This is a genomic window from Rhizobium oryzicola, assembly GCF_030504645.1.
GTDB lineage: Bacteria > Pseudomonadota > Alphaproteobacteria > Rhizobiales > Rhizobiaceae > Neorhizobium > Neorhizobium oryzicola.
Genome location: NZ_JAUKWQ010000001.1, coordinates 1,235,937 through 1,291,864, shown reverse-complemented (window position 1 = coordinate 1,291,864; position 55,928 = coordinate 1,235,937). Strand labels below are relative to the sequence as shown.

Annotated in this window: 56 protein-coding genes (2 of these 56 cut by a window edge); 29 read left to right on the top strand and 27 right to left on the bottom strand. The window is 59.7% G+C overall.

Annotated elements, in window-relative coordinates; translation table 11 throughout:
* From Q2T52_RS06430 to Q2T52_RS06400, 7 genes are all read right to left on the bottom strand, one after another.
* Positions 1-614, bottom strand: the 5' portion of a protein-coding gene (locus Q2T52_RS06430) for a sulfite exporter TauE/SafE family protein (protein WP_302075821.1). 166 nt of this gene lie to the left of the window's left edge; the window shows 614 of its 780 coding nt (coding positions 1-614); it begins with the start codon at positions 612-614; the stop codon falls past the left edge of the window.
* Positions 611-1,045, bottom strand: a complete 435-nt coding sequence (locus Q2T52_RS06425; RefSeq protein ID WP_302075820.1) for a YeeE/YedE family protein — start codon at positions 1,043-1,045, stop codon at positions 611-613. The genes Q2T52_RS06430 and Q2T52_RS06425 overlap by 4 nt, the downstream gene beginning before the upstream one ends.
* Positions 1,042-1,449, bottom strand: a complete 408-nt coding sequence (locus tag Q2T52_RS06420) for a YeeE/YedE family protein (RefSeq protein ID WP_302075819.1) — start codon at positions 1,447-1,449, stop codon at positions 1,042-1,044. Before Q2T52_RS06420 ends, Q2T52_RS06425 begins: the two co-directional genes overlap by 4 nt.
* Positions 1,446-1,793 (bottom strand): sulfite-sensing transcriptional repressor BigR, encoded by a 348-nt coding sequence (bigR, locus tag Q2T52_RS06415; RefSeq protein WP_302075818.1) that lies wholly within the window; start codon positions 1,791-1,793, stop codon positions 1,446-1,448. The genes Q2T52_RS06420 and bigR overlap by 4 nt, the downstream gene beginning before the upstream one ends.
* On the bottom strand, positions 1,787-3,079 hold the full coding sequence (blh, locus tag Q2T52_RS06410) for a bifunctional sulfur transferase/dioxygenase Blh (RefSeq protein ID WP_302075817.1): 1,293 nt from the start codon (positions 3,077-3,079) through the stop codon (positions 1,787-1,789). The genes bigR and blh overlap by 7 nt, the downstream gene beginning before the upstream one ends.
* A 324-nt stretch (positions 3,080-3,403) precedes the next feature.
* A complete protein-coding gene (locus Q2T52_RS06405; protein ID WP_302075816.1) occupies positions 3,404-3,997 on the bottom strand; it encodes an NUDIX domain-containing protein in 594 nt (197 codons plus the stop codon).
* Between the two features lie 3 nt (positions 3,998-4,000).
* Positions 4,001-6,118: a molybdopterin-containing oxidoreductase family protein gene (locus tag Q2T52_RS06400; protein ID WP_302075815.1), complete on the bottom strand. Its 2,118-nt coding sequence runs from the start codon at positions 6,116-6,118 to the stop codon at positions 4,001-4,003.
* Between the two features lie 86 nt (positions 6,119-6,204).
* Here Q2T52_RS06400 and Q2T52_RS06395 point away from each other — a divergent pair, with 86 nt between their 5' ends.
* Positions 6,205-7,074, top strand: a complete 870-nt coding sequence (locus Q2T52_RS06395; RefSeq protein ID WP_302075814.1) for a 23S rRNA (adenine(2030)-N(6))-methyltransferase RlmJ — start codon at positions 6,205-6,207, stop codon at positions 7,072-7,074.
* A gap of 90 nt (positions 7,075-7,164) precedes the next feature.
* Here the strand turns inward: Q2T52_RS06395 and Q2T52_RS06390 are convergent, their stop codons facing one another.
* Positions 7,165-7,494, bottom strand: coding sequence for a hypothetical protein (locus tag Q2T52_RS06390; protein ID WP_302075813.1), 330 nt, complete (start codon positions 7,492-7,494; stop codon positions 7,165-7,167).
* A 458-nt stretch (positions 7,495-7,952) separates the two neighbouring features.
* On the opposite strand from Q2T52_RS06390, the gene Q2T52_RS06385 reads away from it, so the two are divergent.
* Positions 7,953-8,624 carry a ribonuclease T2 family protein gene (locus tag Q2T52_RS06385; RefSeq protein WP_302075812.1) on the top strand — a complete coding sequence of 224 codons (672 nt, stop codon included), beginning with the start codon at positions 7,953-7,955 and terminating at the stop codon, positions 8,622-8,624.
* 129 nt (positions 8,625-8,753) lie between these two features.
* The gene (locus tag Q2T52_RS06380; RefSeq protein WP_302076055.1) at positions 8,754-9,347 is read left to right on the top strand and encodes a glutathione S-transferase; all 594 of its coding nucleotides are present in this window, start codon (positions 8,754-8,756) and stop codon (positions 9,345-9,347) included.
* Between the two features lie 365 nt (positions 9,348-9,712).
* Here the strand turns inward: Q2T52_RS06380 and Q2T52_RS06375 are convergent, their stop codons facing one another.
* Positions 9,713-10,354 (bottom strand): outer membrane protein, encoded by a 642-nt coding sequence (locus Q2T52_RS06375; RefSeq protein WP_302075811.1) that lies wholly within the window; start codon positions 10,352-10,354, stop codon positions 9,713-9,715.
* A 368-nt stretch (positions 10,355-10,722) separates the two neighbouring features.
* Here Q2T52_RS06375 and Q2T52_RS06370 point away from each other — a divergent pair, with 368 nt between their 5' ends.
* The 5 genes from Q2T52_RS06370 to Q2T52_RS06350 all read left to right on the top strand — a co-directional run bounded on the left by Q2T52_RS06370 (position 10,723) and on the right by Q2T52_RS06350 (position 15,185).
* Positions 10,723-11,484 (top strand): SDR family oxidoreductase, encoded by a 762-nt coding sequence (locus Q2T52_RS06370; protein ID WP_302075810.1) that lies wholly within the window; start codon positions 10,723-10,725, stop codon positions 11,482-11,484.
* A complete protein-coding gene (uvrC, locus tag Q2T52_RS06365; protein WP_302075809.1) occupies positions 11,481-13,517 on the top strand; it encodes an excinuclease ABC subunit UvrC in 2,037 nt (678 codons plus the stop codon). Before Q2T52_RS06370 ends, uvrC begins: the two co-directional genes overlap by 4 nt.
* A gap of 112 nt (positions 13,518-13,629) precedes the next feature.
* Positions 13,630-14,217 (top strand): CDP-diacylglycerol--glycerol-3-phosphate 3-phosphatidyltransferase, encoded by a 588-nt coding sequence (pgsA, locus tag Q2T52_RS06360; RefSeq protein ID WP_302075808.1) that lies wholly within the window; start codon positions 13,630-13,632, stop codon positions 14,215-14,217.
* Entirely contained in the window at positions 14,214-14,471 is a 258-nt protein-coding gene (gene moaD, locus Q2T52_RS06355; protein ID WP_302075807.1) for a molybdopterin converting factor subunit 1, read from the top strand. Before pgsA ends, moaD begins: the two co-directional genes overlap by 4 nt.
* 222 nt (positions 14,472-14,693) lie before the next feature.
* Positions 14,694-15,185, top strand: a complete 492-nt coding sequence (locus tag Q2T52_RS06350; RefSeq protein ID WP_302075806.1) for a molybdenum cofactor biosynthesis protein MoaE — start codon at positions 14,694-14,696, stop codon at positions 15,183-15,185.
* On the opposite strand, the gene Q2T52_RS06345 is transcribed toward Q2T52_RS06350, so the two are convergent.
* Positions 15,157-16,053: a branched-chain amino acid ABC transporter permease gene (locus Q2T52_RS06345; protein ID WP_302075805.1), complete on the bottom strand. Its 897-nt coding sequence runs from the start codon at positions 16,051-16,053 to the stop codon at positions 15,157-15,159. The two genes, Q2T52_RS06350 and Q2T52_RS06345, sit on opposite strands and share 29 nt — an antisense overlap.
* A gap of 58 nt (positions 16,054-16,111) precedes the next feature.
* On the opposite strand from Q2T52_RS06345, the gene Q2T52_RS06340 reads away from it, so the two are divergent.
* From Q2T52_RS06340 to Q2T52_RS06330, 3 genes are all read left to right on the top strand, one after another.
* A complete protein-coding gene (locus tag Q2T52_RS06340) occupies positions 16,112-16,660 on the top strand; it encodes a CGNR zinc finger domain-containing protein (RefSeq protein ID WP_302075804.1) in 549 nt (182 codons plus the stop codon).
* 215 nt (positions 16,661-16,875) lie between these two features.
* A complete protein-coding gene (locus tag Q2T52_RS06335; protein WP_302075803.1) occupies positions 16,876-17,409 on the top strand; it encodes a hypothetical protein in 534 nt (177 codons plus the stop codon).
* A 57-nt stretch (positions 17,410-17,466) separates the two neighbouring features.
* On the top strand, positions 17,467-18,351 hold the full coding sequence (locus Q2T52_RS06330; protein WP_302075802.1) for a dihydrodipicolinate synthase family protein: 885 nt from the start codon (positions 17,467-17,469) through the stop codon (positions 18,349-18,351).
* Positions 18,352-18,447: 96 nt separating this feature from the next.
* On the opposite strand, the gene ndk is transcribed toward Q2T52_RS06330, so the two are convergent.
* Together ndk and Q2T52_RS06320 are read right to left on the bottom strand one after the other, a co-directional pair.
* The gene (gene ndk, locus Q2T52_RS06325; protein WP_302075801.1) at positions 18,448-18,870 is read right to left on the bottom strand and encodes a nucleoside-diphosphate kinase; all 423 of its coding nucleotides are present in this window, start codon (positions 18,868-18,870) and stop codon (positions 18,448-18,450) included.
* A 107-nt stretch (positions 18,871-18,977) separates the two neighbouring features.
* A complete protein-coding gene (locus Q2T52_RS06320) occupies positions 18,978-19,661 on the bottom strand; it encodes a glutathione S-transferase family protein (protein WP_302075800.1) in 684 nt (227 codons plus the stop codon).
* 141 nt (positions 19,662-19,802) lie between these two features.
* On the opposite strand from Q2T52_RS06320, the gene Q2T52_RS06315 reads away from it, so the two are divergent.
* From Q2T52_RS06315 to Q2T52_RS06300, 4 genes are all read left to right on the top strand, one after another.
* On the top strand, positions 19,803-20,312 hold the full coding sequence (locus Q2T52_RS06315) for a DinB family protein (protein ID WP_302075799.1): 510 nt from the start codon (positions 19,803-19,805) through the stop codon (positions 20,310-20,312).
* A 60-nt stretch (positions 20,313-20,372) separates the two neighbouring features.
* Positions 20,373-22,262, top strand: a complete 1,890-nt coding sequence (locus Q2T52_RS06310) for an ABC-F family ATP-binding cassette domain-containing protein (protein WP_302075798.1) — start codon at positions 20,373-20,375, stop codon at positions 22,260-22,262.
* A 104-nt stretch (positions 22,263-22,366) separates the two neighbouring features.
* Positions 22,367-24,412, top strand: a complete 2,046-nt coding sequence (locus Q2T52_RS06305) for a prolyl oligopeptidase family serine peptidase (protein ID WP_302075797.1) — start codon at positions 22,367-22,369, stop codon at positions 24,410-24,412.
* 129 nt (positions 24,413-24,541) lie between these two features.
* Positions 24,542-25,426, top strand: coding sequence for a polysaccharide deacetylase family protein (locus Q2T52_RS06300; protein ID WP_302075796.1), 885 nt, complete (start codon positions 24,542-24,544; stop codon positions 25,424-25,426).
* Between the two features lie 65 nt (positions 25,427-25,491).
* Here Q2T52_RS06300 and Q2T52_RS06295 read toward each other — a convergent pair whose 3' ends face one another.
* From Q2T52_RS06295 to Q2T52_RS06285, 3 genes are all read right to left on the bottom strand, one after another.
* On the bottom strand, positions 25,492-26,088 hold the full coding sequence (locus Q2T52_RS06295) for a nitroreductase family protein (protein WP_302075795.1): 597 nt from the start codon (positions 26,086-26,088) through the stop codon (positions 25,492-25,494).
* A 105-nt stretch (positions 26,089-26,193) separates the two neighbouring features.
* Positions 26,194-26,643, bottom strand: a complete 450-nt coding sequence (locus Q2T52_RS06290; RefSeq protein WP_302075794.1) for a DNA polymerase III subunit chi — start codon at positions 26,641-26,643, stop codon at positions 26,194-26,196.
* Positions 26,644-26,650: 7 nt separating this feature from the next.
* Entirely contained in the window at positions 26,651-28,141 is a 1,491-nt protein-coding gene (locus Q2T52_RS06285) for a leucyl aminopeptidase (protein ID WP_302075793.1), read from the bottom strand.
* 217 nt (positions 28,142-28,358) lie between these two features.
* On the opposite strand from Q2T52_RS06285, the gene Q2T52_RS06280 reads away from it, so the two are divergent.
* The 7 genes from Q2T52_RS06280 (at position 28,359) to rsmA (ending at position 36,682) form a co-directional block, all read left to right on the top strand.
* Positions 28,359-29,084, top strand: a complete 726-nt coding sequence (locus Q2T52_RS06280) for a phosphatase PAP2 family protein (RefSeq protein WP_302075792.1) — start codon at positions 28,359-28,361, stop codon at positions 29,082-29,084.
* Between the two features lie 84 nt (positions 29,085-29,168).
* The gene (locus tag Q2T52_RS06275) at positions 29,169-30,353 is read left to right on the top strand and encodes an LptF/LptG family permease (RefSeq protein ID WP_302075791.1); all 1,185 of its coding nucleotides are present in this window, start codon (positions 29,169-29,171) and stop codon (positions 30,351-30,353) included.
* Complete coding sequence (lptG, locus tag Q2T52_RS06270; RefSeq protein ID WP_302075790.1) at positions 30,350-31,438, top strand: LPS export ABC transporter permease LptG; 1,089 nt, start codon at positions 30,350-30,352, stop codon at positions 31,436-31,438. The genes Q2T52_RS06275 and lptG overlap by 4 nt, the downstream gene beginning before the upstream one ends.
* Complete coding sequence (locus tag Q2T52_RS06265; protein WP_302075789.1) at positions 31,438-33,762, top strand: LPS-assembly protein LptD; 2,325 nt, start codon at positions 31,438-31,440, stop codon at positions 33,760-33,762. The genes lptG and Q2T52_RS06265 overlap by 1 nt, the downstream gene beginning before the upstream one ends.
* Before the next feature lie 153 nt (positions 33,763-33,915).
* Positions 33,916-34,833 carry a SurA N-terminal domain-containing protein gene (locus Q2T52_RS06260; protein ID WP_302076054.1) on the top strand — a complete coding sequence of 306 codons (918 nt, stop codon included), beginning with the start codon at positions 33,916-33,918 and terminating at the stop codon, positions 34,831-34,833.
* Positions 34,830-35,852 (top strand): 4-hydroxythreonine-4-phosphate dehydrogenase PdxA, encoded by a 1,023-nt coding sequence (gene pdxA, locus Q2T52_RS06255; protein WP_302075788.1) that lies wholly within the window; start codon positions 34,830-34,832, stop codon positions 35,850-35,852. The genes Q2T52_RS06260 and pdxA overlap by 4 nt, the downstream gene beginning before the upstream one ends.
* Entirely contained in the window at positions 35,852-36,682 is an 831-nt protein-coding gene (gene rsmA / locus Q2T52_RS06250; protein WP_302075787.1) for a 16S rRNA (adenine(1518)-N(6)/adenine(1519)-N(6))-dimethyltransferase RsmA, read from the top strand. Before pdxA ends, rsmA begins: the two co-directional genes overlap by 1 nt.
* Before the next feature lie 42 nt (positions 36,683-36,724).
* On the opposite strand, the gene gmk is transcribed toward rsmA, so the two are convergent.
* From gmk to fabD, 7 genes are all read right to left on the bottom strand, one after another.
* On the bottom strand, positions 36,725-37,393 hold the full coding sequence (gmk, locus tag Q2T52_RS06245) for a guanylate kinase (RefSeq protein WP_302075786.1): 669 nt from the start codon (positions 37,391-37,393) through the stop codon (positions 36,725-36,727).
* Positions 37,394-37,396: 3 nt separating this feature from the next.
* Positions 37,397-38,284: a YicC/YloC family endoribonuclease gene (locus Q2T52_RS06240; protein WP_302075785.1), complete on the bottom strand. Its 888-nt coding sequence runs from the start codon at positions 38,282-38,284 to the stop codon at positions 37,397-37,399.
* 98 nt (positions 38,285-38,382) lie between these two features.
* Entirely contained in the window at positions 38,383-39,603 is a 1,221-nt protein-coding gene (gene mltG / locus Q2T52_RS06235) for an endolytic transglycosylase MltG (RefSeq protein WP_436799492.1), read from the bottom strand.
* A 112-nt stretch (positions 39,604-39,715) separates the two neighbouring features.
* Positions 39,716-40,978, bottom strand: coding sequence for a beta-ketoacyl-ACP synthase II (fabF, locus tag Q2T52_RS06230; RefSeq protein WP_302075784.1), 1,263 nt, complete (start codon positions 40,976-40,978; stop codon positions 39,716-39,718).
* 110 nt (positions 40,979-41,088) lie between these two features.
* Positions 41,089-41,325: an acyl carrier protein gene (locus Q2T52_RS06225; protein WP_003502080.1), complete on the bottom strand. Its 237-nt coding sequence runs from the start codon at positions 41,323-41,325 to the stop codon at positions 41,089-41,091.
* 293 nt (positions 41,326-41,618) lie between these two features.
* The gene (fabG, locus tag Q2T52_RS06220; RefSeq protein ID WP_302075783.1) at positions 41,619-42,356 is read right to left on the bottom strand and encodes a 3-oxoacyl-[acyl-carrier-protein] reductase; all 738 of its coding nucleotides are present in this window, start codon (positions 42,354-42,356) and stop codon (positions 41,619-41,621) included.
* A gap of 18 nt (positions 42,357-42,374) precedes the next feature.
* Complete coding sequence (gene fabD / locus Q2T52_RS06215; RefSeq protein WP_302075782.1) at positions 42,375-43,319, bottom strand: ACP S-malonyltransferase; 945 nt, start codon at positions 43,317-43,319, stop codon at positions 42,375-42,377.
* A 252-nt stretch (positions 43,320-43,571) separates the two neighbouring features.
* On the opposite strand from fabD, the gene Q2T52_RS06210 reads away from it, so the two are divergent.
* Positions 43,572-44,615: an aldo/keto reductase gene (locus Q2T52_RS06210; RefSeq protein WP_302075781.1), complete on the top strand. Its 1,044-nt coding sequence runs from the start codon at positions 43,572-43,574 to the stop codon at positions 44,613-44,615.
* 15 nt (positions 44,616-44,630) lie between these two features.
* Here Q2T52_RS06210 and Q2T52_RS06205 read toward each other — a convergent pair whose 3' ends face one another.
* Positions 44,631-44,987, bottom strand: a complete 357-nt coding sequence (locus tag Q2T52_RS06205; protein WP_302075780.1) for a hypothetical protein — start codon at positions 44,985-44,987, stop codon at positions 44,631-44,633.
* Between the two features lie 348 nt (positions 44,988-45,335).
* On the opposite strand from Q2T52_RS06205, the gene rpsF reads away from it, so the two are divergent.
* From rpsF to rplI, 4 genes are all read left to right on the top strand, one after another.
* The gene (gene rpsF / locus Q2T52_RS06200) at positions 45,336-45,797 is read left to right on the top strand and encodes a 30S ribosomal protein S6 (protein WP_302075779.1); all 462 of its coding nucleotides are present in this window, start codon (positions 45,336-45,338) and stop codon (positions 45,795-45,797) included.
* Positions 45,798-45,822: 25 nt separating this feature from the next.
* A complete protein-coding gene (rpsR, locus tag Q2T52_RS06195) occupies positions 45,823-46,071 on the top strand; it encodes a 30S ribosomal protein S18 (protein WP_062552730.1) in 249 nt (82 codons plus the stop codon).
* 158 nt (positions 46,072-46,229) lie between these two features.
* Positions 46,230-47,198, top strand: coding sequence for a DUF2232 domain-containing protein (locus Q2T52_RS06190; RefSeq protein ID WP_302075778.1), 969 nt, complete (start codon positions 46,230-46,232; stop codon positions 47,196-47,198).
* A 25-nt stretch (positions 47,199-47,223) separates the two neighbouring features.
* Positions 47,224-47,799: a 50S ribosomal protein L9 gene (rplI, locus tag Q2T52_RS06185; protein ID WP_302075777.1), complete on the top strand. Its 576-nt coding sequence runs from the start codon at positions 47,224-47,226 to the stop codon at positions 47,797-47,799.
* A gap of 304 nt (positions 47,800-48,103) precedes the next feature.
* On the opposite strand, the gene Q2T52_RS06180 is transcribed toward rplI, so the two are convergent.
* The 3 genes from Q2T52_RS06180 to Q2T52_RS06170 are packed head-to-tail and all read right to left on the bottom strand — an operon-like array spanning position 48,104 to position 51,329.
* A complete protein-coding gene (locus tag Q2T52_RS06180; RefSeq protein ID WP_302075776.1) occupies positions 48,104-49,153 on the bottom strand; it encodes an HlyD family secretion protein in 1,050 nt (349 codons plus the stop codon).
* 5 nt (positions 49,154-49,158) lie between these two features.
* Positions 49,159-50,877 (bottom strand): MFS transporter, encoded by a 1,719-nt coding sequence (locus Q2T52_RS06175; protein ID WP_302075775.1) that lies wholly within the window; start codon positions 50,875-50,877, stop codon positions 49,159-49,161.
* Entirely contained in the window at positions 50,877-51,329 is a 453-nt protein-coding gene (locus tag Q2T52_RS06170; protein WP_302075774.1) for a MarR family winged helix-turn-helix transcriptional regulator, read from the bottom strand. Before Q2T52_RS06170 ends, Q2T52_RS06175 begins: the two co-directional genes overlap by 1 nt.
* Positions 51,330-51,660: 331 nt before the next feature.
* On the opposite strand from Q2T52_RS06170, the gene Q2T52_RS06165 reads away from it, so the two are divergent.
* Positions 51,661-53,157 carry a replicative DNA helicase gene (locus Q2T52_RS06165; protein ID WP_302075773.1) on the top strand — a complete coding sequence of 499 codons (1,497 nt, stop codon included), beginning with the start codon at positions 51,661-51,663 and terminating at the stop codon, positions 53,155-53,157.
* Positions 53,158-53,255: 98 nt separating this feature from the next.
* Here the strand turns inward: Q2T52_RS06165 and Q2T52_RS06160 are convergent, their stop codons facing one another.
* Positions 53,256-55,190, bottom strand: a complete 1,935-nt coding sequence (locus Q2T52_RS06160) for a methyl-accepting chemotaxis protein (protein ID WP_302076052.1) — start codon at positions 55,188-55,190, stop codon at positions 53,256-53,258.
* 719 nt (positions 55,191-55,909) lie between these two features.
* Here Q2T52_RS06160 and Q2T52_RS06155 point away from each other — a divergent pair.
* Positions 55,910-55,928: the beginning of an ABC transporter substrate-binding protein gene (locus Q2T52_RS06155; protein WP_302075772.1), read on the top strand. The gene runs 1,121 nt beyond the window's last position; only the first 19 of its 1,140 coding nucleotides appear in the window; the start codon lies at positions 55,910-55,912; its stop codon lies off the right edge, out of view.

The window sequence follows — 55,928 nt, the reverse complement described above, 5'->3', positions numbered from 1 at the left end:
AGGGCCCAATCCACAAGACCGGACAGGGAGTAGTTGACCGCTGTCGTCAATCCGAAAGCTGTCACCGCCATCAAGGATGTACCAACGGCGCTCAGCATCGGCATGCTCGTCGCGAAGATCAGCGCAGGCACGATGAGGAACCCGCCGCCGATGCCGAAGAAGCCGGAGGCAGCACCCGCCAGAACCGCTGTCGCAGCCGTGATGGCACACATACGCAGACTGTCCGGCGGCGGCGCGACCGTGACGGTCTTGCGCGGGCGCAGCATCAGCAAGCCCACCACGATCATGATCAGACCGAAGAAAAACAACAATTTAGAGCCATCGATCGCCTTGCCGAGCGATGAGCCACCAAAAGCGCCGAGAACACCGAAGACAGAAAACACCAGTCCGCAACGCCAGCGGACATGCCCCTTGAGGGCGTGGTTGATGAAGTTGGCGAAGGCATTGACCGCAACCGCCAAAGCGCCGGTACCGATGGCGATATGCGGCTCAGCCACGCCCACGACGTAAAGCAAAAGCGGCGTTGCAAGGATGGAACCTCCGCCGCCCAGAAGGCCCAGCGTGAACCCCACCAATCCGCCCGATCCCACCGCCGCCAGCACATGTTCGATCATGAGAGCCGTCCCGCCAGCAGACGGTCGTGCAGGATCATGCCCACCGCCATGGTCACGACAAAAATCGCCACTGTGCCGTAGCCTAGGGAAAGACTTGCCAGTGCCGGACCAGGACAGAAACCGCCAAGCCCCCAGCCGATCCCGAATAGAGCGGAGCCGAGGATCAGCGGCATGTCGACCTTCGTCTTGGTGGGTAACTGAAAACTATCGGCAAAAACAGGATGGCCCATGCGGCGCACCAAGCCCATTCCAGCAAAGGCGACCGTCACCGCACCGCCCAGCACGAAGATCAGGCTCGGGTCCCAGGCGCCGAAGATGTCCAGAAAGCCTTGCACTCGTGCCGGGTCCAGCATGCCGGAAAGCGACAGGCCAAAGCCGAAGAGAGCGCCGCAGAAGAGGGCCGCGCCGATCTGTTGCACCGTGGTTTTCATAGGCTGCCTCTCAGGAGCGTGACAGTCAGCATGCCTGTTGCCAGGAAGGTGGCGACGGCAGCCATCGAGCGGGGTGAAAGCCGCGCAAGCCCCAACACGCCGTGGCCACTGGTGCAGCCGGAGCCCATGCGTGAGCCGATGCCAACGAGCAGCCCGGCAACAATCACGAGCGGCAGAGAGGCTGTGATGGTGACGACCGGCCAGCTGCCGAAGCCAGCGCGGTAGATCATCGGTCCGAGAACCAAACCAACGACAAAGGCCCCATTCAGAGCCGCACTTGATCCCTGCACCAACCGTCCGAAAATGCCGCTGATTCCAGCAATGCGGCCTGTGAGGATGAGGTAGAGGATGGCGGAAAGCCCGATCAGCCCGCCGCCGGCCAGGGATTGCAGATACGGGCTCATGACGGCATGTCTTCCGCGCAGAAGATGGTGAAGAGCGCGGCGATGAGCTGGGCGGTTTTTGCTTCCGTCAGCTTGTAATAGATCTGCTTGCCATCCCGTCTGGTCTCGACGATATCGGCTTCGCGCAACACGCCCAATTGCTGGGAAAGTGTCGGCTGGTGCACATCCAGCCGCTCCTCCAGCTCGCCCACCGAATGCTCACGCTGCACCAACGCGCAGACGAGCATCAGCCGCACCGGATGGGCAAGCGTCTTCAGGTGCCCTGCCACCTCGTTTGCCTTGGCCTCCATCACCCGGGGGCTCATGGTGATCGGCAATTTCGGCATCGTCTTGCTGTCTACCATGTGGCACCTTCCAGCGCATTGAGAGGAATTTTCAGATAGCGGCGACCGTTCTCCTCCGGCTCCGGCAGGCGACCACCACGTACGTTGACCTGCAGCGCATGCAGGATCAGCTTCGGCATGGGCAGCGTGCGGTCACGCGCCCGCCGCAGTTCCACGAAGGCTGCTTCCTCGACACCGGCCAGATGCGGGTTTTTCCGCTTTTGGATGGCGACCGTGCTTTCCCAGCGCGGATTGCGACCGGATGGCTGGTAATCATGGCCGGTGAAAAGCCTCGTCTCATCCGGCAGGGCCAGAATGTCCTGGATGGAATTCCAGAGGGCCTTGGCGCTGCCGCCCGGAAAATCCGCGCGCGCCGTGCCGCTATCCGGCATGAACATGGTGTCGTGAATAAAGGCGGCATCACCGATCACATAGGTGATCGAGGCCAGTGTGTGGCCCGGCGAAAACATGACCTTCGCCTCGATATTGCCGAGCTTGAACGTCTCGCCCGGTGGAAACAGCCGGTCCCATTGCGAACCGTCCGTTTTCAAGTCCGGCCAGTTATAGATGCCCTTCCATAGAGATTGAACGTCCACGACGTGATCCCCGATCGCCGTCGGCGCTCCGGTCTTTTCCTTGAGATACTGGGCGGCGGAAAAATGGTCCGCATGCGGATGCGTGTCGAGGATCCATTGAACTGTCAGCCCCTGCTCCGCGACATAGGCGAGGATGCGATCGGCATTCTGGGTCGAGGTCTGGCCGGACTTCTCATCATAGTCGAGGACGGGATCAATGATCGCGCAGTGCCGGGTTTCCGGATCGCTCACCACATACTGGACACTCCAGGTGCGGGGATCGAAGAAGCCCTTGACCAAGGGGGAGTATGCGGCGCGGCGCTGCAGCCAGCGGGCGGCGGAGGTGAGATCGAAGCCATGCTGCTGGCCGAAGGAAAGAACATCATCCGCCTTCATGCGACCGGCAAGCACTTCCGAAAGAGCAAACAGCGAGACGGCCCGCAAGCCGCTTTTGCAATGGGCCAGCACCGGCGATTTGGCAGAGGCGAGCGCTGAGCCGAAGGCTTCGACATCGGCATCCGTGAGCTCGTCCATGGTGACGGGAGTGAAATGATAGGCGAGCCCGGCGTCACCGGCATGGCGCGCTTCAGCGCGGGTTCCGAGAGCACCCTCCTCCGCATCTGGCCGAAGGTTGATCAGCGTGCAGAAGCCTTGCGCCGCTGCGGACGCGATGTCATCGGCCATGGGTTGGTCGGCGACCGTCAGCCGGTCATTGATCCGCGTCATCTTCATGATCGTCTCCAGGGGGCATAACTTGAGAGTGCCCGAACAGTATTTATTATATGAAATAATATAATGTATATTGTTCGGAATGGCAAGGGTGTTGATGCCGGCAACCATGTGAAGGCCTGCGCTTAGTGTTCGGGTTACCCCCCTCTGCCCTGCCGGGATCTCCCCACACGGGGGAGATCCACTCGTGGAGCCGTCCCATCCTCGTCACGGATCAGCGATCAGGCGCGCTACTTAACTATGGCGAGGGTACGAGCGGGCAGCCGTTCTGATGATCTCCCCCCGTGTGGGGGAGATGGTCGGCAGACCAGAGGGGGGCCACCTATTTCAACCCAGCTTGGCGCGGTTCAAGGCAGCCCATTGCAAGAGCATGATGGTCTTGCAATCGCAGATCTCGCCGCTGTCGATCATCGAGAGTGCCTCGCCCAGCGGAACTTCCAGCACCTCGATATCCTCGTTCTCCTCGTCCAGACCACCGCCTTCAGAGACACGATCAGCGGTATCGATGATGGCCGCGAAGAAATGGATGATCTCCGTCACCGCGCCGGGAGACATGAAGCATTTGAAGAGAAAGCGCACATCGCGCACCTGATAGCCGGTTTCCTCGATGGCTTCGCGGCGGATCGCCTCCTCCGGGTGCTCGCCATCCAGCAGACCGGCAGGCGTCTCGATCAGGAAGCCGTCATGGCCGTTCTTGTAGGCCGGCATGCGGAACTGGCGCACCAGCACCACGACATCGCGCTTCGGATCATAGAGCAGGATGGTCGCGCCATTGCCGCGGTCATAGACCTCGCGGCTCATCCGCTCCGTGCGGCCATTGCGGCCGGTGTAGTCGTAAGACACCTTGTGCAGGTGATACCAGTTATCGGAAAGCAGCTTCTCCTCGACGATTGCGATCTCCGCCCGCTTCTCAGATGTCATGCCTTACGCTTTCCTCAGCCAGACCCGGTTGTCGTGCACGGCAGCGCCCCCATAGGGCGCGACCGGATCGGCGCCGGTCAGGACATTGATGCCCTCGCCATCCAGATGCGCACCGTTCGGCCACAGCCCTTCGGCAATCAACACGCCGCGCCGCGCGGTTGCCGCGATCTTCACGTGAATGCGCAAGTCTCCTCGCCGGTTGCCGACACGCACGATCTCACCATCCTCAAGCCCATAGGCGCTCGCATCATCGGGATGCACCATCACCTCGGGCCGTCCCTCCTTCTCGCGCGAGGTCTTGGTCTCGGCGAAGGTGGAGTTCAGGAAGTTGCGCGCCGGCGAGGTCGCCAGCCGGAAGGGATGCTCGGCATCGGCCACTTCGATAACGTTCACCTGGTCGGGGAATACAGGCAGTTCCGCATGCGGACCGAGCGGACCGATGCTTGCGGGCGTCTTGTTGGGTGACGGGCCATTTGCCCAATCCGGCTTGAAGCGGAATTTGCCATCGGGATAGCCGAAGCCGTTCAAGTAATGGGCTTCCTCAAAACCGGGCTGGCAGTCGATCCACTTGTCGACCAGCAGTTGCTCATAGCCGGGGTAGCCGTTCGGCGTGAGCATACGGTCGATGTGTTCGCGCTCCGAGAGACCGAAACCTGGATAGTGGTCGACCCCGAGGCGCTTTGCCAGTTCCTCGATGACGAAGAGATTGGTGCGCACCGTCTCCGGCGGCTCAACCAGTTTCGGACCCAGCAGAATGTGATTGTGGCCACCGCCACGATAGAGATCATCATGCTCCACGAACATGGTGGCTGGCAGGACGATATCGGCCATCTTGGCCGTATCGGTCATGAACTGCTCATGCACCGCCACGAACAGATCGTCGCGCAGGAAACCCTGACGAACCAGACGCTGTTCCGGCGCGATATTCATGGGGTTGGTGTTCTGGATCAGCAGCGCGGTTACCGGTCCGCGATGGCGTAGCGCCACCGGGTCGCCCGTCAGCACGCGGCTGATCTGGGACTGGTCCAGCATGCGGATATCCGGGTCCACAAAGGCCGTGCCCATCAGCTCGCGCTTGTCGAGCTTATAGATCCCGCCATTGTTGTGGAAAGCGCCACCGCCCTCATACTGCCACGAGCCAAGCACGGTCGCGATGGAGAGCGCCGCATGCATGGAAACCGTGCCGTTGCGCTGGCGGGTGAAACCATAGCCCAAGCGGAAGAAGGTCTTCTTGGTCGTGCCGACGAGGCGTGCGAAGGCCTCGATTTCCTCGACCGAGAGCCCGGTAATGGCAGAGGCCCATTCCGGCGTCTTCGCCTGAAGATGCGCTTCGAGCCCGGCTGGATCGTCGGCAAACTTCGCCATGTATTCGCGGTCGGCATAGCCATCGCGGAAGGCGACATGCATGATTGCGCAGGCAAGCGCTGCATCGGTGCCGGGCTTCAGGATGATCTTTACATCCGCCTGCTTCATCGTCGGGCTGTCATAGATATCGACGACAACGATCTTCGCGCCGCGCTCCTTGCGCGCCTTCACCGCATGGGTCATGACATTGACCTGGGTCGCGACCGGGTTCGTACCCCAGATCACCACGCAATCGGATTTCGCCATCTCGCGCGGATCGGGACCACGTAAAGCCCCGGTGCCCAGCACATAGCCTGTCCAGGCCATGTTGGTGCATATCGAATCGAAAAAGCCCGAATAGCGCTTGGCATGCCGCAGCCGCTCGATGGAATCGCGCTGCACCTGCCCCATGGTGCCGGCGTAAAAGTAAGGCCAGACCGCCTCGCTGCCATGGGCTGCTTCCGCCTTCACGAAGGCCTCGGCAATCTCATCCAGCGCCGCATCCCAAGAAATATCCTGCCAAGCGCCCTCGCCTTTCGCACCTTTGCGGCGCTTCGGCGTCAGCAGCCGCTCGGGATGATAAAGCCGCTCCGCATAGCGGGCGACCTTGGCGCAGATGACGCCTGCCGTGTAGGTGTTGGCATTGGCGCCGCGCACGCGGCCAATGCGGCCATCGAGCGTCAGGTCGACTTCCAGCGCACAGGCGGAGGGACAGTCATGCGGACAGACAGTGTGTCCGGTGGTGTTTTTCAGGGTGATCGGGGTCGCAACGTTCATACCTTTCCTATAGGACATGCGGGACGCGGCAAAAAGCGCCTTTTGCGTTGCATCAAATCAATTCAAGCATCCCAGCAGGTTTCGAGATGAACTACCGGCACATCTATCACGCAGGCAATTTCGCCGATGTCCTGAAGCACGCGGTGCTGGCGCTGCTGATCCGCTACATGCAGAAGAAGGACAAGGCGTTTCGCGTGCTGGATACGCATGCCGGTATCGGCCTCTACGATCTGTCGTCGGAAGAAGCGCAGAAGACCGGCGAATGGCGCGACGGCATCGGGCGTCTGCTGGACGCAGAGCTGGAGCCGCAGGCGGCAGAGATCCTGAAGCCCTATCTGGATGCCGTGCGCGAACTCAACCCCAAGGGCGAGATCACCCGCTATCCCGGCTCGCCCAAGCTTGCCCGCATGCTGTTTCGCCCGCAGGACCGGCTGGCGGCAATGGAACTGCACCCGGAGGATTATCTTCGCCTGTCCCGCCTGTTTGAGGGCGATTTCCGGGTGCGCGTGACCGAACTCGATGGCTGGCTGTCGCTGGGCGCGCATCTGCCGCCGAAGGAAAAGCGCGGCATCGTGCTGGTCGATCCGCCCTTCGAGATCGAAGGCGAATATGAGCGGCTCGTGAAGGGCCTGATCACCGCCTATCGCCGCTTTCCGGGCGGCACCTATTGCCTCTGGTATCCGCTGAAGAAGGGCGCGCCGATCAAGGAATTCCACGAGGCGCTGAAGGAAGCGGACATTCCGAAAATGCTATGCACAGAGCTTTCGGTGAAGAGCGACCGTGACGCGACGGGTCTGTCGGGTTCCGGTCTCATCATCGTCAATCCGCCCTTCACCCTGAAGGACGAGCTTCACCGCGCTCTTCCAGTGCTCAAGGATATTCTGGCGCAGGACCGTTACGCGTCCACCCGCACCTTCTGGCTGCGTGGAGAGGAGGTGTCGGATGAGGATGATTGACTTCGCAGCCCTGAGGTTTGACGTCGCAGATTGCAAATCTATGTGTGAGTGGGTGTTTCCGAAAATAGAATGCAAATAAATGACAGTCTTTTAAAATCCGGTACGTTCAATGATTTTTGAATATAGAAAATACAAATATCCTGAAACAGACGAAATATCCAAGCCTCTTGTTTCCTTAACAAGAGGCCTTTTGTATTTTTTCGCAATTTTGGAATCTATAATTTGCCTATTTTGCTTATTTTCCCCGGCTTGCATCGTTAAATTTATATATAGCATGACAATATTTGATTTCGTATTAGGAAAATCAAGAACGAAAGATATTTTGTACTTCGAAAAAATAGAGCCCGATTTAGGGTACAGATTTAAATTGGCACTTGAATCGTCATACATTGCATTAATCTTGCTCGTATTGGCATTCACATTCTGCTCCTTATACAATCGAAAATCTGTTAATGGATCATATTTTAAGTCTTATCATGACAAAACCGTTGTTAAGAAGATGATTTTATGTGTATTTATTTTGATTTTTATAATATATTATCTCACATACCATGATATCGAATTCGGAGATTTTCCGAACTATTTATTTAGAAAAATAATGAGTTCCGAACTTTCCGTTTTGTTTGTTGGATTTTATTTTACTTTTACTTACTTCATAACTATCACCACATTAAATGCAGTTGTGACACTGATATTCCGCCGTGAAGACGTTGACTATGCAATAAAATGACGACACAATTTCTACCGGTAGCTGCACAGGCGCACCAGCCGGGACGTAATACGTGTCAACCCTTCGTTTAAGCGCGACCATTGACAAAGCTTCCAAAAAAGATCTCGGCTTCACACCTTAGGTTGCAATTGGTTTAGGGGATTGGGCTATGAGAGCATTGAGATTTTTAGCAGCGTCAATCGCAATGCTGGCGGGGGCTTTTGGTACGCCGGCTTCGGCTGACGGAACCGCAGGGCAGTTCGACTACTACGTTCTTGCGCTGTCCTGGTCGCCAACCTTTTGCCTGAACGGGAAGAATGTATCTCCCACCGACGAGCAATGCGGGTTGGACAAGCATTACGCCTTCATCGTGCACGGGCTTTGGCCGCAATATGCCAAGGCCGATGCCAACGGCCATTACTGGCCGCAGGATTGCAAGGTGAGCCAACCGCGCGACGTAGCCGCGACCGTGCGCGAGCAGGTCTTGCCCATCATGCCATCCAGCAAGCTGATCGAGCATGAATGGGACAAGCATGGGACATGCTCTGGCCTCAGCCAGGCCGACTACTTCAACACAGTACAGGCAGCCTACAAGGCCATCACCGTGCCGGAGGCCTATCAGCAGGTCAAAGCGATCCAGAAGACCGATGCAGCAAAGCTGGAAAAGGCATTCCTGGATGTAAACGCCGGTCTGGAAGCGGATGGTATTTCGCTTCAGTGCAACAAACGGAGCCTACAGGAAGTGCGCATCTGCCTCAGCAAGGACCTCAAATTCCTGGCGTGCCCGGGCATGCGGGATCGCGGCTGCAACGGCGAGTTGACGCTGCCTGCAAAGCGCTAATGCATAGGCGAATGGCCGATTTTCAGCGCCATAAAATACCGTCTAAATCGAAGGGCGTCTCAATGACAGATCGTCTGCGAAGCGTTATCCTGCAGCTCTCAATCTGCCTCGCTTCGATGGAGACCTATCCTGAAACTGCTCTATTCCCCCGCCTCGCCCTATTCCGCCAAGTGCCGCATGGCTGCCCGCCACGTCGGCCTCGATATTGAGGATATCCGCACAGACACCAATGCGGAGCCGCCGGAACTGATCGACAATAATCCGCTCGGCAAGATCCCGGTTCTGATCCGTGAGGGTGAAACGCCGATCTATGACAGCGTCGCCATCATGCACTATCTCGACCGGCAATCGGGCGGAAAGCTCTATCCGAAGAAGGACGAGAAGCGGACCGAAGCGGAAGTGCTGGAAGCGCTGTGCGACGGCATCACCGACTGCCTGCTCGCCATCATCTACGAGCGTCGCTTCCGCCCGGAAGAGAAGATCCATCAAGGCTGGATCGACAAGCAGTGGTCGAAGGTGGTGCGCGGCCTCGACTATCTGGAAAACAACCTGCCAAAGACGAAGAAGCTCAATGGCGGCCACTTCGCACTGGCCGCTCTCATCGGCTATCTGGAACTGCGCTTTGCCGGCCAATGGGCCGATGGCCGCCCGAACCTTTCCGCCTGGCCGGAAAAATTCGCCAAGGTGTTTGCCGATTACGACAGCATGAAATCGGCGGGGTGAGCGATTGGCAGGGTTGATCGGCGACAAGCTGTTGTCGCCCTATCATTTTTAAGCTTCGCTCCGGTCAATCGCTGGCACCCCCCTCTGGCCTGCCGGCCATCTCCCCCACACGGGGGGAGATCGGCAGAACGGTCACCCGCTAGCTACATCAGGCACGTTGAACAGAGCAGTCAACGGAAGCTCAATGGGCAGCGAAACGGCGCGCCAAATGATCTCCCCCCGTGTGGGGGAGATGGCCGGCAGGCCAGAGGGGGGTAAAATGAACGTTGAACACTCACAGCAAGCAGCGCACCGGCATCAAATCATGACGCAACAAAAAAGCCGGAGGTTTCCCCCCGGCTTTTTCGCGATCCAGAATACGCGGATCAGAACTTGACGCCGATACCAACCTTGACAGACTGGTCATCGAAGCCGCGCGAAACGCTGGCGCCGCCGATGTTGTAGTTCTTGTCCTGGTAGTCGGTGTAACGATATTCGACGCGAGCCGTAATGTTGTTGGTGATGAAGGTTTCAACACCCGCACCAACCGTGTAGCCAACAGCGGTCTTGGAGTCCGAGCCGTTCGGGCCGGAGACTTCATGATTGCCAACGGCCAGACCGGCCGTACCGTAGATCAGGAAGGGGTTCAGGTCGTAACCGATACGGCCACGGACAGAGCCGTTGATCTTTTCTTCGCCCGTCAGGCCATCGCCAGCAGCGCCCTTCTGCTTGTTGTAGCCGATGTCGCCTTCGACACCGTAGACGATCTGGCCGCTCTGCCAGTTGTAGCCGCCGTAAACGCCACCGCCCCAGCCGTCAGCATTGGTGTGAGCAACGCCACCCTTGAACTTGCCGAAGTCATAGGCGCCGTAGCCACCGAGATAGATACCGGACCAGTTAGCGGCCGGAGCCGGTGCATCGACAGCAGCCGGAGCTTCCGGAACCTGGGTAACCGCGTCTGCGGCCTGTGCGGAAACGGCAACCAGGCTTGCGGCAGAGACCATCAAGGTCGCGATGAGAGTACGCATACTTTTCTCCTTTTCAATACCGTGCCGGGAGCGCCGTGTGCCAACAAAAGTCGCGGCATTCATTCCCTGCTCGTTGACCAGGAATTTGGTGGGCAATTGAGGAATTGAAAGTACCGAATTGTGAATTGATTGTGGCAACGCAGTGGCCAAAATTGGATGTTGCTTGCGCGCAACATGTATTTCATTAATCTTACTTAAAGGTTAAACCGAGAATTATTAAAATAATACTTCTCACAATCCTGTGATAATTTCAATATCGCGAAATAAGCAAAAACCTTGGTGGTTAACGATCCACCCCCTTGAACCTTCCGTAACAGGATTACATCAGGTTCTGCCAAGTCATTCTCTCAGCCAAGGTTTGATTAAAATTGTCTGCATCCCAAACGGTACTTGTCACTGGCGGCGCAAAACGCATGGGTCGCGCGATTGTGGAGGATCTTGCCCGCCACGGCCACGCTGTTGCCATTCACGCCAATGGCTCCATGGGCGAGGCCGAGTCTCTCGCCTCCTCCCTGAGGGCCGAAGGACATCGCGCCGTGGCGCTTCAGGCCGATCTTCTCAATACAGCGGAGGTTGACGGCCTGATTGATCGCGCCTCCGCCATCCTTGGCCCCGTCACCGGCCTCATCAACAATGCCTCCCTCTTCCTCAATGACACGGCGGAGACGTTCGATCCCCTCACCTTTGATCGGCACTTTGCCATCCATCTTCGGGCGCCTTCTATTCTTTCCGCAGCACTGCTGCGCCAGCTTCCGGCCGACCTGGATGGATTGATCGTCAACATCATCGACCAGCGGGTCTGGAAGCTCACGCCGCAATTCTATTCTTATACACTTTCGAAAGCGGCGCTCTGGACCGCGACCCAGACGCTCGCGCAGGCCTATGCGCCGCGCGTTCGCGTCAATGCCATCGGTCCCGGCCCCTCCTTCAAGAGCGAACGGCAGGCGCCTGAGGATTTTGCCAGACAGATTGCCGGCCTGCCCCTGAAGCGCGGTCCGGGACATGACGAATTCGGTCGCACCATCCGATTTCTTTTTGACACTCCGTCCATCACGGGCCAAATGATAGCCCTAGACGGAGGCCAGCATCTGGCCTGGGAAACGCCTGATGTGGCGGAGATCATTGAATGAATGGAACGAAACTGCCTGACGGCGGCGTTCTCTATGACGAATCAGATGATGACGACGACGACGTCCTTCCCCCCGAAGGCGACGCGGCGCGTTCGCTTGCCGGCGTCGAATGGCATGCGGGCTGGCAGAACGAGAACGGCCTGAAGGGCGCCGAACTGATCGCGGAATTCGTCAAGCACCTGCCGAATGCCCCGGGCGTCTACCGCATGTTCAACGAGGCGGGCGACGTGCTCTATGTGGGCAAGGCGCGCAGCCTCAAGAAGCGCGTCACGAACTACGCGCAGGGGCGCGTGCATTCCAACCGTCTGTCGAAGATGGTGCGCGAAACCACGCAGATGGAATTCGTCACCACGCGGACGGAAACGGAAGCGCTGCTGCTGGAAGCCAACCTCATCAAGCGTCTGCGCCCGCGCTTCAACGTGCTGCTGCGCGACGACAAGAGCTTCCCCTATATCATGTTAACCGGCGACCACCGCGCACCGGCGATCTACAAGCACCGCGGCGCGCGTGCCCGCAAGGGGGAGTATTTCGGCCCATTTGCTTCGGCCAGTGCGGTTGGCCGCACCATTAATTCGCTGCAGCGGGCCTTTCTGTTGCGCACCTGCACCGACAGCGTGTTCGAGGCCCGCACCCGCCCCTGCCTGCTCTACCAGATCAAGCGCTGTTCCGGTCCCTGCACCCACGAGATTTCCGATGCGGATTATGCGGAACTGGTTCAGGAGGCGAAGGATTTTCTTTCCGGTCGCAGCCAGAAGGTGAAGGAAGCGATTGCCGCCCAGATGGGCGAAGCCGCCGAGGATCTGGATTTCGAGCGCGCCGCTGTCTACCGCGACCGTCTGGCAGCGCTCTCCCATGTGCAGAGCCATCAGGGCATCAACCCGGCTGGCGTGGAAGAGGCGGATGTCTTCGCCATCCACCACGAAGGCGGCCTCACCTGCATTCAGGTGTTCTTCTTCCGCGCCGGTCAGAATTGGGGCAACCAGGCCTATTTTCCTAAGGCCGATCCGCAGCTGACCGGGTCGGAAGTGCTGAACGCCTTCCTGGCGCAGTTCTATGACGATAAGCCGGTGCCACGGCAGATCCTTCTCTCCGAAACCGTCGAGGAGCAGGATCTGCTGGCGCAGGCGCTTTCGGAAAAAGCGGGTTACAAGGTCGCGATCCAGGTGCCGCAACGCGGCGAAAAGAAGGATCTGACCGACCATGTGCTGGCAAACGCCCGCGAGGCGCATGGCCGCAAGCTGGCGGAAACCGCGTCGCAAGAGCGGTTGCTGAAAGGCCTCGCCGAAACCTTTGGCTTGTCCTACATACCGCGCCGCATCGAGATCTACGACAACTCGCATATCATGGGCACCAATGCCGTCGGCGGCATGGTGGTGGCGGGGCCGGAAGGTTTCGTCAAAGGCCAGTATCGCAAGTTCAACATCAAATCGACGGACATCACCCCCGGCGACGATTTTGGCATGATGCGCGAGGTCATGACCCGCCGTTTCTCCCGCCTGCTGAAGGAAGAAGGCCTGCCCGACCGCAGCGCGCAGCCGACGGCCGAAGAGGCCGTGGATGCGGGCTTCCCGGCCTGGCCAGACGTGATCCTGATCGACGGTGGTCAGGGCCAGATGACGGCCGTGCGCGGCATTCTGGACGAGCTTGGCATCCGCGAGGTGGTGACCGCCATCGGCGTCGCCAAGGGCGTCGACCGTGACGCGGGCCGGGAACGCTTCTTTGCCGATGGGCGCAGCGACTTCTCATTGCCGCCGCGTGATCCGGTTCTCTACTTCATCCAGCGCCTGCGCGACGAAGCGCATCGCTTTGCGATCGGATCGCACCGGGCACGCCGCAAGAAGGAGATGGTGAAGAATCCTCTCGACGAGATTTCCGGCATCGGACCGACTCGCAAGCGGGCGCTGCTGCAGCATTTCGGCACCGCCAAGGCCGTGTCACGCGCCGGGATCAACGATTTGATGACCGTAGAGGGTATTTCTGAGGCCGTCGCAAAACAGATCTACAATCACTTTCACGAGAATCGTGCAGGTTGAATCTACCAAACTGCGGTGATGCCGCAGAGCGGACAAAAATCAGCGCAAGGTGAGTTGACGCCTCGCCTTCGAGATAGCAACTAAGGACAAGGCACAGGCATACAGGGTCCCCATGGCATCGCGCGCATATAACATCCCGAACCTTCTGACCTATGCGCGCATCATTGCCGTGCCTGTCGTGGTGGCCTGTTTCTTTGTCGAGGGACGTCTGGAAAGCTCCGATTTTGCCCGCTGGACTGCGCTCGGCATCTTCATCGTCGCCTCGATCACCGACTATCTCGATGGCTATCTCGCGCGCATCTGGAACCAGACCTCCAATATTGGCCGCATGCTGGACCCGATCGCCGACAAGCTGCTGGTCGCCTCCGTGCTGCTGTTGATGGCGGCGGACGGCACGATTGCCGGCTGGTCGCTCTGGGCTGCCATCACCATTCTCTGCCGCGAAATTCTGGTTTCCGGCCTGCGCGAATATCTGGCGGAACTGAAGGTGGCGGTGCCGGTGACGCGCATCGCCAAATGGAAGACGACGCTGCAGATGGTCGCCATCGCCTTTCTTCTCGCAGGCCCAGCCGGCGATGCGTTCGGGCTCTATACGACGGCCCTCGGCATCACGCTTCTCTGGGTCGCCGCGGTGCTGACAATCTATACCGGCTATGACTATTTCCGCGCCGGCCTCAAACATGTGGTGGATGCCGAATGAAGGTGAAGCTCGTCTATTTCGCCTGGGTGCGTGAACGCCTGGACAAGCCGGAAGAGGAACTGGACCTGCCGGAAACGGTGGTGACCGTCGCCGATCTTTTGGCGCATCTGAAAACGCTGGGCGAGGAATATGAAACCGCCCTGCAGCACGAAAACGTCATCCGCGTTGCCATCAATCAGGAGCATGCCGAGCATGACGAGCCGATTGCCGGCGCCCGCGAGATCGGCATCTTTCCGCCCATGACGGGTGGATGAGGACATGTGCGTTGCGGCTCAGACACACCCCCTCTGGCCTGCCGGCCATCTCCCCCACAAGGGGGGAGACGACTCGCGGCACCGCCTCGGCCCAATCTGGGCATCAAGGGTGCAGCGGGTTAAGCCCCTCCCACCTGTGGGGAGGGGTTGGGGAGGGGTTTTCACTCCGGACACAATTGTTACCGTCTCCGGCAAACCAGCATATGGCCCGGCAGCATGACCATGTCCCTCACCCCCACCATTCGCGTCCAGAGCGAAGATTTCGACCTCCAGAAGGAAGTCGACAAGCTGACCGCCGGTCGCACGGATATCGGCGCTGTCGTGACATTTTCCGGCCTCTGCCGCGATGAAGGCGGAGCTCTCTCCGCTCTCGAACTCGAACATTATCCCGGCATGGCAGAAGCGGAAATGCGCCGCATCGCGGAGCTCGCGATCGAGCGCTTCTCGCTGCAGGGCCTGACGGCCATCCATCGCTACGGCAAGATCGCTCCGGGCGAGAATATCGTTCTCGTCATCGCCGCTTCGCCGCACCGTCAGGCGGCCTTCGACGGCGCCAATTTCGTCATGGATTTTTTGAAGACCTCCGCCCCCTTCTGGAAAAAGGAACATGCCGCCAGCGGCGAGGCTCGCGGCTGGGTTCCGGCCAAGGATGCCGACGACAGCGCCCGCGACCGGTGGTCCAAGATCACGGAATCACCCGCTCGCGGCGGCTGACGACGAGCAGCGCCACCAGCGCGGAAAAGATCAGCAGTTCCCGCCAGACCAGTGGGCCGTAGCCGGCCAAGAAGGTTTCGGCAAAGCCGACGACGGCGGCACCGGCTGCCGAACGAAGGGGATGCGCATGACCGCCGGCGGCGGCAATCAGGATGCATTTCAGACCGAACAGAAGTCCAGCGCCGAAATCCATGGTACCGAAATAGGCAGTCGAGACAATGCCGGCAAAGCTGGCGATGAGTGCCGCCGCGCCATAGGCCATGATGAAGACCGTGCGGGCACTGACGCCGCAGAGTTCCGCCGCGAGCGCATCATCCGCCACCGCCCGCCAGCGATTACCCCAGGACGTGCGGTCGAGAACCAGCGTTCCCCCGGCGAGTAACGCTCCCATCACAAACACATTGATCAGCTGGATCAGCGTGAGTGTGACGGGCGTTCCCTCCAGCAGAATCAGGACAAGCTTGTCGTTGAGAAAGGGCGGCAGCCAAAGCTCCCGGGTACCTGACGCGATGCGCGCGCCCTCCATCATGACCAGAAGCGCGCCGAGCGTCGCGACGATCAGCGCATTGGGTGAGGCGCGCTCCAGCCGCAGCATCACATAGCGCGCGAACAGCATTCCGCCACTGACCGTCGCCAGCATGGATATCGCGCCACCGAAGGCAAGCGCGGCGGGAAAGGTCAGCCACAGCAGGTTCCAGCCCGTATGCGCGCCCAGCAGGAAGATATGGCCGGAGAAAGCGAACAACGCGCCATAGGCGATATCCGCCCGCTTTGTCACCGCAAAAGCCAGCACATAGCCAAAGGACAATGTGGCGTAGAGCATCGCCAGCGGCACCGCATTTGCCAGTTGCTGCAGGAAATAGACCATAGAACCTCCCATGCGCATTATAACTGGCAATATTGCTTTTACCAGTTATAATGACAGAATGAACTTTTCCTGGACCCCACATCGTTTTGCCGGTGGCGCGCTGGCGCTGGATGTCGCCAACAGCGTGATCCTGCGCTTTGATCCGAGCCAAAGCCTCGATCGCTTTGAGCAGGATGAAAATCTTTCCGCCTTCCCGCAGGCCGCTCAAAGCTTTAGCGCCGAGCGAAGCCTGTTTGGCTCATTGACGCCGGTGAAGGTGGAGAACCGCTCCGCCTTTCTGGCGCTACGCGAGGCGATCGACCGCCACTTCCGGGCTCGAACCGAAGGCAGATCGGAGCCGTTGCTGCTGGCGGATCTTCTGGCCAAGGCGGCAGAGCTTCTGCGCCTGTCGCCAGAACCGGACAGCCTGGAGGCGGCTACGGTGCATTCCGCGATCCGCCTGCTGGCGGAAGTGGAAAGCGAGAGACTGAAGATCTGCGGCCATTGCGGCTGGCTGTTTATCGACCGCAGCAAGAACCGCAGCCGCATCTGGTGCGACATGGCCGTCTGCGGCAACCGCACCAAGGCGGCGCGCCACTACCGAAAGACGAAAGGGGAAGAGCCATGAGGGCTTTTGGGATGGGCACGCTCGCCGCTGGATTCAACTTGTTAACAAACCCCGGCCTTAAAATTCGGAGCAAGACGGTGCGGCAATTTTCCTTCTCCCCGTTGAAACGGGGAGAAGGTCGCGGCAGCGGGATGAGGGGCGGAAATCATCGAGATCGTAGCCGCTTGTTGCCCCTCACCCCAGCCCTCTCCCCGCACGCGGGGAGAGGGGGCTTGATGCTTCGCAGTAAATCGTCTGGCACCAGCTTTTTCAGAAGTCTTGGCATGCTTTGTGTCACACTTTTGCTGACGGGCTGCCAGCGGGAGCATGAGCAATCCATTGTGGAATTCACCGGCCATATCTTCGTCTTCAACTACCGGGTTTCGACGGCGAAATATCTGGTGACGTTGCGGCGTCTCAGCACGTTCCCCGAGGGAGCGGTGGCGGTTGCCGAATACGAGGATCCGCAGGGCGGCGCACCGCTCATCACCAAGGAGGCGCTGCATCCGGCCATCGACAAGATCGTGCTGGAAAGCCCACCGCTGCAATGCGTGCGCGAAGGCCGGCCCTATACGGTGACCGTGCGGGTGATGAGCCGCGAGGACGAGGTGTTGCAGACGCTCAGCGCCAGGATCACCTCCGATTTCGACCAGAGCATCCTGCCGGCCAAGCCGATCGTGGTCGGACCGTTCTACGAGCAGAACCCCGCCGTCTTCAAAGCCGATGGCAGCAAGGATTACACACCGGTGACCGACTGCCCGAAGGCGTAATGCAAGGTGACGACGACCATGCTATCGATGGGCTCCCATCCGTTCCGGAGCTCCCCGATGTTTCATGGTCTATCCGCCTTTCCGCCCACACCGACCGATGCGCAGGGGGTCGTCGATACGGCAGCGCTCGCCCGCGTTCTCGAGGTGATCGTTGCGGCGGGTGCGGATTCGATCGGCCTTCTCGGCAGCACCGGTGGCTATGCCTATCTTTCCCGCGACCAGAAACGCCGCGCCATGGATGTGGCCGTCGAATGCGCTGATGGCAAGGTGCCGATCATAGTCGGCATCGGCGCTCTGAGAACCGACGAGTCAGAGGCCCTGGCAAGGGAGGCGGAACAGGCGTGTGCCAGCGGCCTGCTGCTGGCCCCCGTTTCCTATACACCGCTGACGGAGGAAGAGGTTTTTCAACACTTCAAGACCGTCGCTGCCACCACTGGCCTGCCGCTCTGCATCTACAACAATCCGACCACCACCAAATTCGTCTTCTCCGAACAACTGATTGCCAGGCTCGCAGCACTTCCCAACATCGCTGCGGTGAAGATGCCGGCTGCCGCAGACGGCGATTATGCCGGCGAGATCGCCCGTCTTCGCGCACATTCGCCTTCTGGTTTCGCCATCGGTTATAGCGGTGACTGGATTGCGCCGGTTGCCCTGCTGGCCGGTGCGGATGCCTGGTATAGCGTCGTGGCCGGCCTGCTGCCGGCGCCATCCCTTGCGCTGATACGCGCGGCACAGGCGGGCGACGTAGCTGAGACGCGGCGGATCGAGGAAAGCTTCCAGCCGCTCTGGTCGCTGTTCAAACAGCATGGCAGTTTTCGCGTGATGTACCTGATCGCATCCCTTCTCGGACGCTTCGAGGCGGAGCCCCCTCGCCCGATCCTGCCGCTGGAGAATGAGGTCCGGGAGCAAGTGCAGGCCGCGCTGACGCATCTGGAAAAGTGAAGTTCAAAAAAGACAAAACCGCCCGCGACCTTGAGATCGCGAGCGGTTTGAAGACTGTCAGCGAGGAGACGTTCCGTCTCCTCAGGCTTTCGCCAATCAGCCGACGATTTCGGTTTCGGAGAACCAGTAGGCGATTTCCTGGGCAGCGGTTTCCGGAGCATCCGAACCGTGAACCGAGTTTTCGCCGATGGAGAGAGCGAAGGTCTTGCGGATGGTGCCTTCGGCAGCGTTTGCCGGATTGGTGGCGCCCATGATCTCGCGATTCTTGAGGATGGCGTTTTCGCCTTCGAGAACCTGAACGACGGTCGGGCCGGAGGTCATGCCTTCAACCAGTTCGCCGAAGAACGGACGTTCCTTGTGAACAGCGTAGAAGCCTTCAGCTTCGCGCTTGCTCATCCATACGCGCTTGGAAGCAATGACGCGCAGGCCGTTGTCTTCGAAAACCTTGGTGATCGCGCCCGTGAGGTTGCGCTTGGTTGCATCGGGCTTGATCATGGAGAAGGTGCGTTCGATCGCCATATCCAGAAATCCTTGTTTTTGCGGCTAAGTGGGCGGTGTTTAGCCGCCCCGAATCATGAAGACAAGGGGGATATGCGAATTTCACGCACGCGTCACAATGGCGATCGTCAACCGAAGGCTCGTCCCTTTGCGCCATGAAGATCGAGGCAGCGTTCATACCACTGCAGAGCCGTATCTCCCGATGACAAAGGCAACGGCCCGGTCGTCACACGCAGCCACTGCAGCGCACCGAAGACGATGTAATCGGCAAACAGCGGCGTAGCACCGCCGAGGAAAGCCTGATGCTTCAGCGTATGGCGGATGGGTTCCAGCCGTTGCTTGAGGTTATCGATCTCCGCCTCCCGCATTGGCGGAAACTCTTCCAGCTTGCGCCCGAGATAGGCCTCGCGCGTCTCGCGGAAATAGATCTGGTCCGGCTCCGCCAGCATGTCATGGATGTCCTTGACGGCAAGGCGGGTCAACACCGGATGCACCAGCGTTTGCGAAACGCCTTCCACGAAACGGGACAGCGCCTTGCCGCCTTCGCCACCGAACAAGGTCGGGCGATCCGGATAGGCCTCTTCCAGGTAGAGCGCGATATCGAAACTGTCGCGCACCAGCCGGTCGCCATCCCGCAGGATCGGCACGGTCTTCGAAAAACCGTTCTCCAGCTTAGGGATCTCCGTGAACGGCGTCGGGCGCTCCTCGAAATCCAGCCCCTTATGCGCCAGCGCCATGACCGTCTTCCACGAGTGGGGTGAGAAAGGGCGGCGCTCGTCACGGCCGCAAAGCGTGTAGAGTATCCGGGTCATGGGTTCCGCCTATTGATCGTTGCTGTTCGCGATTTTGACCCCATCCTTTGCCCCCGATCCAATCAGAATTTTTCATGGGTTTCATCACCCAAAGACGGGGAATTTCGCTCTACAAAAGTCTCATCATCTTGGAGGTCTTCAATGCTGCGCCATTTTCAGATGTTTGCCGACTACAACCGCTGGGCCAATCATTGCATTTACGAGGCCTGCTCTGCGTTGACGGAGGATGAATACCACAGGGATATGGGTGCGTTCTTCGGCTCCGCGCACAAGACGCTCAGTCACCTTCTCACCGCCGACCGCATCTGGCTCAAACGCTTTACCGGCATCGGAGATGCTCCGGCCTCGCTCAATGCCGAACCTTTTGAAAGCTTTGAGGCGTTGCGGGCCGCACGCGAGAGCGAAGACCAGCGGATCATCGACTGGGTCGACAACCTGACGCCAGATCATCTCTCCGCCATTATCTCCTATTCGCCTATCACAATGCCAGGCAAGATCGAACAGCCCCTCGCCTCTCTTCTGGCGCATGTCTTCAACCACCAGACCCACCATCGCGGGCAGGTCCACACCATCCTCACCGCTCTCGGAAAGCCGTCTGTGGTTCTCGATCTCGTTTACTTCCAGCGCGGTGAGGGAGCGCGCTGGCAATAAAGAAAAAGGCGGCGGTCCGCTCTCTTGCATCGGTGAAAAACTTCGGCCAAAACCGCGGCCATGATTACGATTACCGATCTTTCCGCACGCATTGCGGGCCGCCTTCTTCTGGATCATGCCAGCGTCAGCCTGCCGACGGGGACGAAGGCGGGGCTTGTGGGCCGCAATGGCGCCGGCAAGTCGACACTGTTTCGCATCATCACCGGCGAGATGGCGTCGGAAAGCGGCTCCGTCAGCCTGCCGAAAAATGCGCGCATCGGCCAGGTAGCGCAGGAAGCGCCAGGCACGGAAGATCCGCTGATCGAGATCGTGCTCGCCGCCGACAAGGAGCGCACGGCGCTTCTGGCCGAGGCGGAAACCGCCACCGACCCGCACCGCATTGCAGAAATCCAGATGCGGCTGGTCGATATCGACGCCCATTCGGCGGAAGCGCGTGCGGCAAGCATTCTGGCCGGTCTCGGCTTCGATGCGGATGCGCAGCGCCGCCCCGCCTCCTCCTTCTCCGGCGGCTGGCGCATGCGCGTCGCACTGGCGGCCGTGCTGTTCTCAGAGCCGGACCTGCTGCTGCTGGACGAGCCGACCAACTATCTCGACCTTGAAGGCACGCTGTGGCTGGAAGATTATGTGCGGCGTTACCCGCACACCGTGCTGATCATCAGCCACGACCGCGATCTCCTGAACAATGCCGTCAATGCGATCGTGCATCTCGACCAAAAGAAGCTGACCTTCTATCGGGGCGGCTATGACAGTTTCGAGCGGCAGAAGGCAGAGGCCGACGAGCTGCAGATGAAGGCGAAGGCGAAGAGCGACGCCGCCCGCAAGCACATCCAGAGCTATATCGACCGCTTCCGTTACAAGGCCTCCAAGGCCAAGCAGGCGCAGAGCCGCATCAAGGCGCTGGAGCGCATGGGCACCGTCTCCGCCGTGATCGAGGATCACGTTCACCCAATCACCTTCCCGGAGCCGGAAAAACAGCCCTCCTCCCCGATCGTTGCGATCGAAGGCGGCGTGGTGGGCTACGAGCCGGGCAAGCCGATCCTGAAACAGATCAGCCTGCGCATCGACAATGACGATCGCATCGCGCTGCTGGGTTCGAACGGCAACGGCAAATCCACTTTCGCGAAGTTCATTTCCGGACGGCTTGAGGCGCAGGCGGGCTCCATCCGCACCGCGCCGAACCTGAAGATCGGCTTCTTCGCGCAGCACCAGCTGGATGACCTGATCCCCGAGCAGTCGCCGGTGGAGCATGTGCGCCGCCTGATGCCGGAGCAGCCGGAAGCCAAGGTGCGCGCCCGCGTGGCCCAGATGGGGCTTGCGACGGAAAAGATGGACACCGCCGCCAAGGATCTCTCCGGTGGCGAAAAGGCGCGCCTGCTGATGGGCCTAGCCGCCTTCCATGCGCCGAACCTCTTGATCCTCGACGAGCCGACCAACCATCTCGACATCGACAGCCGCCGCGCCCTGATCGAGGCGCTGAACGATTACAACGGCGCGGTCATTCTCATCTCGCACGATCGCCATCTCATCGAGGCGACCGTGGATCGCCTCTGGCTCGTCAATGGCGGCACCGTGAAGGCCTTCGAAGGCGACCTGGAAGAGTATCGCAGCATCGTCATCCAGTCCTCGCGCCGCAAGGATGAGAAGCCCGCCACCGCGTCCGCGGAAGAGCCGGCGTCGAAATCCGAGCAGCGCAAGGCCAATGCGGAGAGACGGGCGCAACTGGCGCCGTTGAAAAAGAAGATCAATGAAATCGAGGCGATGACCGCCAAGCTTGAGAAACTGATTCAGGTGCTCGATGTAGAACTGGCAGACCCGAAACTCTACGAAAAGTCTCCGGCCAAGGCCGCCGAGAAAGCCAAGCAACGCAGCGATGCGGCCCAAAAGCTTTCCGAATGCGAAGAGAAATGGCTGGAACTGTCTTCAGAATATGAAGATGCGATGGCGGATTGACCGGTAAAGGCTAGGGGGCGCCACTTCGGCACCCCCTGCTTTTAGGAATTGCCAGCCCACCGGCACACCTCTAGCTTCCGAGCCATCACAGGTCGGAGGCATGCATGGATCTCTTTCTGGAACAGGACGACAATGCGGAAACGCTGGAGTTCGTCCAACAGCGCAATGCGGATTCCTCAGAGCAGCTGAAGGATGCCGCGTTCGAGAAAGATGTGAGCGCCATTAAGGCGTTGATCGAGCGCGACGACCGGCTGATCGTGCCGACGAGACGCGGGAAATGGCTCTACGACTTCCGCCAGAGCAAGGACAACCCGCTCGGTGTCTGGCGACGCATACCGGACGGGCAGAGCCCAACGCCAGATGCGCCCTGGGAAACGGTATTCGATCTCGATGCTTTCTGCGCCGCCGAGGGCAAGCGCTGGATCTATCGTGGGGCCGCCGGATCTCCCTGGGATCCAAGCCGCGTGCTGCTTTACCTCTCGGATGGCGGTTCCGACCTCACGCGCCTTCTGGAGTTCGACACCGAGACCAAGGCTCCCGTTCCCGGCGGCTTCGATACGCCAGCCGTGCGCGCTCATGCCAGCTGGCTCAGCCCGGAGGAGATCTGCTATTTCGGCTCCATTGATGAAAATTCCGCCACCCGCTCCGGCTGGCCAAGACTCGGGCGCAGGCTAAAGCGCGGCCAGAACCCGGCCGATGCGCCTGTGCTCTATGCAGCCGATGAGAGTGACGTTACCGGTTCCTGCGGCATGTTGTTTCCGCATTTCTGGAAAGGTTCGGATGATGAAGAGCCGATCCGCTTTTTCGAAGCCTCGCACGAGATCGGTAAAATCGGTGTTTTCGTCGCCAAGGGCGATGAGGCGCTGAAACGTCTCGACCTGCCTGTCGAGATCGACATCCATCTCAATCACCAATTCTGCCTATGGCGTGCGAAAAGCGGCGAGCGTTACCCGGTGGGTAGCCTTGTCCTGCAGCACTTCGATCCGTCCGCCGATCGCCCCTTGCGGGAAGAAGGCCAGGTTCTCTTCTCACCGTCCAACGGGCAGAGCGTCTCCCAGTTTGCAGTGCTGAAGGAGTGGGCGCTCTACGTCGTCAGCGACCGGCTGAAACCGCGTCTGTTCGTGCTGGATCTTAAGCGCGACCACATCGCGCCGGTGGAAATCATCTTGCCTGAGGCGGTTCAATCCGTCTCCTTCCGCCAACTGGATTCAGACCTGCATACGGGAGAAGAAATCATCCAGGTGATCGGCCAGGGATTTTTGCTGCCTGCCACGCTCTATCGATTGGACCTGACTGTCCCCGGCAGGCAGCCAAGTCTCGAAGTCGTGGCAAACGCACCTGCCTATTTCGATGCCAGCGGCATGAAATCCGAACTTCTGGAAGCAACTTCGGAAGACGGCACCAAGGTACCCTACCACATCGTGTTTCCAAAAGACTGGACACGCGGCGAACTGCCGGTGCTGCAGTATGGATATGGTGGCTTCGAAGTCAGCCTCTCGCCCTACTACTCCGGCATCAACGGGTTGTGGCTCGAAAAGGGCGGCGCCTATGTACAGGCCTATATTCGCGGTGGCGGGGAACTCGGCCCAGACTGGCACAAGGTCGCGATGCGGGAAGGCCGCCATAAGGCCTTCGAGGATTTCGTTGCGGTCGCCCGCGATCTCGTCAAACGCGGCTTCACCACGCCGGATCGGATTGCCTGCACGGGCGGCAGCAATGGCGGCTTGCTGACCGGGGTCATGGCGACCCGGTACCCGCATGATTTCGGGGCGATCTGGACCCGCATGCCTGTCATCGACATGAGCCGCTTCCATGTGTTCCCGGCGGGCAAGGCCTGGATGCACGAATACGGCAATCCGGACGTTACCGGGGATCTTGAATTCATGCTGGCCTACTCGCCGCTTCATAATGTCAAACCGGCAAGCGAGGTCACCTACCCGCCGATCTATATCGAAAGCTCGACCAATGACGACCGGGTGCATCCCTCGCATGCGCGGCGCTTCGCCCACCGTCTACTGGAGGCTGGACACGAGCCCCTCTTCCATGAATTCGGTTCAGGCGGCCATGGCGGGGCCGGTAATTCGGAGGAGCAGGCGGCGCGGACAGCGATGGGCTATAGTTTCCTAGCGCAGACGATTCTGAGCAAGTAACGGATATGAGTTATGCTTGGTCAACCAGTAAAGGTTAAACCCGGCATTAACCATAAACTTCGCGTTAACCATAATCGGACAAAGTGACCGCAAATCAGTTCATTGGTCACTTTATCCGAGTCGCGCCCCATGTCCCTTCGCGTTGCCTGCGTCGCTGCCGCGCTTGCGTGCCTTCTTTCCTCATGTGCTGGCCGCAGCCAGATGGAGGCAAGCAATGGCGGTACGCTCGTTTCCTCCTTTGCGCCCGCCCAGGCCGCCAAGCCGTTGAGCAAGACCAATGCCGATTCGCCCGTACCGCTCACCCCAGTGGCCTGGGGAAGGCTTGGCAACCCCGGTTCGCTGGCCGGCCGCACGTTAACGGTCAATTCCATTTCGGACATTGCGCTGAACGACAAGGAGGTCGTGCTGACCTTCGACGACGGCCCGATGCCGCACAAGACGGAGCGGATTCTCTCGATCCTCGACCAGTTCGGTGTGAAGGCGACCTTCCTGATGGTCGGACAGATGGCAAAGGCCCATCCGGAACTGGCGCGCAAGGTAGTTGCGGAAGGCCACTCGATCGGCAGCCATACCTATCGCCACCCCAACCTCGCCCACCTCTCCTTCGAAGCGGCGATTGAAGATATCCAGAAAGGCCGCGATGCGGTGGCGAGTGCGACTCATGAAAGCGTCGGCTTCTTCCGCTTCCCCTATCTGGCGGATACGCATCGCCTGCGCCAGTGGGTGGCCAGCAACGGCATGGTCGTTCTCGATGTGCAAATCGATTCCAAGGATTATTTTGGCGTCTCGCCTGCAGCGGTTGCCACACGAACGGTCAGCGCGCTCCGCGCCCATCGCCGCGGCATCATCCTGATGCATGACATTCACAACCGCACCGTCGCCATGCTGCCGGCCCTGCTGACGCAGCTGAAGGCGGACGGTTACAAGGTCGTCCATATCCGCCGCAGCGGCAGTGGTGGCAGCAGCGCGCCGCTTCTGGTCGCCTCACTCGATAACGATCGTTCGGACAAATAATTCAACGAACAACAAAATTGAGGCCTCCCGAGCGATCGGGAGGCCTCATGTGTTTGTGGGAGTGATCAGCCCTTGAAGCCGCCGTGAACGGCACTTTCGGCAACCGCACGGCGCGGGCTCGGCACTTCGCGGGACTGCAACTGTTCGGGCAACGAGGCGACATCGCCCTGCTTACCCAGAGCAACGACGGCGTGAAGGGCAAATTCTGCAGGCAGGTTCACGGCCTTGGCCATGGCTTCCTTGTCGAAGCCTGCCATGGCATGCGTTGCCCAGCCATTGATATGCGCCTGCAGCGCCAGGTAACCCCAGGCGGCGCCGGCATCAAAGGCATGGGTGCCGTTATCGACGCGCTCGCTCTTGCCGGGCGGCACGAGCTTGGTGTCGCTGGCGATCACGATGATTGCAGCTGCGTTCTGCGCCCAGGCCTGGTTGAACGGCATGATGGCACCAAGGATCGAGGACCAGGCCGCGTCACCACGAAGCGCATAGATGAAGCGCCAGGGCTGCGCATTATAGGCGGACGGAGCCCAGCGGGCCGCTTCCAGAATGGCATGCAGCTGCGCTTCCGAAATCGTGTCGGACGCAAAGGCGCGTGGCGACCAACGCTCGACGAAGAATTCAGAGACAGGATGATCGGCCTTGCGGGTGTTTTCAGCAGTCATGGATGCACCATCTTTGCTTTGGGGAAGATACCGTCTTCAGCTAGCAAGCGGTGGTGCGCCGCACAAGGCCCTCGCTTCGACCAAGGCCTGCGGGCTTAACTCTGCTCACGCCTTCTTGACCCAGCGGCCTTCCGGCGATTGCTGCCAATAGGTGAGGCTGTGCCCCTCCGCCTTCAGCTTCTTCCACTGGGCGCGCGCGCCCTCCAACTGAGTGTTATCGTAGCCATCGAACATGAAGACGACCCGCTCGTACGGGGCAAGATCCGGCAGTTCGGCCCCATCCACCACGAAGCGCACGGTGGCGGCGTTGCCGTTCTCGGCAGAAGCCGTCAGCAGGATCGGCTGCTGATCGGCAAAATCTCCCGCGTCAGTGCCGTGCGGGAGAAAGCTTTCCTCACGGAATGTCCAGAGGTGCTGGTCCAGCCGATCCCGTCGTTCCTCGTCGATCGTCTGCAGGACGACCTTCCAGCGGCGCTCGACGCTCTTTTCGAGCAGCGCAGGCAGGGCATCCTCCAGCTTCGATTCGGTCAGGTGGTAGAACAGCACCTCCGTCATGCGTTCATTATCCTTCGTAGTTCTGGCGCACGAACTGGTCGAGCAGGCGCACGCCGTAACCGGAGCCCCAGGACTGGTTGATCTCGTTGCTGGGCGAATTCATTGCCGTGCCGGCAATATCCAGATGCGCCCACGGGGTATCGCCCACAAAGCGCTTCAGGAACTGTGCCGCCGTGATCGAGCCGCCATAACGGCCGCCGCTGTTCTTCATATCGGCAAACTTCGAGTCGATGATCTTGTCGTAGTCCTTGCCAAGCGGCATGCGCCACAGCTTCTCGCCGCTTTCCTCGCCTGCGGCGGTCAGATGGACCGCCAGCGCATCATCGTTCGAGAAGAGGCCGGCATGCAGGTTGCCGAGCGCCACCATGATGGCACCCGTCAGCGTCGCGAGATCGATCATCAGGCGAGGCTTCACGGTTTCCTTGCAGTACCAGAGCGCATCCGCCAGCACGAGACGGCCTTCGGCATCGGTATTGATGATCTCGATCGTCTGGCCGGACATGGAGGTAACGATATCGCCCGGACGCTGGGCATTTCCATCGGGCATGTTTTCCACAAGCCCGATAATGCCAACCGCATTCACCTTCGCCTTGCGGGCCGCCAGGGCGTGGAGAAGACCGGTCACGGCAGCAGCACCGCCCATGTCGCCCTTCATGTCCTCCATACCAGCCGCCGGCTTGATCGAAATACCGCCGGTATCGAAGACAACGCCCTTACCGATGAAGGCAAGCGGCGCTTCGCCTTGCTTGCCGCCATTCCAGCGCATGATGGCAAGCCGCGGCGGGCGGACCGACCCCTGAGCGACGCCAAGCAGCGCACCCATGCCGAGCTCGCGCATTTCGGTCTCCGTCAGGATTTCGACATCCACGCCGAGTGCGGTGAGCCCCCTCGCCTTTTCCGCAAACTCGACGGGACCGAGAATATTGGGCGGCAGATTGACCAGCTCGCGGGCGAGATTGACGCCATCAGCTACGGCCCTGCCTGCCTCGAAGGCGGCTGCTGCGGCTTCATGCGCCGCGGTGACGATGGTCACAGACACGGTCTTTGCATCCGTATCGTCATCATCAGCCTTTTTGGTCTTGAAGCGGTCGAAGCGATAGGCGCGCAGGAGAAGACCAAGCGCCACATCGGCGGCCTTGGCACCGTCGACATCCACGCCATCTGCGTCAATTGCCACCACGACATTGGTGGCAGATTTGATAACGCTGGCAGCCTTTCCGCCGGCGCGCAGCCAATCGTAGGCTTTCAGGTCCGCGGGTTTGCCAAGGCCAATGACGGCGATGCGGTCAAAGGGCGACTGGTGTGGAGCGACAACTTCCAGTGAGGACATGGATTTGCCGGAAAATGCTGAGATCTCGGCCGCGCGCGTCAAGACCTGGCCAGGATCGGCAAAGGATGCGCCTGCGGGTGTATGATCGCCTGAAAGCTTGAGAAGGACGGCCAGTGCGCCTGCTGCCGGTGCGGAAGGCGAAAAGGTAATGGAATAGGATGCAGACATGTCATCTCCGGTATTCAGGTCAGTTTGAGCGGGCAATCATCATCTTTTCCCCCCGTAACGCAAGGGAGCTTCTGTCACCTTCATGGGCCATCTTGTCATGTCACATGAATGGTGGCTAATTAGCCGCAACGAGAACAGAGGCAGCGTTTTGACCTATATCCTTCCGTCGCGTCATGCATCCACCAGACGTCGGATCAGGGATCTGTATGACCGGCCCATGGCCTGGTTTCTGACCTTGTTCGCGGCTTGGTGGCTTCTTCTCGCCCTGTTTTATGCCTTTCCGCAGATCGATATCGATGTGGCGCGTTCGTTTTTTCAGGAGGGACAGTGTGTCGGCGGAGCCCGTGCAGCGCAGATCTGCGGGCAGTTTCCCTACTCTGCGGAAGAGCTTCTGGTCGCGCTTCGCAAGATCTTCTTCTATCTGCCTGCCATGATGGCGCTGCTGATTCTTGTCCTGCTCATTCGCAATCTGCAGCATCACGGCGCGACCTATAGCAAGGAGAAGACGCGACAGTATTCTGTCGCTCTCGTCTCCTTCGTGATCGGCCCCTACCTGCTGGTCAACCTGATCCTCAAAACCATTTCCGGGCGCCCGCGCCCGTACGATACGGATCTTTTTGGCGGCGCGGATATGTTCACAGCCGCGGGCACGCTCAACGGTGCCTGCCTGAACAACTGCTCGTTCATATCAGGCGAAGCCGCCGGCGCCGGCTGGGTTGCCTGCCTGATCCTGCTATTGCCAAAATCCTTGCGGCCCATTCTCGGCCCGCCGATCGTGGCGATCTGCCTCGTCACCCCCGCCATCCGAGTCTCCTTTGGAGGACACTACCTTTCGGATGTGACGCTCGGGTTCCTGTCCTCCGCCGTCATCTATGCCGCAGTCACGGTGTATTTCGAAATGACACAGGACGAAAAAAAACGAACTTCAGGAACAAGTTTGTGACGGGGGCGGTGTCGCCTTACTGAAACAAATTGCTTAGAACCCGATGCTGAAGCTGTGCCATGACAGCCGGCGGACCGGATACGTATGAAGATTCTAGAACTCTATATATTGCGGCGTGCCTTTCAGATGTTTCTGATCACGCTCCTGCCGGTCCTGACGATCATCTGGACCATTCAGGTGCTGGGCCGCATCAATCTGGTCACGGATACCGGTCAATCGATCGGTTCATTCGCGACGCTTGCCACCTTCATTCTGCCGACCATCATCCCGGTCGTTCTGCCGTTCGCGCTGGTTATCGGCGTGACGCAGACCCTGAACGCCATGAACAATGATTCGGAGCTCGCCGTGATCGATGCGGCAGGCGCCGCCCGCACGCTTCTCTACAAGCCGATCATGCTGCTCGCCATCTTGATGGCAGCCCTCTCCTTCCTGATCTCGAACTTCGTCGAGCCGCCGTCGCGCATCCGCGCACGCGAAATGGTCGCGGAGGCCTATGCCGATCTTCTGTCGTCGGTCATCGAGGAAAAGACGTTCCGCAGCATCGAGGACGGCCTCTATGTACAGATCTCCGAGCGGCATTCCGGCCGCGTGCTGCAGGGCTTGTTCCTGGTCGATTTCCGCGATCCGAATTCGGATCTGATCTACTACGCCCGCGAAGGATCGATTGACCCGACCGGCACGACACTGACGATGCGTGACGGAGAGGTGCACCGCAAGACGAAGGATGGACGCATCTCCATCGTCAAATTCGTCTCCTACGCGTTCGATCTGTCCTCAATGTCGGAATCGTCCGGTGACACCCCGGTGTACGCAAGCGATCGCCGTCTGAATGACTTGCTGCACCCGGACCCGACAGACAAGGTCTTCCTGGCATCGCCAGGCAGTTTCCGTTCCGAGATCCATCGCCGCTTCTCCGACTGGACGCTGCCCATCGTGTTCGCACTCGTGTCGCTCGTGACGGCAGGCAGCGCACGGTCCAGCCGCCGCGCCCGCCTTCATCCGATGGTCGGTGCGTTGATTGTATGCTTCGGCCTGCGCTGGGTGCTGTTCTACGTGACCAACCTGACCAAGACGAATGCCTCCGTGGTACCGCTCGTCTACGCCGTTCCGGCGATTGCGTCGGCCGTTGCCATTCTGCTGCTGATGACCAATACGCAGATCCGCACCCCGCGCTTCATCTCCAACTTCATCGGCGGCATCTTTCGCAGCGTTCACGGTCTGGTTCGTCGCCCCGGCAAGGCGGAAACCAAGGAAGGAGGTGGCGCATGATTGCACGTACGCTATCCCTGTATTTCTTCCGCCGTTACATCATCACCGCCATCTGGTTCTTCCTCGGCGTATGCGGCATCATCTTTCTAGCCGACTTCAGTGAAACCAGCCGCCGCATGGGCGTGATGGTTGGCTATACTGTTCCGGGCGGATTGCTGATGACGGCGCTTCGCCTTCCACTGATCTTCCAGCAGACCATCCCGACGCTCACCCTTTTCATCGGCATGACGACGCTGATCGCACTCAACCGGCGGTCTGAACTGGTGGTGACGCGTGCTGCAGGTCTCTCCGTGTGGCAGTTTATCGCGCCCTTCGTGTTCGGCGCGTTCTGTGTCGGCCTGTTTGCTGTTCTCGTCGTCAACCCGCTTGCCGCCTGGGGACAGAGAATGGCCTCCGGCATGGAGACCGAATGGCGCGCGGCCAGCAATGCCCAGAAGAAGAGCAATTTTGTCCCCTGGATCCGCCAGATCAGCGGCAAGGATGACACGATCATCGGCGCGAAAAGCTATCAGGACGGCGGGACGATGCTGTTCGATGCGGTTGTTGTGCACTTCGATCAGAAGGGTCGCATCATCCTGAGACAGGACGCAGCCACAGCCAAGTTGGAAGATGGTTACTGGCAGCTTAACACGGTTCTGGAGACGCGAGCCGATACACCGCCACAACGCGTCGCATCGGCACAGGTCCGTACCAATCTGAAGCCTGCTTTCCTGCGCGAATCGCTATCGCAGCCTGAAAGCGTTGCTTTCTTTGACATTTTAAGAAAAATCGAAGCAGCTCGCTCCTTCGGTATTTCCACCAAGGCGCTGGAAACCCAGTTCCACTCGCTCCTGTCATTGCCACTCCTCATGGTGGCAATGACACTCATTGCCGCAACCGTATCACTCAAATTCAGTCGGATAGCGCAGTCTCGCTCCGTGATTCTGGGTGGAATCGTCTGCGGCTTCGTGCTTTATGTCGTGACGGTGCTTGTGAAAGCATTCGGGAGCAGCGGGGTTGTTCCACCATTCGTAGCGGTCTGGATTCCAGTCGTCGTTGCAATGGCACTCGGGGCAACGATTCTGCTTCATCAGGAGGATGGCTAGTGGCGGTAACTGACCGCGGGAATATCAGACGGCTTTTCGCAGCCCTGCTGACCAGCACGGCTGTATGTGTGGTGGCCGTTTACCCGTTGCCCGTTTTTGCGCAGGGTTCATCCTTGGCGCCTGAAGCAGCCGATGGAGCGAAAATGCTCCTTCGCGCGAATGACCTGACATACAATCAGGACGCGAAACTCGTGACAGCCACGGGCGGCGTGCAGATCTATTACAATCGCTACCGTATGGTGGCGCAGAAGGTTGAGTACAACCAAACGACCGGCCGCGTCATGGCTACCGGCAACATCGAGTTGATCGAGCCGGGTGGCAACCGCGTCTATGCGGATGCTCTCGATGTAACGGACAACTTCGGCGAAGGTTTCGTCAACTCTCTGCATGTCGAAACGACCGACAACACGCGCCTTGCGGCTGAAAGCGCCGAACGCCTTCCCGGCGACCAGATGGTGCTGAACAACGGCGTGTACACGGCATGCCTGCCCTGCGCCAAGAACCCGGACAAGGCGCCGCTTTGGCAGGTGAAGGCGCAGCGCGTGATCCGTGATGGCCAGACCCATACGATTCGCCTTGAGCATGCGACTTTTGAATTGTTCGGCCTGCCGATCGGCTATGTGCCTTTCGTGACGGTTCCGGACGAAACGGTCGAGCGTAAATCCGGTTTTCTGTTTCCGAGCGCGACCGTGTCGCAGAAACTCGGCTTCGGTCTGACCGTACCCTATTACCATGTCTTCTCGCCGAGCATGGATGCGACCATCGCTCCGACCTATTATTCCCGGCAGGGTCTTCTGCTCCAGGGTGAAGTGCGCAACCGTTTTGATAATGGCGACCACACGCTGCGCTTCGCCTTCATCAACCAGAACGATCCGGGCGCTTTTGCCGCCGGCACCAGCGACGCCCATGCGGATACCCGCGTGATGGTTGCGTCGAAGGCCAAGTTCGAAATCAACCCGCGCTGGACTTTTGGCTGGAACGCCATGGTCCAGTCTGACAACAACTTTTCGAAGACCTATAGGCTGACCGGCGTCAATGAAACGCCCTTCACCAACGAAGCCTATCTGACAGGCATCGGGAAGCGGAACTTCTTCGATCTGCGCGGCTACTACTTTAACATCCAGGACACCGATTACAGCCGCACCGCTGAAAAGCAGCAAGCTATCGTCTACCCGTCCCTGGACTACAAATACTATGCGCCGGAAGCGATCGCTGGTGGCGAATTCTCGATCACATCGAACCTGACGAACCTGTCACGCCAGAAGGATGACTTCTACAACGAGGCAAGCTCGACACGTTTCCGTGGGATCGAGGGCAGCTACAGCCGCTTCACGACCGAAGCGGAATGGAAGCGTACCTTCACGACGGATGACGGGTTGCTGTTGACGCCATTGCTTGCAGCACGCGGCGACCTCAGCCGTCACACATCCAATACGCCAGGCTTCAACGGCGTGACCTATGGCGGCGATTTTGAATCCTCTGGCTCTGATGCCCGCTACATGGCGACGGCCGGCCTTGAGGCGCGCTACCCGATCCTGTTGACGACAGCCAACAGCACGCATGTAATCGAGCCGATTGCCCAGATTTATCTGCGTCCTGACGAACAGAATGCTGGCGGGCTGCCGAACGAAGACGCTCAAAGCTTTGTGTTCGATGCAACCAGCCTGTTCCAGCGTGACAAGTTCTCGGGCTATGACCGCATGGAAGGCGGCACGCGCGCCAATGTCGGGCTACGCTACAACGGGTCCTTCGACAATGGCATCGGCCTTCGTGGTATCTTCGGCCAATCCTACCAACTGGCTGGCTTGAACTCCTTTGCGACGCCGGATCTCGTTAATGTCGGTGCGGACTCGGGCCTTGAATCGAAGGTTTCCGATTTCGTAGCGATGGCCGGCATCGATCTGCCGCAGGGATATTCGGTATCGGCTCAGGGCCGCTTTGACGAGAAGACGCTTGAAATGCGCCGCATGGACGCGTCCTTCTCCTATTCGCTCCCGCGCATCAATGGCGAGTTGGTGTATACCAATATCGACGCGCAGCCGAATTACGGCTCCTCGCGCGATACGGAGTATTTGAAGAGCACGACGTCGTTCAAGATCAACCAGAACTGGTCGGTCAGCGGTACAGCCACCTGGGACATGAACAAGGAACAGGTGATCCGTCGCGGTCTCGGTGTGACCTATGCGGATGAGTGCACGGTCTTCACGATTGCCTATACGGACAAGCCAGCAAGCACGGATGCGAACCCGTGGACGGTTACGGCGCGTCTCAGCTTCCGGACACTCGGCGATATCAATGTTGGATCAACGGAACTTAATCCATAGTCGAGACCAAGCCGTGTTCCATCATCGTCATTGTTTCGCCGCATGAAATATGCAATCGAACGCGATACGAGTGATCGGCAGCGCGCGCATCGGCTTATGTCGTTGAGCTGCAGGAAGGGACGGAACATGGTTTTCAGCGCTCAATTTCGCCGGATGGCGCTTGCCGCGACGGTTTTTGGCCTTGTGCTGGGCTCGCTCCCTGCACATCAATATGCTCAAGCGGCAACGGAGGTCGCGGTTGTCGTAAACCGCACGCCCATTACCAACAGCGATGTTGCCAAGCGCGTCAACTTCCTGAAGCTGCAGCATCAGAAGGGCAATCTCGCCAGCATGGCGAAGGAACAGCTGATCGACGAAACGCTGAAGCGCGACGAAATCGCCCGCGTGAAAATGTCGGTCAGCACGGAAGACGTCGACAAGTCCTTCGAGCGTTTTGCCGCAAGCAACAAGATGACGCCGCAGCAGCTCACAAAAATCCTCGATCAGGCTGGTGTAGGCGCTGACCACTTCAAGTCGTTCATCGCCGTCCAAATGAGCTGGCCGCGTCTTGTGAATGCACGCTACGGCGCGCAGGGCAGGATGTCCTCCGAAGAGCTTGTGAAGCGCATGCAGGAGAGCAAGGAAAAGCCTGTCACGACCGAGTACTTCCTGCAGCAGGTGATTTTTGTCATCCCGGCCGCGAAGCAGAAAGCCCTTGCAGGCAAGCGTAAAGCGGAAGCTGAAGCCGCGCGCTCGAAATATCCCGGCTGTGATCAGGCCAAAGACTTCGCCAAGACCATGCATGATGTTTCCATTCGCAGCCTTGGACGCGTTATGGCGCCCGAACTGCCGGATGAATGGAAGCCGCTCATCGAAAAAGCCTCTCCGAACGGCACCACCGGAACGCGTGTTACCGAGAAGGGCGTCGAGTTCCTGGCGATCTGCAAGCAGCGTCAGGTATCAGACGATACGGCGGCTGAAGTTGTCTTCCGTGCAGAAGATATCGGCAAGATGAAAAAGGGCGCCCAAAACCCGAACGAGGCCAAGTACATGGAGGAACTGCGCAAGAAGGCGCAGATCGTCAACCCTTGAGCAGCTTACAGCTTCCTCTTGCCCTGACGCAGGGCGATCCGGCTGGTATCGGCCCGGACGTCTCAATCGCGGCTTGGTTGCGTCGCGATGAACTTGGTCTCGAGCCATTCATTTACGTGGGCGACGCGTCCATCCTGCGCCAGAGGGCGCAGCTGCTGGACGTGACATTGCCGGTTCAAGACGCGACGCCGGAAACGGCCTCCGCTATCTTTACCCATGCCCTTCCCGTTCTATCGGTTCCCGTTGGCGCAGAAATCGAGGTCGGACGCCCGCATGTTGCGTCTGCGCGCAGCGCCATTACGGCGATTGAGACCGCGGTACAGCTTTGCTTCGATGGTAGAGCATCGGCAGTGGTTACCAACCCCATCGCAAAATCGGTTCTTTACGAGGCTGGCTTCAAATTTCCGGGACATACGGAATTTCTGGCGGATCTCGCCGAAAAGGCAACCGGCGAGAAAGTGCTGCCTGTCATGATGCTGGCGGGTCCGAAACTGCGCGCCATTCCGGTAACGATCCATATTCCGCTGAAGGACGTGCCCGCGGCGCTGACGGAACGGGTCATTGTCGAGACGTGCCGCATTGCGCATGAGGATCTCAAGGCGCGCTTCGGCTTCACACAGCCGCGTCTTGCCGTGGCGGGCCTGAACCCGCATGCGGGCGAAGACGGCGCCATCGGTCTTGAGGACCGCGACATCATCGAGCCTGCAATCATGCAGTTGCGCCACGAGGGCGTGAACGTGTTTGGCCCCCTCCCCGCAGACACCATGTTCCACGACGATGCGCGCGCACGTTACGACGTGGCGATCTGCATGTATCACGATCAGGCACTGATCCCGGCCAAGGCGCTCGGGTTCGATGACAGCGTGAATGTTACGCTCGGCCTACCCTTCATCCGCACCTCGCCGGATCATGGCACGGCCTTCGGCATTGCCGGCAAGGGTATTGCAAGGGAAACAAGTCTCGTCGCAGCCCTGAAGCTGGCTGCTGATCTGGCAGCAAAATCGGCGGCCACACGCTGATGGCAACACTTGATGGATTGCCGCCGCTTCGCGAAGTGATCGAGAAGCATGGCCTGGATGCCCGCAAGGCGCTGGGACAGAACTTTCTGTTCGACCTCAACCTGACGCAGAAGATTGCCCGCACCGCCGGCCCGCTGGAAGGTGTCACCGTATTTGAAGTCGGCCCCGGCCCCGGTGGCCTGACGCGTGCGATCCTGTCGCTCGGCGCAGAGAAGGTCATCGCCGTCGAGCGGGATAGCCGCTGCCTGCCCGCACTGGCCGACATCGGTGAGCACTATCCGGGCAAGCTGCAGGTGATCGAAGGCGATGCGCTGAAGACGGATTTCGAAGCGCTGGCGCCGGCCAATACACCCGTACGGATCATCGCCAACCTCCCCTATAATGTCGGCACCCAACTGCTGGTAAACTGGCTTCTGCCGAAGGCGTGGCCGCCCTTCTGGCAATCGATGACCCTGATGTTCCAGAAGGAAGTCGGACAGCGCATCGTCGCAAGCGAAGATGACAATCATTACGGCCGCCTCGGCGTGTTGTGTGGTTGGCGCACGCAGGCAAGGATGGCCTTCGATGTGCCGCCGCAGGCCTTTTCGCCGCCGCCCAAGGTGACCTCGACGGTCGTGCATCTCACACCCCGCGAAACACCCCTTCCCTGTCAGGTGGACAAGCTGGAGCGCGTCACCCAGGCAGCCTTCGGCCAACGCCGCAAGATGCTGCGCCAGAGCCTGAAGCCGGTGGGTGGTGAAGCGCTGTTGAATAAGGCCGGTATCGACCCGTCACGTCGCGCCGAGACGCTGTCGGTTGCGGAATTTGTGGCGCTGGCAAACGCGTTATAGCAGCGCTCCAGGTTTGCCCTGAAGCGCTCGGCTTTTTCGCGATCAGACCGGCAGAACCGGCTCTTCTTCCAGCAGGCTCTGGACAAAATCAAACAGCCCATGGCGACGGTCGCGGCGGATGCGCTCGGCATTCACGATCGAATTGACGTTGCGGAAGGCTTCGTCCAAATCGTCATTGACGATCACATAGTCATATTCGCGCCAGTGGGCGATCTCCGCCCGCGAGTTTTGAAGGCGGGTGCGGATCACCTCTTCGGTATCCTCAGCGCGGCGATGCAGGCGGGACTGGAGTTCCGTCATGCTGGGCGGCAGAACGAAGATCGACACGATATCGGCCTTCATCTTTTCCTGCAGCTGCAGCGCGCCCTGCCAATCGATATCGAACAGCATGTCGCGGCCTTCAGCCATGGCCTTTTCCACGGGCTCGCGCGGCGTGCCGTAGAAATTGCCGTGCACCTCCGCCCATTCCAGCAGCTCGCCATTGTCACGCATCCGCTCGAACTGCGGGATTGTGATGAAGTGATAATGCTTGCCGGCAATTTCGCTGGGGCGCTTCGCACGCGTCGTGACGCTGACGGAGATTTCGAGACTGTGGTCGTCCCGCAGCAGGTTTCCTGCGATGGTCGACTTCCCGGCGCCTGAGGGCGACGACAGGACCAGCATCAGCCCGCGACGTGCGATCTTCACCTGAGAGGACGGGGCCGGACTCATAACCTACTCCACATTCTGAACTTGTTCGCGAAACTGATCGATTACCACTTTCAATTCGATCCCTGCCGCCGTTACCGCAGCCGAGTTCGATTTGGAACAGATCGTATTGGTTTCCCGGTTAAATTCCTGTGCAAGGAAGTCGAGACGACGCCCGATTGGGCCACCCTTGCCCAAAAGCTCGTCCGCGGCCACGATATGGGCCTTCAGCCGGTCGATCTCTTCACGGATATCTGCCTTGGTGGCCAACAGTGCCACTTCTGCATAGAGCCGGTCCCGATCCAGCGACGAGGCGCCTTCCAGCAATTGCGACACCTGGGCCGAAAGGCGCTTGGCAATCTCTTCCGTGCTGCGGGAAGGATCCTGCTCCACGATCTCCACCAGCCGCCCGACGCTGCGCACATGTTCCGAAAGGATGGCGGTGAGTGCCGCACCCTCGCTGGCCCGCATGGCAGCCAGATCTTCCAGAGCCAGGCGCAGACCGTCAAGGATGGCACGGTCGCGCGCCACACCCGCTTCCGGGCTGTCTTCCACTTCGCGGATATCGACCAGGCCACGAATACCCAGCAGCGTATCGAGCCGAAGCGGCGCCTGATCGATCACATCTCCCAGCTCGTTCCGCAGCGCCAGCACAGCGTTCAACCCTTCGCGATTGACAACGGCCTCCACCTTCGCTTCGGCGACCGAGACGGACAGCGAAATCTGCATATTGCCGCGCGCGAACAATTCACCCGCAATCTTGCGCACTTCCGCTTCCATGGCCTCAAAACCCGGCGGCAGACGCAGCCTCAGATCCAGCCCCTTGCCGTTGACGGAACGAAGCTCCCAGGCCCAGCGATAGCGGCCCGCCGTTCCTTCGCGCCGGGCAAAACCCGTCATGGATTGTACGCTCATTTGAACCCCCTTCGCGCCAGACGAAGAGCCTGTCGCGACCAGAAAAATGGTCAAAAGCAGGATGCCGCGAAAACCGCGGCATCCATGAAACAAATATCTCAATCACCCTTTGGCGGCTTTTCCGCCTCTGGCCCGCCCGGTTGCCCGTCCACCACGGCGTTCTCGGCATCGGCGGCATTGGCTCGCTCCGCTTCGATCTTTCGCCAGCGTTTCACATTGGCATTGTGTTCATCCAGTGTCGCTGCAAACACATGGCCGCCTGTGCCATCGGCAACAAAATAGAGATCCTTGGTGCGCCAGGGATTGGCGACGGCCTCCAGCGCAGCGCGGCCGGGATTGGCGATCGGCGTCGGTGGCAGGCCCTTGATCTGGTAGGTGTTGTACGGCGTCTGCTTGTCCAGGTCCGCCTTCATGATCGGACGATCGGATGGTTTACCCGCGCCGCCGAACAGGCCGTAGATGATCGTCGGGTCCGATTGCAGGCGCATGCCCTTCTGCAGACGGTTGAGGAAGACGGAAGCCACATGGGCGCGCTCATCATCCTTGCCGGTTTCCTTTTCGACGATCGAAGCCAGCACGACGAATTCCTGCTTGGTCTTGATCGCGAGATCGGGATCGCGCTTCTGCCAGATCTGATCGACAAGCTTTTCCTGGGCGGCGCGCATCTGGGACAGGATGTCAGAGCGCTTCGTGCCACGGGAGAACTTGTAGGTGTCGGGCCTCAGGCTTCCCTCCGGCGGCAGCTCACGCGGCAGATCCCCTTCCAGAACAGGATCCTCCAGCAGGCGCGTCATCATCTGACGTACCGTCAGGCCTTCCGGCATGGAGACTGAATAGAGAATGGACTTGCCGGATTCCAACAGGGCCAACACATCCTTCATGGACGCGCCGGCCTTCACCTCGTACTCGCCCGCCTTCAGCGTCTTATCCTTGGTGAGATAGGTCGCCGCCACATAGCGGAAGATGCGGCCGTCGGAAATAATGCCGTTGCGTTCGAGCGTATTGGAGATTTCGGCGAGGCCCGCTCCTTCACGCACGAGGAAGTGCGTGTTCGTTTCCAGCGGTCCGGCCTTCTGGAACTCCGAGATCATGTAGTAGAAGCCGGCGATGCCGATGATGCAGGCAAACACGATCAGCGTCATCACGAAGTTCAGAAAGATGACGATCTGGCTGCGCGCCTTTTTGGAGCGTCTCGGCGGTTCCGGAACACGCTCAGGCTTGAGTGCCTCGTTCGGCGACTTCGGAATGAACGGGCCACTACCCGTCGCATACCCGTCACGGCCGGTCGGCATCTCGCTGCTGTGATTCGTATCGCTCACCGGCATTCCTTCTGAGACTTTGGCAAAGGCGGCCTTTTGGCCAAGCAATGCGGCAAAAACAGGTTCAGAAGACGAAGGCCCGGATCAGACCGGGCCATAGCGTCCGGGGATTTTACCCTTCGTAGCGCCGCAGGACCAGCGACGCATTGGTGCCGCCAAACCCGAAGGAATTGGACAGCGCAACGTTGATCTCACGCTTGCGCGCCACATGCGGCACAAGGTCGATCGCCGTGTCAACATCGGGATTGTCAAGGTTCAACGTGGGCGGCGCGATGTTATCGCGGATCGCAAGCGTCGAGAAGATCGCCTCGATGGCACCCGCCGCGCCGAGCAGGTGGCCGACAGCCGACTTGGTGGACGACATGGAAACGCGACCAGCGGCATTGCCGACGAGGCGCTCGACGGCACCAAGTTCGATTGTGTCGGCCATGGTCGATGTGCCATGCGCGTTGATGTAATCCACCTCGGACGGATCGATGCCGGCACGCTTCAGGGCAGCCGTCATGCAACGGAATGCGCCTTCGCCGTTTTCCGATGGCGCGGTGATATGATAGGCGTCGCCCGAGAGGCCGTAACCGACGACTTCCGCATAGATCTTGGCGCCGCGGGCCTTGGCATGCTCCAGCTCTTCCAGCACGACGATGCCGGCACCTTCGCCCATGACAAAGCCGTCACGGTCGCGGTCATACGGGCGCGAGGCCTTTTGCGGATCGTCATTGTGCTGCGTGGAGAGCGCCTTGCAGGCGGCAAAGCCGGCGAGCGAGATGCGGCAGATCGGCGATTCAGCGCCGCCGGCCACCATGACGTCGGCATCACCGAGCGCAATCAGGCGGCTGGCGTCACCAATCGCATGCGCACCTGTTGAGCAGGCTGTCACCACGGCATGGTTCGGGCCGCGCAGCTTATGCTTGATAGACACCTGACCCGAGACCAGATTGATCAGGCGGCCGGGAATGAAGAAGGGAGAAATACGGCGCGGACCCTTGTCGCGCAGTGTATAGCCAGCTTCGACAATGCCTTCGAGGCCGCCGATACCCGAGCCGATCAGCACGCCCGTGGCGCACTGGTCATCGTCCGTCTGCGGGTGCCAGCCAGCATCTTCCAGCGCCATGTCGGCGGCGGCCATGCCATAGACGATGAATGGATCAACCTTGCGCTGTTCCTTCGGCTCCATCCAGTTATCGGCATTGTATGTGCCGTCGGAACCATCGCCAAAGGGAATACGGCAGGCAATCTTGGCGGGCAGGTCCTCGACCTCGAACTCCGTCACAACACGGGCCGCGTTATGTCCGGCGATCAGCCGCGACCACGTGACTTCCGCGCCGCAGCCCAAAGGAGATACCATACCGATACCGGTGATAACGACACGCCTCATGCCAGCGCCCCACCCCGCAGTTTTAAATTCAACCTACTGAAACGGCCCGAACAAGCCGGGCCGCCAATGAGCCACTCAAGCATGGAGGGCTCTTGAATATCAATCGAAAATCAGGCCTGGGCCTTCTCGATGAACTTGACGGCGTCGCCGACCGTCAGGATCGAGTCAGCGGCATCGTCCGGGATTTCCACGCCGAATTCTTCTTCGAATGCCATCACGAGTTCGACGGTGTCGAGGGAGTCAGCGCCCAGATCGTCGATGAAGCTCGCGCCTTCGACAACTTTGTCGGCATCGACGCCGAGATGATCAATGACAATTTTCTTCACGCGCTCTGCGATATCGCTCATGTCGGTTTCCTCGACCTTTATCTTTTGGAATGCCTGACCGGCACCCCTCACCCTGTTGGAACCCCGGGCCGTCTTGTTAGCAGACCAACCCAAGGCAAATTCGATCACCCGATACACGGTTTCAACCGTGTTCTATGCCCCAATCCGAAAAAATCGGGCCCGGACCATCGGGATGACTGCACACAGTCTAGGCCCGCTTAACACGGTTTCTCCGTGCCGCAAAGCCTGAAAATCACCCGAAACCCCGCCGCCAACAGGCAATCCGGCGGCGGAGGCCGTCAGGTGCAAGCCATTCAGATCATTGCCATGCCGCCGTTGACGTGCAGCGTCTGCCCCGTCACGTAGGCCGCTTCGTTGGAAGCGAGGTAAACGACCGCCGACGCGATGTCTGCGCCGGCGCCCATGCGCTTCATCGGAATGGCACCCAGGATGCCTTCCTTCTGCTTGTCGTTCAGCTTGCCGGTCATCGCGCTCTCGATGAAGCCGGGCGCCACGCAGTTGACGGTGACGTTGCGGCTGGCGATTTCCTGGGCGAGCGATTTCGAGAAACCGATCATGCCGGCCTTGGAGGCGCAGTAGTTTGCCTGGCCCGGATTGCCGGTGACACCGACAACCGAGGTGATGTTGATGATCCGGCCGAAACGGCGGCGCATCATCGGATGCGTCAGCTCGCGCGTCAGGCGGAAGGTGGCCGTCAGGTTCACTTCCAGAACCGCATCCCAGTCCTCGTCGCTCATGCGCACGAACAGGCCGTCCTTGGTGATGCCGGCATTGTTGACGAGGATGTCGACGCCTTCGAGTTCGGCTTCAGCCTTCTCGCCCAGCGACTTGACTTCGTTGCGATCAGCGAGGTTCGCGGGGAAGATCTTGACGCGATCCCCCAACTCGGCGGCCAATGCTTCCAGCTTTTCCGCGCGCGTGCCGTGCAGGCCAACCGTTGCGCCCTGCTTGTGCAGCAGGCGGGCAATCTCTTCGCCGATGCCGCCGGTTGCGCCCGTTACCAAGGCCTTGCGGCCGGTCAAATCAAACATGTTCGTAATCCTTCGCAATCAGCCGAGGAGTGTTTTCAGGGCGGCCTCGATATCGGCCGGAGTGTTGACGGCAATGCCGGTTACATTCTTGTCGATGCGGCGGGCAAGCCCGGTCAGCACCTTGCCGGCGCCGATTTCATAAAGCGTCGTGACGCCATTGGCACCGAACCATTCCACCGTTTCGCGCCAGCGCACCTGGCCCGTGACCTGCGCGACCAAGAGCTTTGCGATCTCGTCGGCATCCGTCACCGGCGCGGCGCGGACATTGGCGACAACAGGCACGACCGGGTTCTGCTTGGCAACCTTGTCCAACGCATGCGCCATGGCATGGGCAGCCGGCGCCATCAGGTCCGAATGGAAGGGAGCCGAGACCGGCAGCATGATGGCGCGCTTTGCGCCCTTTTCGGTCGCGAGTGCCGCAGCCTTTTCAACAGCTGCCTTGGAGCCGGAAATGACGAGTTGGCCACCGCCATTGTCATTGGCGATCTGGCAGACGCCGAGCGCCTTGGCTTCGGCACATGCCGCTTCCACATCCGCCTGTTCAAGGCCGATGATGGCCGCCATGGCGCCCTCGCCTACCGGCACGGCAGACTGCATGGCATCACCGCGAATGCGCAGAAGGCGAGCCGTATCGGCAATCGAGAAGGTACCGGCGGAAGCCAGCGCCGAATATTCGCCAAGCGAATGGCCCGCCACATAGGCAACCTTATCCGACAGCTTGAGGCCACCGGCTTCCAGCACGCGCATCACCGCCAGCGACACGGCCATCAGCGCCGGCTGGGCATTGGCCGTCAGCGTCAGCTGGTCTTCCGGACCATTCCACATGATGTCAGACAGTTTCTGGCCAAGGGCCTCGTCCACTTCTTCGAACACGGCACGCGCTTCCGGGAACGCCTCGGCAAGGTCCTTGCCCATGCCGACGGACTGGCTGCCCTGGCCTGGAAATGTAAATGCAATACTCATGGGATGTCATTCCTTCCCTTATTTTTGCCTTTCCATTCACATTCTGCCCCGCCAAGTCAAGGCCAACGGGCTTTTACAAGCCTGTCATCCGGTGGCAGCAAAGGCATGATGCACAGAATTCCCGATCATTTTCGGCGCGGTTTGGTTGCAGCAATAAATGTCTGCGAGTGGGCGGTGAATGCGGCGAGAATGTCTTGCGTTGCAACAATTCCTGCTTAAATTCCTGCAGCCTTCCACGACAGGACTGATCCCATGAAATTCAAGACACTCGGCCGCACGGACATTTCCGTGTCCGAAATCTGCCTCGGCACCATGACCTGGGGTTCGCAGAACACTCAGGACGAAGCCTTCGAACAGATGGATTATGCGCTCGATCAGGGCGTGAACTTTTTCGACACCGCCGAACTTTATCCCACCACACCGGTTTCCGCAGACACTTATGCCGATACGGAAAGATTGATCGGCAACTGGTTCGAGACATCAGGCAAGCGTGACAAGGTCATCCTCGCCACCAAGGTAGCCGGCGGCGGACGCCCGCATATCCGCAACGGCGCGCCCATCAATCGGGACACGATCCGCCAGGCGGTGGATGCAAGCTTGGAGCGCCTCAAGACCGATTACATCGATCTCTACCAAATCCACTGGCCGAACCGTGGCCATTTCCATTTCCGCAGCGCCTGGACTTATAATCCATACAGTCAGGACAAGGCACAGACGATTGCCGAAATCGAGGAAAAGCTGGAGGTGCTGGGCGAAATCGTGAAGGAGGGCAAGATCCGCGCGATCGGTCTTTCGAACGAAACCACCTGGGGCACGCAGAAGTTCCTCAGCATTGCCGAGCAGAAGGGCCTGCCGCGCGTCGCAACCATCCAGAACGAGTACAATCTTCTGTATCGCCACTACGACCTCGACCTGGCGGAACTGTCCCACCATGAAGATGTCGGTCTTCTTGCCTACTCGCCACTCGCCGGCGGCATCCTTAGCGGCAAGTATCTCGACGGCACGAAGCCCGCGGGTTCCCGCGGTTCGATCAACGGCGATATCGGCGGCCGTCTCGTGCCCTATCAGGAAGCACCCACCCGCGCGTATGTGGAGCTTGCCAGGAAGCACGGCATCGACCCGTCGCAGCTGGCGCTCGCCTTCTGCCTGACCAGACCCTTCATGGCCTCGGTCATCATCGGCGCCACCTCCATGGAACAGCTGAAGATCAATATCGGCGCTGCCGACGTCACGCTGTCGGACGATATCCTCAAGGAGATCGCGGCGATCCACCGCCAGTATCCGGCTCCGATCTGATAAGGCCGGATAAGCTCACGCAGCCGTCTGCCGGGCATCTGTCCGGCGGGCACCCTCCTCGAGCCAGAGCGCATGCACCTCCGCCCAATCGGGCACGAGGTCTCCCTCGAAGCCGAAGGCATAGCCTGCCCCGAGGTTCGCCGACGCTGCCATGGCCTTGCGATGCGCCCCAGCGGTGAGATAAGCCAGCATCGCCTTGCGATCCCGCCACACCGACAGGGTGTGAAATACACCTTCAATCCGTTGCGCTTCAGCGAAGATGTTCCCATCAGCCGCCTGCGCCTGTCGCATGGAGCGGACGGCATGCCAGAAGAAGCCTGGCAAATGCCAGGGGGACCGCACGCGAAAGCCTGTGATTGATACGTAGTGCATGACCCGCTCCTGATATATGCAGAGCACTACGCTTCGACGGACCAGCCGGTTTACGGGCGAGATCAGTTGCCATGGGACAAAATCCCGGCCGGCCCTTGCATTTGCGGCAAACTTGCGTATAAGCGGCCCGTTCGAAACGCCCGGTCTTCTGGCTGGTGGCTGTACGGAGGGCTGGTTCCGCAAATGGAACCGCAGGGACCACAGGGTTCCGGTCTCCCGTGTCTCCGCTCTCGACCGTCTCGATCGTAACGCTTTTCTTGCTTCGGGTTCTTCCCTTCCAAGACCAGTCGTTGAGGCTTAGCCGCCGATTTCCGGGCAACAGACAACCGCAAGAAAGGCAAGTCTACAATGGCTCTTTACGAACATGTATTCCTTGCCCGGCAGGATATGTCCGCTCAGCAGGTTGATGCCCTCGTCGAACAGTACAAGGGCGTCATCGAAGCTAACGGCGGCAAGGTCGGGCGCATCGAAAACTGGGGCCTCAAGTCCCTGACGTACCGCATCAAGAAGAACCGCAAGGCTCACTACGCGCTCATGGACATCGATGCACCGGCTGCTGCCGTGCATGAGATGGAGCGTCAGATGCGCATCAACGAAGACGTTCTTCGCTACATGACGATCGCCGTCGAGAAGCACGAAGAAGGTGCGTCTGCCATGATGCAGAAGCGCGACCGCGACGACCGTCCGCGCCGTGATGGCGATGATCGTGGCCCGCGCCGCGAAGGTGGCTTCGGCGACCGTGGTCCGCGTCCGGACCGTGGCCCGCGTGAAGGCGGCTTCGAGCGCCGTCCGCGCGAAGACCGCGCTTAATTCGAGAGCTTAAGGAGAATTACCAATGGCTGACGCATCCTCTGCTCCGGCACGCCGCCCCTTCCATCGCCGCCGCAAGACCTGCCCCTTCTCGGGCGCAAACGCTCCGCGGATCGATTATAAGGACGTTCGTCTCTTGCAGCGCTACATTTCGGAGCGCGGCAAGATCGTTCCGTCCCGCATCACGGCCGTTTCCCAGAAGAAGCAGCGCGAACTGGCCCAGGCCATCAAGCGCGCCCGCTTCCTCGGCCTGCTGCCCTACGTCGTTTCCTAATCGACGCCAGTATCCGAAGCCGCTGATCCGTCAGCGGCTTCTTCCCTTCCACGGTGGGCGTGGATCGGAAACCAAAAACCCCATGTTGGGGATGACCTGCCTGAGAAAATGATTCAGGCAAGATCCCCTAACTGCTTGAACCGGCAGGACAGCGAGACGTGATCGGATTGAACCAAACCGTGCTGACGACCGGCATTCTGGCCGGCATTGCATCGACCCTGCTGGTGCTGGGTGCGAATGCGCAGCCGTCGTTTGCCTCCGTTCTCTATGCTTCTTCCGCCCTTCCCGTTCTGGTCGCTGGCCTCGGCTGGGGAAACCGCACCGCGATCGTTGCGATCGTGACCGCTGCAGTCCTCGGCGCGCTTCTCGTTTCCCCCTTCTTTGCACTCGCCATGGCGATCTTCACGCTGATCCCGGCAGGCTGGCTGTCGCATCTGGCAAATCTCGCGCGCCCGGCCTCCGAACTCGGCGGCCCGGATCATCTGATGGCCTGGTATCCGATCTCGGACATCCTGCTGCATCTCTGCTCGCTGGTCACGATTGCGGTTGTCGTCCTCGGCGCCATGATCGGCTACGGCCCGGAGCTCACCAGTCGCGTTGTGGATGCCATGGCGCTTGGCCTGAGCCGTCAGGGGTCGCCGATGGCGCCCGATGCCGGAACGCTGGTGCAGACGAAGAAGATGATCGTTCTGATGCTGCCGATGGTTCAGGGCGGTCTCTGGGTCTTTCTTCTGTTTGCCGTCTTCTACATTGCGGTGCGGGTCGTTGCCCGCAGCGGTCGCGGCCTTCGCCCGATCGAGGACATGCCGTCCGCGCTGCGCATGAGCCGCAATTCCATCTTCATCTTTCTCGCAGGCATTATCCTGACCTTCGTCGGCGGCGTGCCGGCCATGATCGGTGCCACGATCTGCGGGACCTTCGGTGCAGGTTTCCTGATGGCAGGTTTCGCCTCCCTGCACTTCCGCAGCAAGGGCAAGGACTGGCGCATTCCCGGCCTGATCCTCGCTTACATTTCTTCCATGATGCTGCTGCCGGCTCTGGTGATCCTCATCATCGGCCTCAGCGATACGCGCCGGACGATCGCACTGACGCCGACGCGCCCCACCCCGAACAAGACAGACACCTGACATTCGAACGTGAAAGGAACGAAAAATGGACGTCATTCTTCTTGAACGCATTTCCAAGCTTGGCCAGATGGGCGAAGTGGTGAAGGTACGCGACGGCTTCGCGCGTAACTTCCTTCTGCCGCAAGGCAAGGCGCTGCGCGCCAACGCTGCCAACAAGGCTCGCTTTGAATCCGAGCGCGCAACGCTCGAAGCCCGTAACCTCGAGCGCAAGTCGGAAGCCCAGAAGGTTGCCGAATCGCTGGAAGGCAAGTCCTTCATCGTCGTGCGCGCTGCCGGCGAAACCGGCCAGCTGTACGGCTCGGTTGCGGCTCGTGACATTGCCGAAATCCTCGCTGGCGAAGGCTTCAACATTGCCCGCAACCAGGTTGACCTGAACAACCCGATCAAGGAAATCGGTCTGCACAAGGTTACCCTGCACCTGCATTCCGAAGTTGAGATCGAAGTCGAGCTCAACGTTGCCCGTTCTGCTGAAGAAGCCGAGCGTCAGGCCAAGGGCGAAAGCCTCACCTCCGCTGACGCCATCTACGGCGTTGACGAAGACGCTCTTCGTCCGGAAGACTTCTTCGATCCGGATGCAGACGGTCTGGACGAAGACGCTTAATTCGCGTCTCTTATCTTGTAAAAAGGCTCCGGGTCCGCATGGCCCCGGAGCTTTTTGTTTGGTTTATGGTGTCGTCCAGCCTGTGGATGAAGCTACCACCTCTGCCCTGCCGGGCATCTCCCCCACACGGGGGGAGATCAGTTGCCGCTCCCTTTGGCGAACTATCGTGGCTCAGCGCAATCGTCTTGTTCATCGGCAATGACGGGGAAGCGAGCGGGCAACCGTTCTGCTGATCTCCCCCCGTGTGGGGGAGATGTCCGGCAGGACAGAGGGGGTGAAAAGCACATTGCTTGGCCCGCTCTTCTTACCGCACTTCCGGCGCCGCATCCGTGTCGATCCGCACCACGACAGACATGCCCGGCTCCAGCTGTTTGGCGAGCGGCTGGTCCTGGTCAATAGAGATGCGCACGCCCACACGCTGCGCGATCTTGACGAAATTGCCCGTCGCATTGTCGGAGCGAATGACGGCGAATTCCGAAGCAGCAGCCGGCGAAAAGCGCTCGACGCGACCACGCAGTTCCTGATGGCCGAGTGCATCGACGCGGATGGCGACGGGCTGGCCAACCTTCATGCCGTCCAACTGGGTTTCCTTATAATTGGCAATCACCCAGACATCGTCAGGCACCACGGACATCAGCTGTGTACCGGCAGTGACGTATTGGCCAAGCCGTGCGCCGACCTCACCCACCTTGCCGTTCTGAGGTGCTCGAACTTCGGTGTTTTCCAGGTCGATCTTGGCAAGCGCGACGGAGGCTTCCGCATTGCTGACCGCCGCTTCGAGGGAAGCGCGATTGGTGAGAATGGTCTGGAGATCCTGGCGCGACACCTCCAGCGCTGCCTTGGCCTGCGCAACAGAGGCCTTGGCCTTTTCAAGGTCGGCAGCAGCAGTCTCCTGCGCGCTTGATGTGCCGACACCGCTGCGGCCGAGATTTTCCTGGCGTTCGAAGGCCAGTTGCGCCTGCTTCAGGCTTGCCTGCGCGCTATCCACCGATGCCTGGCTGGAGGCAATATTGGCATTGGCCGAATTTTCCTGCTGGCGGGAATTGTTCAGAGAAGCCTTCTGGCTGGCCAGCGTTGCTTCCGCCTGGGCAAGCTTCTGCTGATAGGTGCGGTCATCGATCTTGACCAGCACCTGCCCCTGACGCACTTCCTGGTAATCCTTGACCGGAACATCCACCACATAGCCGCTGACCTGCGGGCTCATGACCGTCACATAACCGCGGACATAGGCGTTGTCTGTCATCTCGACACTGCTGGTGAAGGGTGGCAGCCGCCATGCATAAAGCACGAGGCCAATGCCGAGCAGACCGACCAGCAACACGATGAGGGTCGAAGCGGAAAAAATTTTCTTCATTGTCGTTATACCTGCTTGGATGTGTCTGACCCCGCGGCGCCTTGGCGGATGGCAGCCATTGCCTCCGCGATGCGGTTCCATGCGAGGTGAAGAAGAAGAACGAAAAGAGAGAAGAGGGTCACGCAGCCGATCAGCCAGAACGTGTCGTTATAGGCGAGCACATAGGCTTCCCGCTGCACCTGCTGGCTGAGCAGTGCGACGCCTTCGGCATTCAGCAGCGTCTTGTCGGTAATGGTCTTCGCATAGGAAGCGGCAAGCTGCGACACGCGCTGGGCGACAACCGGATTGGTGAGCAGCACATTCTCGACCAGGATCGAGGAATGAAACTTTTCCCGGATGGTGACGAAGCTGCCGAGCGCTGCCGTCATGATGACCGAGCCGGTGATCTGCGTGAACAGGAAGATGGTGATGAAGTTCACCAGATAGGGTGCCCCCCGCTGAATGGCCGAGGCGAACCCCTGCGCCATGACCGGCGGCAGGAACATGGCAGCACCGAAGGCAATCAGCGACTGGCTGAGATACATCTGTTCCGGCCGAGTCAGGTTGTTCGATTGGCTGTCGAGGAAGGCGCCAGCCGCAATCAGGGCAAGCGCGATCACATGCGCAAGACCGGGACGCTTGGCCACCATCAGCCCGGCGCAGAACAGTCCACCGAGGATGGAGGCCAGCAGGACGAAACCATAGAGCACCTGCATTTGATCATTCTGGAAGCCAAGCTGCTGGAAGAAGCCGACAGACGTAGTCGACTGTTCCGACGTCACCGCGCGGAACACGATCAGCACGCCCGCAAGATGCAGGTTCTGGCGGGAAAAGATCCAGCGCAGATCCAGTAGCGGATTTTCGCGGCGAAGCTCGATCATGCCGAACAGGGTCAGACATGCAATTGCCACTGCCAGCATCACACCCAACCAGGGGGCTTCCAGCCACCAGTAAAAGCGGCCGAGCGTGAAGGTGATGGCGAGCAGACCGAGGCCGATCGCGAGCAGGAGATAGGTGAAGACGTCCGTGCGCTGGATCACCTTGGCATGCGGCGGCGGCGTCAGCGGCAGGAGATAGATGACCGGAAGCGCCATCAGCGCAAGGCCGAGTTCCATGGTGTAGAGCGCGTGATAACCGTCCATATCCAGCATGACGGGCGAGATGATGCGCGCAATCGGTGCGGCGAGCAGCGTGCCCATCAGCGCCAGGCTGAGACCGAGCGTGAACTTGCGTTCCGGCGGGAAGGCTTCCAGCAGATAGAGAAAGCCGAGCGATGATAGGGGCGCGGCGGCCATGCCGCTGATGAAACGCACCACCATCGCCGAATGCAAATCGGTCACGAAGAGGTTGAGGCAGGCAGCCAGCACGAAAGCGAGAATGCTGAGCTCCGCAAAGGGGCGCAGGCCGTATTGAACGCGGATCTTGAAGAGCGCGAGCGACAGGCTGGCATAGGGCGCCATATAGGCGGCCGACAGGGCGGCAACTTCGGCGATCGTCGCAGAAAACGTGCCCTGCAGCTGATAGAGATTCACGTTGACGATGTTCAGCCCCAGCCCCTGCGCCAGGAACATCAGGAAGCCTGAACAGATGTAGAGAGCCGTCAACCAGGCCGGACGCTGTTCTACCGGGATAGGTGCGCCCGCCGGTGTCGCCAGTACAAGCCGTGGGTAGGTGGCTGGAGCCGAACTCTGCTGCACCTGTTCTTCAGGTTCGTCAACCTCGGCCAGGGCTCTTGCTTCGCTCATCATTCAGCCTCCCCGGACGTGATGTTGGACATATTGCTGTTGAGTTTCAGGAGAACGCGCAATGCATTCGCAAGATCCTCTTCCGGGATCTCGGTCACCAGATCCTGCCGCAACTGGCGCGCCAAGGCTTGAACAGTTCTACCGACCACCTCGCCTTCTGCTGTCACGTGGATCTGTTTCACGCGGCGGTCGCTATCTTCGGCCCGACGCTCGATCAGGCCCTGCGATTCCATGCCATCGAGAACGCGAACCAGCGTCGGCGTCTCGATTTCCAATTCCTGCGCCAGATCTTTCTGACTGAGGCTACCTCGGCGACCGAGCGCAAACAGAACGCGGGCCCGCGAAAGCGTCAGACCAGTCTCCCTCGCCTTCATGTCGAACATGGCACGAAGTCTGCGGTTGAAGGCCGACATCTCGTCAAACAGGCGTTCTGTCACGGTATGACGGGACATTGATAATACATCCTGATAATTAGGTTGCTATCTATTTTATGCCTATTTATTCGCGCGCCGAAAATTATCAAGTATCAAGTTTCACATCGGAGCCATGCATGAATGCAGGAGCGACCGCCCCCAATGGACGCTTCGCATCGGTATCGATCAAGCGTAGTTATGAGCATGGTCTCCGGTGATTCGGAGAAGACCACAGTCAACCGAAAACTGCGCATGCGCTCGCTTTTCCGATTCACCCCTGTGAATCGATGTGGGTTCGCAATGGGAGCCTGTCATCGGCGCGCGCCTGCGGTAATGTGGAGGTTCGACTTGACGAGATTGGATTGACGACATGAACGAAGCAGCGCGGAAACTTGCGCCCGCTCCCAACAACGAGCCGCATTATCGCGAAGCCCCGAACAACCTGGAGGCTGAGCAGGCGCTCCTGGGCGCGATCCTTGTCAACAACGATGCCTATTATCGCGTTTCGGACTTTCTGAAGCCGACCCATTTCTACGAGCCGCTTCATCGTCGCATCTTCGAAGTGGCCGGCGATATCATCCGCATGGGTAAGACCGCCCATCCGGTGACGATCAAGACATTTCTGCCGGCGGACGACCGCGTGGGCGATCTGACGGTGGCGCAATATCTGGCCCGCCTTGCGGCTGAAGCCGTCACCATCATCAATGCCGAAGACTATGGCCGCGCCATCTACGATCTCGCGCTGCGGCGCGCGCTGATCACCATCGGCGAAGACATGGTGAACATCGCCTTCGACGCGCCGCTGGACATGCCACCGCAGGCGCAGATCGAAGATACCGAGCGGCGCCTGTTCGAACTGGCCGAAACCGGGCGTTATGACGGCGGTTTTCAGTCCTTCTCGGATGCGGTCGCTCAGGCGATCGACATGGCAGGCGCTGCCTTCGAGCGCGACGGACATCTGTCGGGCATCTCGACCGGGATCATGTCGCTGGATGCCAAGATGGGCGGATTGCAGCGTTCCGACTTGATCGTGCTGGCGGGACGACCCGGTATGGGTAAGACCTCGCTTGCCACCAACATCGCCTACAACATCGCTGCGGCCTACGAGCCGGAGGTGCTGCCGGATGGCTCCTTCAAGGCCAAGAATGGCGGCGTCGTCGGCTTCTACTCGCTCGAAATGTCGTCCGAACAGCTGGCGACCCGTATCATCTCCGAGCAGACGGAAGTCTCGTCCTCCAAGATCCGCCGCGGTGACATCACCGAAGCGGATTTCGAGAAGCTCGTCGCCTGCAGCCAGATGATGCAGAAGGTGCCGCTCTATATCGACCAGACCGGTGGTATCTCCATTGCCCAGCTTTCCGCCCGTGCCCGCCGCCTCAAGCGTCAGCGCGGCCTCGATTGCCTTGTGGTGGACTATATCCAGCTGATGACCGGCTCTGGCAAATCCGGCGAAAACCGCGTGCAGGAAGTGACCCAGATCACGACCGGCCTGAAGGCGCTGGGCAAGGAACTCAACGTGCCCATCATCGCGCTGTCCCAGCTCTCCCGTCAGGTGGAAAACCGCGACGACAAGCGCCCGCAGCTCTCCGACCTGCGTGAATCGGGCTCGATCGAGCAGGACGCCGACGTGGTGCTCTTCGTGTTCCGCGAGGAATACTATGTGAAGAACATGGAGCCGCGCGATCCGAACGATCCGAAATATCCGGAATGGGAAGCCACGATGGACAAGGTGAAGGGCACGGCAGACGTGATCATCGCCAAGCAGCGTCACGGACCGACCGGCACCGTCAAACTCGCCTTCCAGTCGGAATACACCCGCTTTGCGGATCTGGCTGATCCGAGCTTTACCCAATACGAAGAGCACTGATTTCACTTCGCGAGGCCTATGCCCTTTGCATCACGTCGGAAAGGCCGCCTCAAACGAGGCGGCCTTTCCGCATTCTGGTCTCAGGCGGGGAGTGAGACTCAGAATTCTTCCCAGTCGCTGCGATTGACGGCCAGTGCTGCGTTTCCAGAAAACGCGCCGGCGACTTTGCGACCGAGAGCATGGACGGCAGACCGCACCGGCTTCGCCTCACGTGGCGCGGGCTGAGCGGGAGCGTGGGCGGCCTGCAGACCAAGGTCGAATTGCGAGAGCATATGATTGAGAGAAGCAACCTCCGTGGCGAGGCTGTGGCTTGCGGCCGTCGTCTCCTCCACCATGGCCGCGTTCTTCTGAGTGTCCTGGTCCATCTGGTTCACGGCCGTGTTGATCTGCTGAAGGCCGGAAGACTGTTCCTGTGCCGCCTCGACAATCGCCAGAACATTCTGGTTGATCTCCTGCACCTCGGCGACAATCACTTCGAGCGCCCTGCCCGTTTCACCCACCAGCGCCACACCTTCCTGAACCTGTTCGTTGGAGGTCTGGATCAGGCCCTTAATTTCCTTGGCCGCAGTCGCGGATCGTTGCGCCAGTTCACGCACCTCCTGCGCGACGACTGCAAAACCCTTGCCCGCCTCGCCGGCGCGTGCCGCTTCCACGCCCGCATTGAGAGCCAAAAGATTGGTCTGGAAGGCGATCTCATCGATGACACCGATGATCGAGCTGATCTCGCTTGAGGATTTCTCGATTTTTTCCATAGCCGAGACGGCACGGCGCACGACAGTGCCGGATTGTTCGGCCCCCTTGCGGGTGCGCGCCACCAAGGCGCCAGCTTCCTGTGCGCGGCGGGTGGAGTCCTTCACTGTGGTGGTGATTTCTTCCAGTGCGGCAGCGGTCTCCTCCACCGCAGCGGCCTGCTGCTCGGTCCGCTTGGCCAGATCATCAGCGGACGATTTCATCTCGTTGGCACCCGCGTTGATGGCATGCGCGTTTTCAGCCACGCGCAGCAACGCCAGCTGAAGCTTTTCGGCAGAGGTATTGAAGTCGCCGCGCACGCCATCAAGCGCCGCCACGAAGGGGGTGGAGATGCGGTAGGACACATCGCCATCGGAGAGCTTCGCCAACCCTTGCGCCAGATTGTCCACGGCGAATTTCACGTTTCCCGCTTCCTCGGCGCGCAAGCGATCACGTTCCATACGTTCCCGTTCGGAAAGGCTTCGATTGGCATCGGCCTCTTCCTCCAGCCGAATGCGCTCAATGGCATTGTCGCGGAACACGGCAACTGCATCAGCCATCTGGCCGATCTCGTCCTTGCGGCCGATACCTGGCAGTTCCGCCTGCGTGTCACCCTGCGCCAAGGACAGCATGCGAGCACGCAATTGGGCAATCGGCCCGGTGATGCCGCGTGTTGCTACAAAAAGGGAGAATAGAATGCCGACCGTAAACAGGACGGAGAGCGCTCCCACCGAATACAGGATCATCGCATTCGTTTTATCAGTTAACTCGTCTGAACCGGTGACCACGCCATTGAGATTTCGCTCATTCAACTGGCGGATAGCCTGACGCAGGCTGGTAATGGCCGGCATGACCTGCATCATTGTCTTGCGCGCATCTGCGAACTTGTTCTGGCTGATGAAGCCTGCAACTTGGTCCGTCTGCGCTATCACCTCGGCGATCCGGTTGCCGATCACGTCAATGTCCGCGGTGAAGTCGGACATAAGGGTCCCGGCATGCGCCAATCTTTGCCGGATCTGGGCCAAATCATCGCGGTAGCTTTGGATCAGCGGCGCCGTATCGAGCGACTGCTCGCCCTGAATGATCGCCTGACTGAGGTCGGCGGAGACGGCCACCAGCGAGGCGTTGGTCCGCGACATCTCGATAGTGCCTATGGCATCCTGCGCGATGAAATCGGAATAGGCCGTGTCCGCAAGTTTGTAACTATAGGCAAGCGTTCCAACACCGCCGATGCCGATGAGTGAGAGCGGGATGATCAGGGAAAGGATTTTTGTACGGATCTTGGCATTGGCGAGGAAGGACATGATGTCTCCGAAGATGAGCCTGACAATCGACATGCCCGACCCCTCATGAGCCACGCAGTCAGATACAATCAGGCCATCATCGCCCGACGCTTTGCCCGTCTGTGCAGGTGGCACAACAACGGGGTGAGCAGCCAAACCCGCTCTGTCGGAATCTGTGGAGGGATCGCCCCATGGAAACGGAAAAGCGCAATTTGCACCCCTCCCATGCGCCACAGAGCCTTCAACGCAAAACACATACCTGCCAGATCGAGTTTGCGATCGCGTTGCAAGGCCATGCTTGAAGAAAAACCCTGCGCCGCGCGTTCGCTACTCGAAGCGCAATAATTCGGCCCCGCTCAATTTGTTCCGGCCGCTTGGAAATAAATCTCGATCTTTGCCGAAAATCGACTGAGCAGCATCAAGCATCGTCAATCAGGAGGTGTAATGCAGAGGTATTCCAATCCAGAATCTACACGAATGACACTATACTAATGATGCAAGTTTAAAGATTTAAACTTCTCTTAAGCTTTAAGCCAGGGAGCCCTTGCCGCTTCGGCACACTGTGGATGGGCTCCCGTAAACAGGTCTGCTCCCAGGGTCTCGAAGAAAAGTGATCCTAAGCCGCCATGTCGGCCGATAAACATGATTGACACGTTCATGTTCAAGCGCGAGAAGCACCTCCGCTATTGCAATGCACCAACACCAATTTCTCAGCCTCCCTTTCTCAAGGACTTAAATCCATGAAGATCGTATCGTCCC

What these genes read in the sequence shown, in the direction of transcription:
- Q2T52_RS06425 (WP_302075820.1), bottom strand. Translation starts at nt 1,045, where the DNA reads ATGAAAACCACGGTGCAACAGATCGGCGCGGCCCTCTTCTGCGGCGCT.
- Q2T52_RS06420 (WP_302075819.1), bottom strand. Translation starts at nt 1,449, where the DNA reads ATGAGCCCGTATCTGCAATCCCTGGCCGGCGGCGGGCTGATCGGGCTT.
- bigR (WP_302075818.1), bottom strand. Translation starts at nt 1,793, where the DNA reads ATGGTAGACAGCAAGACGATGCCGAAATTGCCGATCACCATGAGCCCC.
- blh (WP_302075817.1), bottom strand. Translation starts at nt 3,079, where the DNA reads ATGAAGATGACGCGGATCAATGACCGGCTGACGGTCGCCGACCAACCC.
- Q2T52_RS06405 (WP_302075816.1), bottom strand. Translation starts at nt 3,997, where the DNA reads ATGACATCTGAGAAGCGGGCGGAGATCGCAATCGTCGAGGAGAAGCTG.
- Q2T52_RS06400 (WP_302075815.1), bottom strand. Translation starts at nt 6,118, where the DNA reads ATGAACGTTGCGACCCCGATCACCCTGAAAAACACCACCGGACACACT.
- Q2T52_RS06395 (WP_302075814.1), top strand. Translation starts at nt 6,205, where the DNA reads ATGAACTACCGGCACATCTATCACGCAGGCAATTTCGCCGATGTCCTG.
- Q2T52_RS06385 (WP_302075812.1), top strand. Translation starts at nt 7,953, where the DNA reads ATGAGAGCATTGAGATTTTTAGCAGCGTCAATCGCAATGCTGGCGGGG.
- Q2T52_RS06375 (WP_302075811.1), bottom strand. Translation starts at nt 10,354, where the DNA reads ATGCGTACTCTCATCGCGACCTTGATGGTCTCTGCCGCAAGCCTGGTT.
- uvrC (WP_302075809.1), top strand. Translation starts at nt 11,481, where the DNA reads ATGAATGGAACGAAACTGCCTGACGGCGGCGTTCTCTATGACGAATCA.
- pgsA (WP_302075808.1), top strand. Translation starts at nt 13,630, where the DNA reads ATGGCATCGCGCGCATATAACATCCCGAACCTTCTGACCTATGCGCGC.
- moaD (WP_302075807.1), top strand. Translation starts at nt 14,214, where the DNA reads ATGAAGGTGAAGCTCGTCTATTTCGCCTGGGTGCGTGAACGCCTGGAC.
- Q2T52_RS06350 (WP_302075806.1), top strand. Translation starts at nt 14,694, where the DNA reads ATGTCCCTCACCCCCACCATTCGCGTCCAGAGCGAAGATTTCGACCTC.
- Q2T52_RS06345 (WP_302075805.1), bottom strand. Translation starts at nt 16,053, where the DNA reads ATGGTCTATTTCCTGCAGCAACTGGCAAATGCGGTGCCGCTGGCGATG.
- Q2T52_RS06340 (WP_302075804.1), top strand. Translation starts at nt 16,112, where the DNA reads ATGAACTTTTCCTGGACCCCACATCGTTTTGCCGGTGGCGCGCTGGCG.
- Q2T52_RS06335 (WP_302075803.1), top strand. Translation starts at nt 16,876, where the DNA reads ATGCTTCGCAGTAAATCGTCTGGCACCAGCTTTTTCAGAAGTCTTGGC.
- Q2T52_RS06330 (WP_302075802.1), top strand. Translation starts at nt 17,467, where the DNA reads ATGTTTCATGGTCTATCCGCCTTTCCGCCCACACCGACCGATGCGCAG.
- ndk (WP_302075801.1), bottom strand. Translation starts at nt 18,870, where the DNA reads ATGGCGATCGAACGCACCTTCTCCATGATCAAGCCCGATGCAACCAAG.
- Q2T52_RS06320 (WP_302075800.1), bottom strand. Translation starts at nt 19,661, where the DNA reads ATGACCCGGATACTCTACACGCTTTGCGGCCGTGACGAGCGCCGCCCT.
- Q2T52_RS06315 (WP_302075799.1), top strand. Translation starts at nt 19,803, where the DNA reads ATGCTGCGCCATTTTCAGATGTTTGCCGACTACAACCGCTGGGCCAAT.
- Q2T52_RS06310 (WP_302075798.1), top strand. Translation starts at nt 20,373, where the DNA reads ATGATTACGATTACCGATCTTTCCGCACGCATTGCGGGCCGCCTTCTT.
- Q2T52_RS06305 (WP_302075797.1), top strand. Translation starts at nt 22,367, where the DNA reads ATGGATCTCTTTCTGGAACAGGACGACAATGCGGAAACGCTGGAGTTC.
- Q2T52_RS06300 (WP_302075796.1), top strand. Translation starts at nt 24,542, where the DNA reads ATGTCCCTTCGCGTTGCCTGCGTCGCTGCCGCGCTTGCGTGCCTTCTT.
- Q2T52_RS06295 (WP_302075795.1), bottom strand. Translation starts at nt 26,088, where the DNA reads ATGACTGCTGAAAACACCCGCAAGGCCGATCATCCTGTCTCTGAATTC.
- Q2T52_RS06290 (WP_302075794.1), bottom strand. Translation starts at nt 26,643, where the DNA reads ATGACGGAGGTGCTGTTCTACCACCTGACCGAATCGAAGCTGGAGGAT.
- Q2T52_RS06285 (WP_302075793.1), bottom strand. Translation starts at nt 28,141, where the DNA reads ATGTCTGCATCCTATTCCATTACCTTTTCGCCTTCCGCACCGGCAGCA.
- Q2T52_RS06280 (WP_302075792.1), top strand. Translation starts at nt 28,359, where the DNA reads ATGGCCTGGTTTCTGACCTTGTTCGCGGCTTGGTGGCTTCTTCTCGCC.
- Q2T52_RS06275 (WP_302075791.1), top strand. Translation starts at nt 29,169, where the DNA reads ATGAAGATTCTAGAACTCTATATATTGCGGCGTGCCTTTCAGATGTTT.
- lptG (WP_302075790.1), top strand. Translation starts at nt 30,350, where the DNA reads ATGATTGCACGTACGCTATCCCTGTATTTCTTCCGCCGTTACATCATC.
- Q2T52_RS06260 (WP_302076054.1), top strand. Translation starts at nt 33,916, where the DNA reads ATGGCGCTTGCCGCGACGGTTTTTGGCCTTGTGCTGGGCTCGCTCCCT.
- rsmA (WP_302075787.1), top strand. Translation starts at nt 35,852, where the DNA reads ATGGCAACACTTGATGGATTGCCGCCGCTTCGCGAAGTGATCGAGAAG.
- gmk (WP_302075786.1), bottom strand. Translation starts at nt 37,393, where the DNA reads ATGAGTCCGGCCCCGTCCTCTCAGGTGAAGATCGCACGTCGCGGGCTG.
- Q2T52_RS06240 (WP_302075785.1), bottom strand. Translation starts at nt 38,284, where the DNA reads ATGAGCGTACAATCCATGACGGGTTTTGCCCGGCGCGAAGGAACGGCG.
- fabF (WP_302075784.1), bottom strand. Translation starts at nt 40,978, where the DNA reads ATGAGGCGTGTCGTTATCACCGGTATCGGTATGGTATCTCCTTTGGGC.
- Q2T52_RS06225 (WP_003502080.1), bottom strand. Translation starts at nt 41,325, where the DNA reads ATGAGCGATATCGCAGAGCGCGTGAAGAAAATTGTCATTGATCATCTC.
- fabG (WP_302075783.1), bottom strand. Translation starts at nt 42,356, where the DNA reads ATGTTTGATTTGACCGGCCGCAAGGCCTTGGTAACGGGCGCAACCGGC.
- fabD (WP_302075782.1), bottom strand. Translation starts at nt 43,319, where the DNA reads ATGAGTATTGCATTTACATTTCCAGGCCAGGGCAGCCAGTCCGTCGGC.
- Q2T52_RS06210 (WP_302075781.1), top strand. Translation starts at nt 43,572, where the DNA reads ATGAAATTCAAGACACTCGGCCGCACGGACATTTCCGTGTCCGAAATC.
- Q2T52_RS06205 (WP_302075780.1), bottom strand. Translation starts at nt 44,987, where the DNA reads ATGCACTACGTATCAATCACAGGCTTTCGCGTGCGGTCCCCCTGGCAT.
- rpsF (WP_302075779.1), top strand. Translation starts at nt 45,336, where the DNA reads ATGGCTCTTTACGAACATGTATTCCTTGCCCGGCAGGATATGTCCGCT.
- rpsR (WP_062552730.1), top strand. Translation starts at nt 45,823, where the DNA reads ATGGCTGACGCATCCTCTGCTCCGGCACGCCGCCCCTTCCATCGCCGC.
- rplI (WP_302075777.1), top strand. Translation starts at nt 47,224, where the DNA reads ATGGACGTCATTCTTCTTGAACGCATTTCCAAGCTTGGCCAGATGGGC.
- Q2T52_RS06180 (WP_302075776.1), bottom strand. Translation starts at nt 49,153, where the DNA reads ATGAAGAAAATTTTTTCCGCTTCGACCCTCATCGTGTTGCTGGTCGGT.
- Q2T52_RS06175 (WP_302075775.1), bottom strand. Translation starts at nt 50,877, where the DNA reads ATGAGCGAAGCAAGAGCCCTGGCCGAGGTTGACGAACCTGAAGAACAG.
- Q2T52_RS06170 (WP_302075774.1), bottom strand. Translation starts at nt 51,329, where the DNA reads ATGTCCCGTCATACCGTGACAGAACGCCTGTTTGACGAGATGTCGGCC.
- Q2T52_RS06165 (WP_302075773.1), top strand. Translation starts at nt 51,661, where the DNA reads ATGAACGAAGCAGCGCGGAAACTTGCGCCCGCTCCCAACAACGAGCCG.
- Q2T52_RS06160 (WP_302076052.1), bottom strand. Translation starts at nt 55,190, where the DNA reads ATGTCCTTCCTCGCCAATGCCAAGATCCGTACAAAAATCCTTTCCCTG.